The following is a 56,061-nucleotide window of genomic DNA, read 5'->3' on the forward strand; positions in this document are numbered from 1 at the left end:
TCTGGATCTGACCGCGGACCCGCTGGCCCTGCCCCGGCGCATCCATCAGGGCTTCTCGGTGGGCCGGGTGTCGTTCCTGGCGATGATGCGGGCCTGGCAGGACATCGGCATCGACCAGCTGATGATCAACTTCAAGCACAGCCGCCGTCCGGTCGCCGAAGTGATCGACGAACTGGCCGAACACGTGCTGCCGCACTTCCCACCCGGGCGCTCCGGGGCGCGCGGCGAGCACCGGCGACCCGTGGAGCGGACCGGGCCCTGAGGAAGCACGGCCCCGGCGCCCCCCGCGTGACAGGGCCGGGCTCAGTCCCGAACGGCCCCGGACGGCCGCTCCTGCGCGTAGTCGCACGTGCCCTCCGCCCGGAACTGCAGGGCCGCCCTGGTCACCTCCGCGCCGAGGCCGCGCAATTGGTCCGCGACCGCCTGGTCGGTGAGGCGTCCGTCGCCGTCGAAGACCCGGGAGGACCGCGGGACCGCGAACACCAGCGGCACGGCCCAGCCGCGCAGCGACCGCACGATGAACTCCATCGCGTTGATCGCCTGCAGGCCCTGCACTCCACCGGCGGTCGTCAGCATCCCCACGGGTTTGTTGCTGAGGTAGGGCGGGTCGTGGTCGGCCAGAAGGGCGAGCCAGTCCACCGCGTTCTTGAACGCGCCGCTGACCGACCCGTGGTATGTCGGGCTGCTCCACAGCAGGGCGTCGGCGGCCTGAACGGTGTCCGCAAACCGGCGGGCGGACGCAGGGATCCCGTGCTCCGACGTGTAGAACGGAAGAGCCAGCCGCTTGAGGTCGATCACCGTGGTGTCGGCACCCGCATCGGCCGCCCCCTCGACCGCCACACGCAGTGCGGTGAGGCTGGTCGACGGGGCGCGCAGCGAACCTCCCATTCCGACGACGAGCGGGCGCGCCATCCTGTCAACTCCTTCAGAGCATCTCCAGGGGCGTGGGCCCGCTGGGTGGCGGGAACGCCTCGTCGAGGGCGTCGAGCGCCTCGGTGGGCAGGTGGAGGTCCAGCGCGCCGCGGTTTTCCCGAACGTGGCCGGGTGATCCGGAACGCGGGATCGCGGCGACCCCCTGTGCCAGCACCCAGGCGAGCGCCACCTGGGCCGGCGTGGCTCCCAGGGCCCGGGCCACGGCACCCAGTGCTTCGACCTTCAGCAGCCGCCCCTGCTCGATCGGGGAGTAGGCCATGGCCGTCACCCCGGCCTCGCGGCACCAGGGGAGCAGATCCCACTCGATGCCGCGCCGGGAGAGGTTGTACAGCACCTGGTCGACGGCCGCGGCGTCACCACCGGGGAGGGTGGTCAGCTCGGCCATGTCGGCGACGTCCAGATTGCTCACGCCCCAGTAACGGATCTTCTCCGCCTCCATCAGGTCGGTGAATCCCGCAAGGGTCTCCTCCAGTGACCACCGTCCCCGCCAGTGCAGCAGGTAGAGGTCCAGCCGTTCCGTACGGAGCCGCCGTAGGCTGCCCTCGCAGGCGGCGACGGTGCCCTTCCGGTCGGCGTGGCCGGGCAGCACCTTGCTGACGAGGAAGACCTCCTCCCGGTGCCCCCGGAGGGCCTCCCCGACCAGCTCCTCGGCTGCGCCGTCGCCGTACATCTCCGCCGTGTCGACGACGGTCATGCCCAGGTCCACGCCCAGCCGCAGCGCGGTGATCTCCTGTTCACGCCGGGCCGGGTCCTCGCCCAGGTACCAGGTGCCCTGCCCGAGCGCCGCGATCTCCTCACCGGAGGGGAGCGCGATCGTTCCGGCCGATTCCGCAGACATCTCGGGCCTCCCGTCTGCCGCGGATCCGTGTCACGCGCACCCGCACCGAGTGCCCAGGTCCGCGCCTCCCAGACAGCCGTGTCGCATGCGCCGCAGGAGAGGACCGTCGCGAAGCCGATCACCGCGGTCTGCACGGCGAAATGCCGCAGGGCGATGTCGAACAGGTCGGAGGACAGGCCCATTCCGAGGTACGCGACGACATCGCCTCCCCGCCCGCGTTCGCCGCTGCCCGCACCCCCGGCTCCGGCTCCGGCCGCGACATTCTGCCGCAGCATCCGCTGACGCTTTCGACGACGAGTCGGGCGTGGCCGCGCGGGCCGGGCACGACGTAGCGCCGGGGCTGCTCGGGGCCGGGACGGGTGTCCGGTACCGGTTCGCGCGGGGCGGCCGATCGCCTCCGGCTGCCTGGGCGTCTCCTCGTGCGCGACCAGCTCTCGGACGACATCCACGACGGCCTGCCGCACCCGGTGCCGAAGGCGGACTCCAAGGTGCGCACGGCACGGAGCGCGGTGCCGGCCTCGACGCCGAGGTGGTTTCTGACGGCCTCGGCGAAGTCGGAGACGTCGGCCTGCTCGCTCACGCCGAGCGGGGCGGTCGTCGTGTCGACCTGCCATCCGACCCGAGCACGGACTGCCCGGCGGAGATGGTCGGGCAACCGGGGGCGCGAAAGCCCGGGCGATCTCCGACGGCAGACCGGGGTCGGCCACCAGTACGACGCGCACGGATCCGCCGGGCGACGTCTCGGGCACGCCAGCCGTCATGACCACACCGTCGTGTGCGCCTCGCGCCATGGCAGCCGCGACGGACCAGCGGTCCGCGCGCGTCAGCCGCCGCGCTCCTGCGCACACGCAGCGTCCGGGCCGTCGGCGCCGTGACGCGGGCGCCGTGACGAAGGCTCCTGGGTCACCCGGTGGATTCGATGGCCTGGGAGAAGTCCGTTCCGAGCTGCGACATCAGGTCGTTGAACTCCTTCTCGCTGATCGCCTCCCGGAGCACGGCCAGTACGGTCCGCACACCCCGGTCGGCTTCCTCCTCCTTGAGCATGGTGCGTTCGGCCACGCGCCGCACGCTGTCGTGGTGGCCGAAGCGCTCGATGCGGTCCGTGGTTCCCCGGCGCACCGCCTGCGCGAGGCCCTCGGGGAGCTCGGTGATCAGGTCCCTGGCCTCCCCGGGGCTCAGCCTGTGGGCCAGCGTCTCGAGCGTGGCCCAGGTCAGGTCCGCCGCCTCCTGCCGGCTCAGTCCGGTGCGCTCGGCGACGGTACGGACGAATTCCTGCTCATCCATGCGTCGTCCTCCTTCGCTGCCATGTTGCGACGAACGGCGCGGACCCCTACAAGCCTGCCACGCCGACCCGGCCCGCGCCCGGACGGTGGTGACCACGACCACCCACAGCTTGACACCTCTGTGGCGCTCTGGACGTTCGACGGGAACCACAGGGGCTCCAGGTGCCATAAATTGCCCTGGAATAGGACAAAACAGCAGGTGTGAACGGGCTTGGGCATGGAAACCCGAGGTGCCCCGACTCCAGGGAGGCGCCATGGACGCCCATGCCACTGGCCAGGGAAGCCCCATCGCCACGGTCAACCCGTACACCGGTGAAAGGGTTCGGGAGTTCCCGGCGCTGAGCGCGGAGGACGTAGAGCGCGCGATCGAGGCGGCGCACCGGAGCTTTCCGGACTGGCGCGCCCGGTCGACGGCCGACCGGGGGGCCCTCGTGCAACGCGCCGGCCGGCTCATGAGGGAGCGCAAGGAGGAACTGGCGCAACTCCTGACCCTTGAGGTCGGCAAGCTGATCAATTCGAGCCGTGCAGAAGTCGACCTCGCGGCCGACATCCTCACCTACTACGGCGAGCACGGTCCCGAGCTGCTGGAAGAGCGACCCCTGCCGGTGCCCGGGGGCACGGCGGTGCTGGTGAACGAGCCGCTCGGCGTCCTTCTCGGTGTGATGCCCTGGAACTTCCCGCTGTACCAGGTGGTCCGATTCGCGGGTCCGAACCTCGTCCTCGGCAACACGATCCTGCTCAAGCACGCGAGCAGTTGCCCCCAGTCCGCACTGGCACTCGAGCAGCTGTTCACGGACGCGGGAATGCCGAGCGGGGTCTATACCAATCTCTTCGTGCGGGGCAGGGACGTCGGGAAGATCATCGATGACTCCCGTGTGCAAGGAGCATCACTGACCGGAAGTGAGCGGGCGGGCGTGAGCGTGGGCGAGATCGCCGGCCGCAATGTCAAAAAGTCCGTCCTTGAGCTGGGCGGCAGTGATCCCTTCATCGTGCTGGACGGTCACCACCTTGACCGCACCGTCTACGCCGCGTTCCTGGGCCGGATGGGCAACACCGGGCAGTGCTGCGTGGCGGCCAAGCGCTTCATCGCCCTTGCCGACGTCTACGACGCCTTCCTCACCGGGCTGCGTGACCGGATGGGCGAGGTCCAGCCGGGAGATCCGGCCGACCCCGCCACCACGCTCGGCCCCCTGTCCTCGGAGGCCGCGGCCGAACTCCTGATGGAGCAGGTCCGTGACGCGGTGGACAAGGGAGCCACGGTGGTGCTGGGCGGCGGGCGGCCCGACCTGCCGGGCGCCTTCGTCGAGCCGACCGTCCTCACCGACGTCACACCGGACATGCGGGCCTACCGGGAAGAACTCTTCGGCCCCGTCGCCGCCGTCTACCGGGTCGCCGACGAGGACGAGGCCGTGGCGCTGGCCAACACCTCCCCCTACGGCCTGGGGGGTGCGGTCTTCGCCGCCGACCCGGAACGTGCTCGCGGGGTCGCGGACCGACTGGAGGCGGGCATGGTGTGGATCAACCACCCGACGGCGTCCCGGCCGGAGCTGCCCTTCGGCGGCATCAGCCGTTCCGGCTACGGGCGCGAACTCGGCGACATGGGCATCGTGGAATTCGCGAACCGCAAGCTCGTGCGCTACGTGGACGCCGACGCCCCGATCGAAGAGGTGCTGGGCTGACCTACGAGCCGGCCGACCGCGCTCTCCATGGCGAGCTGGTGGTGTGGGAGCGGGACAGGCTGCGTAGATCGTGGGCCGCGAGCGACGCGTGACCGGCCCGTCGGCCTCCTCCCGGCGGTGCTGGTCACCACGGCCGGTATCCGGGACTCCGCGGCCGGCACCCGGCTGCTCGACCAGGTCGCCGCCGCCCGGCCCACACACTGCAGCGCTGCTGACACCACTCCCACAGGAGTTCCAGCGAGGCGTCAGCCGGGCCCCAGCACGATCTTCCACACTCGGGTCGCCACCTGGAGGTTGAGCCGGTCCTCGACGTTCGCGAGGTCGTTGCCGCTGATGTCGCGGATGCGCTGGAGCCGATAGCGCAGCGTGCTGCGGTGGATCGCGAGGGATTCTGCGGTCTCGTCGTAGTTGCCGCCGCAGTCGAAGTACCGGGTCAGGGTCTCCACCAAGGTCGCCTGGTGGCGGGAGTCGTAGTCGATGAGCTGCCCGAGCCACTCCTGTACGAACGTCTCCAGTTCCTGGTAATCGTTGCCGGGTCCCAGGATGCGGTAGAGGCCGAGTTCGTCGAAGAACGTCGTGCCGTAGCGCTCGCGGGAGTGGCGGCGCACTTCCAGGGCGCGCAGCGCCTCCTGGTAGTGGTGGGGGATGCCGTTCAGGGAGTCGGAAGGGGCGCTCACCCCGATCGTCCCGGACCGTGTTCCGGTCTCCCGGGCGAGCGCCTCGTACAGCGCGCGGGCGTGCGGCCTGTCGTCGGCGACCAGGACGACGTGGTCGGAGCGTCGGGTCAGCAGCGAGCGCATGCCCACGGAAGAGGCCGCCCGCTCCACGGTCCGTGCGAAGGAATCGTCGGCGGTCCGGTTCGACCACTGCACCACGACGACGTAGTGGCTGCGGTGCAGGTCGTGTCCGACTGCCTCGGACCGGGCGTAGGCGCTCGCCTCGTCCGTCCCAGCCAGGAGGTCGTCCACCAGCTTGCGGTGCAGCCTCAGCTCCACTTCGGCCAGATGGCGCAGGTGCGTCAGCTCCGGGGCGAGTGACGCGGCAGCGTGTTCCAGCGCGAGCACGGTGTGCTCGTCGGCCTCCTCCCGGGCATCGACCAGGGCCAGCACGCCCAGGATCTCGCCATGCGGGCGGATCAGGGTGATCAGCCGGTCCCTTATCCGCACCGGCCCGGCCTGACGGGCGACGGCGTGCAGCATTTCGTCCTGGCGCACGGGGTCCGGTTCGGGATAGGGGACGGGGCGGCTGGGGCCGGTCCAGGACCTCAGCCGACCGAAGCGGTCCTCGACCAGCGCGGGAAGTCCGGTGAACCCGTGCAGTGCGCGGGTGACGGCTTCCTCGCCGCCACCCGAGGCAGCGACGCCGGCCATGAACGCGTGAACGGCTCGCTCGTAGCCCAGCTCAGCCGCCACAGAGATCAGCTGCAGCTGGAGGGCTGTGCGTTCGTCCCTCAGTCGGTGCAGCTCCAGCACGTCCTCGCGTCGGCGGCGATGTGCGCAAGCGACTGACAGTGCAGCAGCGGTGTGGCGGACGAGCGTGGCGAGCAGAGATCGCTCGGCCGCGGTGGGCCGGGAACGGGACGTCACCACGAGGTAGCCGTGGAGTCCCTCGAGTCCGCGCAGCCCCAGGGCCCGGCCCCAGGGCTTGCCGGGTACGGTCACGTTGCCGTCCTGCCCGGCCAGCTCCCGCACCCTCCGGCTCACGGCCAAGGCAGGCATCTGCCCGTCCCTTGGACGCGGGACCAGGTCGCCGCCCACCTTGAGGTATCCGGCCTCGGCGGTGTACGGCCCCGTGGCGGCTATGTGGTCCATGGCCAGGCGCAGGATCTCGACTTCGTCCGCAGTGCCGAACAGGGCGCGGGAGAGCGCGACCAGTTCATGGAGTGCATGGTCGGCTGGGGTGCGAGCGGGTGAGCGGGGCCCTCCGCGCGCGGCCGCGGGGTGCCGCCCGGCGCTGCCCCGCGGAAGGCTGCCCTTCCGGTGGGAGTAGCGGTGGTACAGGCTGTGCGCCCGGCTGGCGACCATGGGATCACTCCGTCCCTCGAAGCCTTCAGAGAACCGAGCGGCATGTCGCGTACCCACTCGCGGGCCGGCTTACCCGCAGTGTGTCGATCATTTCTCCGTACTCGTGGGGCGACCGGACCTGTGCATTCCTGACTCGCCAGACGCAGGCGTGGAGCAACCCGGCTCGTCACCCTGGGGAGTGCTTGCGACTCTCCGTGTGCACCGGTGGGAACCCGGCGTGGGCCACCTGGTGCGGCCCCTGCCGCATGGTCAGCCCCGCGCCCTCGGACAGGTCGCCCGCGACCTCGCCGGACGGATCACGCCCGTCAAGGTCGACACAGACAAATCCACGGGTCAGTCGGCGCCTTCGAGGTGCGTTCGTGGGTCGAGCAAGCGATGGCGGGCCGGCGAACCGCTGCAGGACGGTGAACACAATGGACCACCGCGGAAGCCCCCCGGAAGCGCGGAACAGAACCGCGTGCCCAGGTGCGAACCATGAGCTCCTCTGCCGAAGCAGGCGCCTTGGCCCGGCCGGTCCGCCACCCCGGGTGAAGAAGGCGGCCTGCCGCGAACCCACGAGAAGACGGAGACGAAGAACGATGACCATGCCCCTGCGGAGCCACCGCGGTGGCGGAACAACGCAGCGGCGCCTCGGGGGCCCGCAGTCCGCTTATTGAATTCGGCGACGCTCAATCAGATGAGCGGATTGCTCGTGTCCACGGTGGGCGGCGCCGCGTCCGCAGCCGCGTGGACGCCCACTCGCGGACGTCACAGCGACCGACGACGCCTTCGAGGTCGAGGTCTGACTCCCTCCCGCGCCATGGCGCCCGCCGGACCGGTGCCTTCGCGTAACGGCTGAGACTGCCTGGGAGGTCTGCTGCGTTCGCTGCGGTCCGGCGAACTGCGGGGGTGGGGTGGCGGTCGCGTGGATCCGAGCAGGAACTGGTCGTTCGGCCGCTCCGGACGATGAAGAACACATCGCGAGCTGGGAGGAACCATGCGGAACCGGATACTGAACAAGATCGGCACACAGCTGTTGCGTCTGCGCCACGACTCGTCACAGAGCTCGCAGGACCGGGCGGCGCCGGCCGACTACGGACTGGACCACAGGCAGGTCGCCGAATTCGTCGCCGGCACGCTGGACGCGGAGGGCGAGGCGGCGCTCGCCCATCAGGTGGCGCGGCTGCTGCCCTTCCACTGGACCTGGCCCAACCGGGTCGCGGAGGAGATGTCGCAGATCACGGACCACTTCGGTGATCAGCGCGAGCTGATGGCCTGGCTGGATCGGCACCCCGGCCTGCCACGGCTGGTGGCCCGCCTGTACATCTTCATGGGCCTCCTCGACAGGTACAGCGCGGTGCCCGCGGTCGTGACCGCGATGCGTGAGTACCGGGAGCGGACGCCGTATCCGCCGGGCCTGGAGCCCTACCTGGTACCTGCCACCGATGACGACACGCTCGCGAGCATTGCTTTCAAGGTCGAGAAACTGCTCGGCGAGGAGCGGACCCGGGAGGCCGTCGACCTGGCCCTGGCCACTGCGGCATGGCTGCAGCAGATCGCGCCGCGCGCGCGGGAACTCACTCCTGAGGTCGGCGACTTGAACGAGCTGATGGGGCAGGCTCGACAGGATATCCGGGCGGCAGCAGCCGACATCTGAACACGACGCCCCTGGGTCTCCGCCGGTGCTCGCTCCACTCGTCCCGGTCGTCCAGGGCGGAACGCCGCCGCGCACCTGCACGGACTGCTGGACGGCAGGCGGGCCGGGAACCGGTGACAGCGCCGGAAAAAGTGCACCCTCACCCGGCCCCCGGCGACGGATCGTCCAGTGGGGCTAGGCGTCGTCCCCCCGCTCGCCCTCCGCCTGGGATGGCTCGCTCCGAGGGACGTCCGGGTGCTGTTCCGTTGCGGTACGCTCGCCCGTCTCGTCCCGCTCGCCCTCGGCCTGCGAGGGTGTGCGCGAGTACCACGCGTCGTAATCAGGGGCTCCGGATTTCATGACGGGCCTCCTTCGTCGCTCACGTCCATCCTCCCCCTCTCAGGCCGTCTGTGGCCTCTCGTACGAACGGCGCTCCAGCGTCGTCCGGAGAGGCGATCCGCGGCCGGGCAGCGCCCGCACCATCGGCCGTCGCCAGGTCGTCGGCACCGACGGTGAACGGCCTGCAGCCGAAGATCAACGGCCTCGGGCGCGCCGGCAAAGCACGTGTGGTGATCGGCGGCGTGGCCGCTGCGGTGGCCGCAGCCGTCCTCATCGCCCTTTCTCGGTGAGGACGCACCGTCCCGACTCATTGCTCCCGCCGCGGCGGATGTCGATGGCGTCGATCTCGCCGTGGGGGTAGTGACCGCCGTCGTACCGCGCCTCACCCGCACCCGGGCGAGGCGGAGTGCGGCGTCAGCCGCCGGCCACGGCGCGCACCGCCTCCTCCACCGGCGTGGACCCGCTGATCAGCTGGAGGATGCGCCCGGCGGTCCTGGGCTCGTGGAGCAGGGCGGCGAGCACCGCAGCCACGTCATCGCGCGGCACCTGGCCGCGGTCGGTGTGCTCGGCGAGCGTGACGCGGCCGCTACCGGGGTCGTCGGTCAGCATCCCCGGGCGCAGAATCGTCCAGTCCAGTCCCGGACGGGAGGCGATGTCGGCGTCCGCCTCGCCCTTGGCCTTCAGGTAGGCGGCGAACACCGGGTCGGTGCCGGGCGGCGGCGGGCTGTCCACGCCCATCGCGGAGATCACCAGGAAGCGGCGCACCCCGGCGCGCTCGGCCGCGTCGGCGAGGAGGATGGCCGCGTTCCGGTCCACCGTCTGCTTGCGGGCCGCGCCGCTGCCCGGTCCGGCGCCCGCGGCGAACAGTGCCGCGTCGGCGCCGCCAAGGTGGCCGGCCACCTCATCCAGCGAGGCGTGCTCCAGATCGCACACCACCGGTTCCGCGCCGTCCGCGCGCAGGTCGTCGGCATGGTCCGGGTTGCGGATCAGCCCTGTGACGTTGTCGCCGCGCGCCGAGAGCAGCCGGGTCAGCCGGCGCGCGATCTTTCCGTGTCCACCCGCGATCACAATGTGCATGGAGTCATTCTTGCCACTCGCGACCGCTTACGCCGGGCTGCGGGACTGGTGCGGCAGGCCGGGTCCCGCGGTTGCCGTAAAGCCGGCGTACTCGCGCACCGCGCCGGCGCGCGGATCTCGGGCTGTGAACGATCGCGGTTCATGGGGCGGGGAGATCTCACGGACGAGCAGTGCGCGGTGCCGGAGCCGTCGTTGCCGAAGGGTGTCGGCGCGACATGCCCGTCGAGTACGGGCCGTGGGGCCGTGTCCACGACCTGTTCCGCCGATGGCAGTGGAACGGCACCCGGCACCGGATCCTCACCCGGCTCCAGTCTCTGGCCGACGGGAAGGGTGCGATCGCGTGGGACCTGAGCGTCGACTCCACGGTCTGCCCCGCGCCCACCAGCATGCGGCCGGGGCCCGCGATCAAGATGCGCCACGTCGCCGGAATCCTCGGGGAACCGGCCCGGACGGGACACCTCGCGAGCGATGTCCGCCACAGGCTGGACCGCAGCGTGGCGACGCGCGCGACCCCGCGCCCCGAAGCCAGCTGACCGGTGCTCAGCCCCTCGCGCTGTCGTCAGGAGTGCGCGAGCCGGGCCGCGAGATAGGGCGCGGTGGCGCTGCGGCGGGCCCTCGCCACCTTGGCCGGCGGGCCCGCCGCGACCACCCGCCCGCCCGCGTCGCCGCCGCCCGGACCGAGGTCGATGACCCAGTCGGCGGTGGCGATCGTGTGCAGGTCGTGCTCGACGAGGACGACCGTGTTGCCGGCGTCTACGAGCCGGTGCAGCTGTCGCAGCAGCAGCGTGATGTCCGAGGGGTGCAGCCCCGCCGTCGGCTCGTCGAGCAGGTAGAGCGCGTGCCCGCGGCGGGCTCGCTGCAGTTCGGTGGCCAGTTTGATGCGTTGCGCCTCACCGCCGCTGAGTTCCGTCGCGGGCTGGCCCAGCCGCAGGTACCCCAGTCCCACCTCGCGCAGCGTCTCCAGACTGCGGGAGGCGGCCGGGACGGCGGACAGGAACTCGGCGGCGGCGTCGACGGACAGCGCCAGTACTTCCGCGATGTTCTTGCCGCGGTGGGTGACTTCCAGCGTTTCGGCGTTGTAGCGGGCGCCCTCGCAGGTCGGGCACGGCGCGTAGGTGCCGGGCAGGAACAGCAGTTCCACCGCGACGAATCCTTCGCCCTGGCAGGTCTCGCACCGTCCTTCGGGCACGTTGAAGGAGAACCGCCCGGCCGAGTAGCCGCGCGCCCTGGCCTCGTCCGTCGCCGCGTACAGCTTGCGCACCGCGTCGAACATCCCGGTGTAGGTGGCCAGGTTGGACCGGGGAGTGCGGCCGATGGGCCGTTGGTCGACCCGGACCAGCCGGTCGAAGGACTCGATCCCCGACGCGTCCTGGACGTCGACCTCCAGCTGCGCCTCGTCGGGCTCCTCGGGTACGAGTCCGAGGTGGCCGCGGACGACCTCGGCGAGCACCTGCGTCACCAGCGTCGACTTCCCGGAACCGGACACGCCCGTCACCGCCGTCAGTACGCAGAGCGGTACGTCGACGGACACGTCGTGCAGATTGTGGCGGGAGACGCCGCTCAGGTGCAGCCAGCCGTGCGGTGTCCGCGGGCGGTGACCGAGCGGCTGGGCACGCCCGAACAGGTACTGGCTCGTGGCCGACTCCCCGACCCGCTCAAGACCGGCGACCGGGCCGCTGTACAGCACGCGTCCGCCGCCCTCGCCCGCACCGGGGCCGATGTCGACCACCCAGTCAGCCCGCCGTACGACGTCCATGTCGTGCTCCACGACGAACAGCGAGTTGCCCGCCGCCTTGAGGCGGTCCAGCACGTCCAGCAGCGGTTCCGCGTCAGCCGGGTGCAGGCCCGCGGAGGGTTCGTCGAGGACGTAGACGACGCCGAACAGCCCCGAGCGCAGCTGGGTGGCGATCCGCAGGCGCTGCGCCTCGCCGGGCGACAGGGTCGTCGAGCGGCGCCCGAGGCTGAGATATCCGAGGCCCAGGTCGAGCAGTACGTCGATCCGCGCGACCAGATCGCCGCAGATCCGGACCGCGACCTCGGTCGTCTCCCCGGACCGGGCGGTCGACGTGGTGGCGTCGGCCTCGGACCGCCCCGCGACGGGCCGCAGCAGCGCCACGACCTCGGTGAGCGGCATCGCGTTGATCTCGGCGATGGAACGTCCGGCGAAGGTCACGGCGAGCGCCTCGGGCCGCAGTCCGCTGCCGTGGCACTCGGGGCAGGGCACACTCCTGACGAACCGGAGCGCCCGTTCGCGCATCTTCTCGCTCTTGGAGTCGGCGAGGACGTGCATGACGTGCTTGCGGGCGCTCCAGAACTTGCCCTGGTAGCCGTAGTCGATGCGGTCCTCCTCCGGCTCGATGTACACGGAGGGCTGCTCGTCCGTGTACAGCAGCCAGTCCCGGTCCTTCTTCCTGAGCCTGCGCCACGGTCGGTCGATGTCGATTCCCAGGCCGTTCACGACACTGCGCAGGTTGGCGCCCTGCCAGGCGCCCGGCCAGGCGGCGATCGCCCCCTCGCGGATGCTCAGCGAGGGGTCCGGGACGAGCAGGTCCTCGGCGACGTCGTGCACGACGCCCAGCCCGTGGCACTCCGGGCAGGCGCCGGCCGCGGTGTTGGGTGAGAACGACTCGGCATCCAGCCGTGTGGCCCCGGGCGGATAGGTGCCGGCGCGGGAGTACAGGATGCGCAGCAGATTGGACAGCGTGGTGATGGTGCCGACCGTCGATCGCGAGCTGGGCGACCCGCGTCGCTGCTGCAGGGCCACGGCCGGCGGCAGGCCGGTGATTTCCTGCACGTGCGGTGCGCCGACCTGTTGCAACAGCCTTCGGGCGTACGGTGCCACGGACTCGAAGTAGCGCCGCTGGGCCTCCGCGTAGAGCGTGCCGAACGCGAGCGAGGACTTGCCCGAACCGGAGACGCCGGTGAAGGCGACCATCGCGTCCCGCGGAACGTCGACATCGATGTTCCGCAGGTTGTTCTCACTGGCGCCTCGGACATGCACGAAGGGGTCCGTCGCGTCCTTGTTCACCCTTCCTGAGTACCTGATCGCGCCGGGAACCGCGCGGCAGGCGCCGTGACCGGGCCCCGCTCACACGAGCATCCGGAGAATCCCGGCTTCGGCGACAACAGCCCCGTACCGCCCGCACCCGCCGGCAGGGCCAGCGTGTCACGCGGCGTCGGCGTTTACCCCGGGGGCATCCTGTGGGCACGTGCGATCGCGGGGGCAGCCGACGAGAAGGAGTCATGCGGGTGTCGTCTCAGGGCGTTACGGTCGTGGCCCTCCTGGCGGATCCGGACGCGCCGACGGAGATCGCACAGCGCATGGCCCGGATACTTGCCGATCGGCTCGCCGACACGTCGGACCAGGGCCGACGGTTCGACGTCGAGGTGGTGAGCGAGCCCTTCACCGCGGGGACCGAGGACCCGCCCGCCTTGATGCACCGGATCATGGAACGCGGAAGTGCGGAGAATTGGGACATCGTCGTGGCCCTCACCGACCTTCCGCTGCACTCACAGGGGCGCAAGCTCGTGGTGGATCTGAGTCACGAACACGGCGTGGCGCTGCTGTCCCTTCCCACGCTGGGGGGCTTCCGGCTGCAGACCAGGGCCCGGCAGGCCGTGGAAGAAGTCGTGCTCAGCTTGGCGGGCCCGCAGGCCACTGGGGCTGAGGGGCCTCCGGGGAGTCAGCCGCTGCGGGGGCCCTTCATCGGTCGTCTCACGCCTATCCGTCCGGGCCAGGTCGGTGAGGAGGAGATCGCCGATCTTCGGTACATCGTCAGCGGGCCGCGCGGTTACCTGAGGGTGCTCCTCGGTATGGTCCGCGCCAACCGGCCGTGGCGCTTGGTGCCGGGCTTGTCGAAAGCCCTGGCGGCCGCACTCGCCACGGGAGCGGTCGCCACTGTGAACTCCACCATCTGGAGCCTGGCCGTGTCCCTGGGCACCCCGCGCCTCGTGATCGCCATGGTCGGGTCCGTCGCGCTCATGATCGGCTGGTTGATCGTGGACGCGAACCTGTGGCATCGAACGGATGAGGCATCGCCGGAGGCGAGGAAGAGGGCGGCTCTCTACAACGCCTCGACGGTCGTGACCGTGGGTATCGGGGTGCTCGTCTGCTACGTGGGGTTGATGGTCATCAACTTGGTGTGGGCGCTGTTCATCCTCAGCGACCGGGTGTTCGCTTCCATGACACGGACCCCGCTGCACGGTACGGAGTACTGGACGTTGTCCTGGTTCGTCGCTTCGGTCGCCACGGTGGGCGGCGCGCTGGGATCGGGCTTGGAGAGCGACGAGGCGATCCGGGCAGCCGCCTACTCCAAGCGCGAACAGGAACGTCGCAGCGCGCTGCAGGGCGACCACGGTGACTGACTGGTGACCTCGGTCGGAGACGCGCCGTCGGCAGGTGGTCGTCCGGGTCCCGGAACTGCGCTGATCGGACGGTGCGTGGCTGTTTCGCCTCGGGGCCGACGGGGACCCGGACGCCACGCCGCCGGAGCGCCGAAGCTCCGCCTGGCAGGCCGGCGGCGGCACCACCCGTTCCACCCGAACCGGGTGAACGGCCACAGAGGCGTGCCGGAGCCACGGACCCCGTCTCGGCGATTTTCGGGAGTCAGGCTCTTCGTGCCGTCTCCATCACCGTCGTGCCGCGGTCATGCCGCGACACCGAGGGAAGTCATCATGAAAGCAGCGGTATATGAGGGACCGCGAACGGTCACCGTGAAGGACGTACCGGACGCGAAGATCGAACACCCCTGCGACATCATCGTCAAGATCACCACCACCAACATCTGCGGTTCGGACCTGCACATGTACGAGGGCCGCACCTCGTTCGAGTCCGGCCGCACCCTGGGACACGAGAACATGGGCCAGGTGGTGGAGGTCGGCTCGGCCGTCCGCAAGGTCCAGGTCGGCGAGTACGTGGTCCTGCCCTTCAACATCGCGTGCGGCTTCTGCAAGCAGTGCGAGCGGGGTCTGACCAACTACTGCCTGACCATGCAGCCGGAACCGGCCCTCGCCGGAGCCGCCTACGGATTCGCCGACATGGGCCCCTACCAGGGCGGCCAGGCGGAGCTGCTGCGCGTACCTTACGGCGATTTCAACGCGCTGCGTCTGGGTGAGGACGCCGCCGACCGGCAGACCGACTACGTGATGCTCGCCGACATCTTCCCCACCGGCTATCACGCCACCGAGATGGCCGGCGTAAAACCGGGCGACCAGACGATCGTCTTCGGGGCCGGTCCCGTCGGGCTGATGGCGGCCTACTCCGCCCTCCTCAAGGGCGCCGGCCGCGTCTGGGTGGCCGACCACCAGCCCGACCGGCTGCGCAAGGCGGAGGAGATCGGGGCCATCCCGGTCAACACCGCCGAGCAGAACCCGGCGGAGGTCGTCAAGGAGGCCACCCTCGGTCTGGGCGCCGACAACGGCTGTGAGTGCGTCGGCTACCAGGCGCACGACCCCCAGGGACACGAGGACGCCAGCCTCACGCTCAACGGCCTGATCGACTCGGTCAGGTTCACCGGCGACATCGGCGTGGTGGGCGTGTTCCTGCCCCAGGATCCCGGCGGCGCGGAGGCCCAGGGCGAGCTGGAGGCGCAGGGCAAGGTGCCGATCGACTTCGGCATGATGTGGTTCAAGGGCCAGCGGATGGGCACCGGGCAGGCGCCGGTGAAGAGGTACAACCGGGCGTTGCGGGATCTGATCGCCGGCGGGAAGGCGAAGCCGAGCTTCGTCGTCTCCCACGAACTCAGCCTGGACGAGGCCCCCACCGCCTACGAGCACTTCGACGCCCGTGACGAGGGCTGGACCAAGGTGGTCCTGCATCCCAACGGACACGGCAACGGCCACAAGCGGTAGGAGAGCCGGGTCGCCGTCCGCCTGTGCCCCCCTGGACCGGTCCGGGAGACGGATGGCGATCTGCCCGTTCCCCGGTTGGAGTTGGGCGCAATCGCCTGCGCTCCGGCCGGACCTGGACCAACGGCGATTGCCCGGCCCGGAGGACGGACGGCGGACGCTCAGCGGTGTCGGCAGTGACAGCACCACGTCCGGCCGCTGCGGCCGCCGGCCGGTTCGCGGACCGCGTGGGAGGCTCTCCTTGCCCTACGGCTGCCGCACCACCACCAGGCCGAAGCGACCCGGCGGGGCGTTCCGGCTAGGCTCACGTCCGTGACGTGGCTGCGGGCCTTCGGGGAGGTCGTGCGATCCGGGCTCACGATCGAGGAGACGCGGCTGGAGCCCCTGCTCGCGCTGCGCACGGCCGCCGGGGTGGCGATCGTCATCGGACCGGCACTGTGGCTGATCTCCCCTGCGTATGCCGCGTCCGCCGCCCTCGGCGCCTACTCCGCGGGTGGGGCCACCTTCCAGCGCACCTGGCGACCACGCAAGGTGATCGCGCTCGGCGCGGGCGCGGGTCTGGCGCTCAGCACCCTCGTGGGCTACCTGGCGGCGGGGCGACTCGTGACGTTCCTCCCGCTGCTGGCCGTATGGGCCTTTGCCGCGGGAATGGCGTGGGCCGTCGGATCGACCGCTGGGATCGTCGCGGCGACGACGGTCGGCAGCATGCTGGTGACCATCACCCTGCCCACGAGCGTCGGGCGAGCCCTGGAGCACGCCGGAGTCATCGCGCTCGGGGGTGTGGTGCAGGCCGTGCTGATCTTGCTGTTCCCGGTCCGCCGTTGGGGGGCGCATCGTGACGCGCTCGCCGACGCCCTGGCCGCCGTGGCGGACTACGCCCGCCGGCTGCGGCACGACCCGACCGCCCCGTTCGACCCGGAACCCTTGATGACGGCCCGGGACGCGGCCGCCGTGACGCCGTCACAGGCCCGCACCCGTCCCCCCGTCCTCCACGGCCCCCGGGGCCTAGCCGAGCGCATCCGGCCGGTCGTCGCCGCGCTCGCCGACCCGGACGTCGGCGCCCCGACGGAGGGACCCGGGCGGGACCGCGCGCGGGAGCTGCTCGGAGCGGCCGCCGACGTCCTGGACGCGGCCGCCCGTTCGATCCGCCTCGGCACTCCCGTCGGCGTGCCGCCCGGGAGCGCGGACGTCCTGCGCGTCGACGAGGAGCACGAGGTGCTGGAGGGGCCCGCCCGGCAGGCCGCCGAGCGGCTCGTGGAACTGCTCGGCGAGGCGTTGGAGATCGCCGGGAGCGGCTGCGCGCGCGAGAGGACGCCCATCCCGCCCGGCCCCGCCGGCGCCCGGTTCCTGGTGCGCCCGACCATGCTCCGGCTGGTCCCGGTCGTCGTCCGGGCGGTGCGCCGTGAACTCCGCCGGGACTCGCCCGTCTTCCGGCACGCCGTGCGCCTGGCGGCGGTGGCCACGCTCGGCTATCTGATCGCCGCCCGGCTCCCCCTGGGCCACGGCTACTGGGCGCCCATCGCCTCGGTGATGGTGATGCGGCCGGACTTCCACCGCACGTACGCGCGTGCGGTGGCCCGTCTCGCCGGGACCCTGGCGGGGGTCGGGCTCGCCACCGGGATGGTGCGGGCCCTGGGCCCGGACGCCCATGTGTTCGGCGCGCTGGCGGTGGTCTCGGCGGGGCTGTCGTACACGGTGATCCGTACCGGCTACGCCTACTCCCAGTGCTTCACCGCCGCGTACGTCGTCTTCCTGCTCGGCATGGGAGGCCAGGCATGGGAGCAGACGGTCCCGGAGCGGGTGGTGCTCACCCTGCTCGGCGGGGGCCTGGCGATGCTGGCCTACGTGGTGTTCCCCGCGTGGGAGACGCCCCGGCTGCCGGGCCGGCTCGCGGACTGGCTCGCCGCCAACGGCCGCTACGCGGCCGCGGTGCTCCGCAGCTACGCCGAACCGTCCCGGGAGCATCGCGCCGACATGCGCCGGGCCCTGCTGGCGAGCAGGGAGGCGCGTGCCGCCTGGCAGGAAGCCTACGACCAGGCGAGGCAGGAACCGGTCCGCCCCAGGGGTCTGACGATGCGCGAGGCACAGGATGCGCAGGAGGCCCTCAAGCGGTTCGGCCGGGCGGCGATGCTCATGGAGAGTCATGTCCCGCGGGCCGACAGCCGTTTCATCCCCGAGGCGGAGCGGTTCGCCGAGGCCCTTGAGGCGGACACCGCGCAGGCGGCAGACGCCGTGCGCGAGCACAGGAATCCGGACTGGGGGCACGTGGAGGAGGCGCTCCACGCGTGGGAGGGCGCCGCCGGGGACCGGAGCCCGGTGGTGCGGCGCGGGGCGGAACTGCAGAAGCGGGCCTTGCAGGACCTCGCGACGGCCGTGAGCCGCACGCCCCTGGAACGGGACGTCGGCTCCGCTCGCGAGGACCAGCGGGTGCGGGCGACCCTGGCTGCGGAAGGTGACGGATCGGGACCCGCGCACCGAGACGGGTGACGGTGCCGGCGACGGGGAGCGCCGCGCCTCCCGGAACGGGACATGGTCTCCCGGCCGCGTCGAGCACCGCCACACGTGCGCCGCTGTCGCCATCACGAGGACCAGACCCGCCCGAATCAGCAGTTCGATGCCCTCATCGTTTCGACGCATGAACTTCTCCGCCTCGGCCCGTCACGATGAGCACCTTGCGAATGCCGGCAATCAGGCCGACGAGGTGCGGACGTGCCCGCGCCCGCCGCGGCACAGCGCGTGGCGGGCGCGGTGATCATTCGTTCCGACGGCTCACTTCGCGACGGGGCCGAACTCCTCACGGCTGTCGACCGGCTTGCCGAACAGCTGCCACCGCTCGCCCTTGAACCGCATCAGCTGCATCGTCTCGATCGGGAAGGCGTCGTCGGGTCCGGTGGAGAGGGTGACCCCGGGCAGCAGCATGTCCACCTTGACGTCCTTGAGGTTGCGCACCGCGTCCCGCAGCCCCTCTCTCGTCGGGCACTTCATCGCGTCCAGGGCCTTGTGCAGGCTGGAGGCGACGGCCCAGCCGTAGGCGTTGAACTGGTTGGCCGGGTCGCTGCCGGGTGCGTACTTGTGCAGCGCCTCCTGGTACGTCTTCACCTCCGGGTCGTCGGCCCACTTCGGGTCGGCGGGGTCCTTGAAGTAGGTCGCCGAGACGACACCCTGCACGTTCTTGAACCCGACGGGCTTGAGCACGGCGGTGGACGACGCCACGTTGTTGACGATGTGCAGCGGGTTCCACCTGGTGTTCTTCGCGTCGGCGGCGAGGGCCTGGCTGCCGAACTTGGGCGTGGTGATGTCGAGCAGTACGTCCGCCTCGGAGCGGGCGAGGTTCGTCATCTGCGCCGAGACGGAGGGGTCGGTGACCTCGTAGCTCTCCGCGGCGACCACCTTGACGCCGCTGCCGGCCACCGCCTGCTTGAACCCGCCGAGCAGATCCTTGCCGAAGTCGTCGTTCTGGTAGAGGACCGCGACCTTGGCGTGGGGTCTGGCGTCCTTGAGGTACTTGGCGTACACCCGGGCCTCGGACACGTAGTTCGGCTGCCAGCCGATGGTCCAGGGGTGCTTGTCGTCCGTGCCCCAGACGGAGGCGCCCGTGGCGACGAAGGGCTGCGGCACCTTCTGCTGGTTGAGGTAGTCCCACACGGCCGCCGTGGACGGGGTGCCCAGGCTCTGGAACACGGCGAAGACCTTCTCCCGCTCGACGAGTCTGCGGGCCTCCTCGACCGCCTTGGGCGGCTGGTAGCCGTCGTCGCGGACGACGAACTCGACCTTGCGGCCCTCTATGCCGCCCTTGTCGTTGACGTGACCGAAGTAGGCGGCCACGCCCTTGCTGATCGTGCCGTACGCGGAGGCCGGTCCCGACAGCGGGTAGATCCCGCCCAGCTTGATGGTCTTGTCGGTGATGCCGGTGGTCTGCTGGCCCTTGCAGGCGCCGCCGGCGGCGGTGTCCTGGGCGTCCTGTCCTCGCCGGCTGCTGCAGGCGGACGCGGTGAGCAGAGCGGCTGTGGCGGCCGCGGCCACCCGCAGAGCGGTCGTCTTGCGCATGTGCTTCATTCCTTTTCCGTGCGGGGCGGTGCGCCCACGGGCTCGACATCGGCGACTGCGGGGTCCGCGGGCGCGGGGGTCGCGCAGGGCCCGGGTTGGACTCGGGGCTGCGGCTCCTCGTCGGCCGGGGACACATGTGAGGGGTTCGGCTCCCCTTCGGCTGCGGGTCCGGCACCGGGCGTGCGGTCGGCGGCGGTCGTGGCCGTGCGGGGCAGGCGACGGGTGACCGCGCCCAGGACACGGCCCGGCAGGCCGGCCAGTCCCGTCGGGGCCACGAACATCACGATGATGATCAGCAGACCGAACACCACTCCGGGTGCCGCCTCGCTCACGTCCTGGGACACGCTCGGCACGTACATCACGAACGCCCCGCCGAGCAGGGGCCCGTACAGCGAGCCGAGCCCCCCGACCACCAGGCCGGCCAGCAGCGTGATGGACAGCACGAAGCTGAAGGAGTCGGGCGAGACGAAGCCGATCACCCAGGTGTACACACACCCGGCGACACCCGCGAACATCGCGCTCCACGCGAAGGCCAGGGTCTTGTGCAGCGACAGCTGTACGCCCATCACCTCGGCGGCGGTCTCGTTGTCCCGCACGGCGAGCAGTGCCCGGCCGGCCCGGGACCGCATCAGGTTGCGGGCGAGCAGCAGGACCACCGCGGTGACGGCGAGGACGACGAAGTACGTCCACTGGTCCTCGGCCAGCCCGCTCCAGGCGGGCGGCTGCAGCTTGTCCACGGTCAGCCCCATGGAGCCGCCCGTCACCGGTTCGAGCCGCTTGAGCAGCGGCGGCAGGAACACCGCGAACGAGAGGGTGACCAGGGCCAGGTACAGCCCGCGCAGCCGCAGCGCGGGCACTCCGAACCCGAGGCCCAGCAGGAAGCATCCGGCGGCCGCGACCGGCAGCGTGGCCAGGTGGCCGGTGTCGTACCGGTCGAGCATGACCGCCGCCGTGTAGGCGCCCGCCGCGAAGAAGGCGCCGTGCCCGAGCGAGATCTGCCCGCCGAAGCCGACCAGCAGGTTCAGGCCGGACAGCGCCACGGCGTACACGAGCACCATGGTCAGCTGGAAGACCTGGAAGGGGGCGAAGTAGAACGGTGCGCCGACGGCGACGGCCGCGGCGAGCAGCAGGGTGAGCGCGGCCCGCAGGCGCCGGGCGCGGTCCGTGCCGAGTGGTGCGGCCATCGTGCTCATGCGCGCTCCACCGCCGCCCGTCCGAACAGGCCCTGGGGCCGCACCAGCAGCACCGCCAGGATGATCACCAGGGGGACGCCCACCTTCAGGTCGGCACCGATCACGTCCACGTACGCCCCGGTCAGCGTCTCGGCGACGCCCACGAACAGGCCGCCGACGACCGCGCCGACCGGGCTGTCGAAGCCGCCCAGGGTGGCCGCGGCGAACGCGTAGATCAGCACCCCGCCCATCATGTTGGGCTCCAGGAACAGCAGCGGCGCGACGAGCACGCCCGACACGGCGCCGACCGTCGCGGCCAGCCCCCAGCCGAGCATCAGCACTCGGCCCACGCGGATGCCCGACAGCCGTGCGGAGGCCGGATTGCAGGCGACCGCCCGCATCACCAGCCCGATGGAGGTGTGCTGGAACAGCAGGTACAGCAGGCCCATCACGACGGCCACCACGCCGATGATCCCGAGCGTCGACCAGTCGACGCGTACCCCCGCCAGGTCGAGCCCGCCGTCGGGGAAGGGCTGCGGGAAGTCCTTCACGGTGAACGACCAGATCAGGCCGGCCAGCGCGTTGACGAAGATGAACAGGCCGACCGTGACGATGACCACCGTCAGCTCGGGTGCGCCCTGCACGGGGCGGATGACGATCCGCTCCACCAGCATGCCGCCGGCGAAGGACACCAGGAGGGTGACCGGCAGCGCCAGCCAGAACGGCATCCCGGAGGCCACCAGTTGCCAGGCGACGTACGTGGAGAGCATGGCCAGCTCCCCTTGCGCGAAGTTGACGATCCCGGTGAAGCGGTGGATCAGGACCAGGGCCAGCGCCAGGCTGGCGTACACCGCCCCGGAGCCCAGCCCTTCCACCACTTGCTGGAGAAGATCGGTCACGGCGCTCACCCGCCCTTCCTGGTCAGGACGGAGACACCGAGGTACACCTCGGCGACCTGTCCGTCCTCGCGGATCCGCGCGGCCGGTCCGGACAGCACCAGGCGGCCGGCCTCCAGTACGTGCGCCCGGTGCGCGATGTCCAGCGCGAGCTGGGCGTTCTGTTCGACGACGACCACGGTGGTGTGTTCCTCCTCGTTGACGGCACGGACGATTTCGAACAGCTCGCGGGTGACCAGGGGCGCGAGTCCGAGGGACGGCTCGTCCAGGAGCAGCAGCGAGGGCCGCAGCATCAGCGCCCTGCCGATGGCGAGCATCTGCTGCTCCCCGCCGCTGAGGCTGCCGGCGGCCTGGCGGGACCGCTGGCGCAGCTTGGGGAAGTAGCCGTAGATCCGCTCCAGGTCGCCCGCCACGGCCGCGCGCTCGGCACGGCCCCGCCTGGGGCCGGAGCGCAGGTGGGCACCGATGCGCAGGTTCTCCTCGACGGTCAGGTCGTTGAAGGTGCCCCGGCCCTCGGGAACGTGCGCCACGCCGAGCCGGGCGGCCTGCTCGGGCGAGCGGCCCAGCAGCTCGGTGCCGTTCAGGGTGACCGAGCCGCGGCCGCGGACCATGCCGCACAGGGCGCGCAGCGTCGTGGTCTTGCCCGCGCCGTTGGGTCCGAGGATCGCGCACACCTCGCCTCGGGCGACGGCGAAGTCGAGGCCCTGCAGCACACGGGCCTGGCCGTACCCGGCGTGCAGGCCGGACACCTTGAGGAAGTCCGGCGCCGCACTCGGCGTGTCCGGCTCCGCACTCGCCGAGGTCTCGGTGCGCTCGGTGGTGGGCTCGCTCACGCGGCCACCCCCAGGTACGCCTCGACGACCGCCGGGTCGCGCTGGATCTCCTCCGGTGAGCCCTCGGCGATGGTGCGCCCGAAGTCCAGGCACACGATCTTGTCGCACAGGCCCATCACGAACCCCATGTGGTGTTCGACCACCACGAGCGTGAGGTCGAACTCCTGGCGCACCGAGCGGATCAGGTCCGCGAACCGGCCGACCTCGCCGTGGCTGAGTCCGTTCACGGGTTCGTCGAGCAGCAGCAGCCGCGGCCGTACCGCGAGCGCCCGGGCGAGTTCGACGCGTTTGAGCGTGCCGAACGGCAGTCCGGAGGCGGGGCGGTCGGCGACGTCCGCCAGGCCGAGCCGCCGTAGCAGGTCGTCCGCGTGGTCACCTAGTTCTCTCTCCTCCTGCCGGACGCGGGGCAGCCGGAGCGCCGCGGCGAGGTGTCCGGTGCGCCCCCGGCTGTGGGCGCCGACCATGACGTTCTCCCGGACCGTGAGCCGCGGGAACAGGCCGAGGTTCTGGAAGGTGCGTGCGATGCCGTGCCCGGCCACGGCGTGCGGGGGGAGGGCGAGCAGGTCCTCACCCTCGAACCGCACCGTTCCCGCAGCGGGGGCGCAGCGTCTGGTGAGGCAGTTGAACAAGGTGGTTTTTCCGGCTCCGTTCGGTCCGATGAGCCCTACGGCGGTGCCCGGCTCGACGGTGAATGCGACACCGTCCAGTGCCGTGATCCCGCCGAAACGCACGGTGATACCGTCGACCGCGAGCATGAGTGACGCCCCTTCCGACGTGCTGGGGGGTGGGCGAGCGTCACAGTAGGTGGGGGCGTTGCGAGCACACATTGGGTGCGGGCACCCAACTTCACGGTCGTCGCCTTGTGCGCCGCGCACAGGGGGCGGCAGATGTCTCACCCCGGGCCTGTTGACGGAGCACGAGGCGGACGGCGACGATCGGCGGCATGCCTCACGGTGCCGCCCTGAGCACTCCCCCACTCACCGAACCCCTCCGCCGGGAGCGGCGGCGGCTCCTGCACGCCGTCCACGACCGGGTCGAGGAGGTGGCGGAGACCGCCGTCGAGGTGATGCGCGCGGAGATCCCGTCGTACGCGTTGCAGGGCCAGCGGTTCTTCGACGACGTGCGGGACCAGGTGCTGGAGCACTACCGGATGCAGCTGGCGGCGCTGGCCGGCGACCGCGACATCGCCCCGGAGGACCTGGTCTTCAGCCGGGCGGCAGCCATGCGCAGGGCACGGGCGGGGTTCGCCCTGGAGGACTGGATCAGTGCCTTCCGGGTCGGCCGGCAGGTGCTGTGGGACGCGCTGCTGGGCTGCGCGGGCACGTCCGCCGAGGCCCAGCAGGCCGCGCTGTCCCTGGTCACCCCGCTGATGCGGTACGTCGACTACGCCAGCACCCATGCGGCGCAGGCCTACGTCGAGTACCAGCAGCACGTGGTGGCGGACGCGGACCGGGAGCGCCGGGATCTGCTGGACCAGCTCCTGTCCGGCGGGGCACCGACCCGCGGTCCGCTGTTCGCGGCGGCGCAGGCGTACGGCATCGGACCGCGCTCGCCGATGATGGCGGTCGTGGCGGTGTGCGTCGGTGACACCCGCACCGGGGACCTCACCTCGGCCGAGCACGGGTACGCCGCCAGCGCGTCGATCAGTGTCGCCGGGCCCTGGGCCGGCCGAACCCTGGTCGTCGTGCGCCACGACGAGGTGGTGGCCGTGCCCGTGGTCCGGGCCGGCATGAACGCGGAGGACATCTGCGCCCACTTCGAGGACGTGCAGCGGCGGCTCGCGCGCGACGGAACCATGCTCTCCATGGGCATCAGCACGATCGCCCGGGGCGCGTCCGAACTGCCGCGCGCCTACCAGGAGGCGCGGGCCGCCCTCGACCTGGTGCCCAACGGGGGCGGGGTGGCGGCACTGCCGCGGCTGTCCCCGTTCGACTACCTGGCCCTGCGCGCCGACGACCTCGCCCGCCAACTCGTCGATCCCCGGGTCCGGTTGCTGCTGGAGGAGGACCACCGGCGCGGCGACACCCTGGCCGACACCATACGGGCCTTCGCGGAGGCCGATCTCAATCTGCGGCTGGCCGCCGAACGGCTGCGGGTGCACCACAACACGGCGCACTACCGGCTGCGCCGGATCGAGGAACGCACCGGCCGCAATCCGCGCCGGATCGCCGACCTCCTGGAACTACTGGTCGCCCTCGCCATCCGCGACGGGGCCACAGAAGGCGGGGACAGCCAGTGAGCGGCATCGTGGAGTCGTCGGCCGGGACCGAGCCGGCGCGTCAACTGCCGGACGGTCAGGGCGGCGTGGGCCTGCCGGAGGTTAACGCCGCGCAGTACCCGACACTCAGGCGCGCGCTGCTGGACGCCGCGCTGGAGGTGTTCACCGAGCGCGGTTACACCGACGCCGGTCTCACCGAGATCGCGGCGCGCTCCGGCGTTGCGGTGGGCAGCCTCTTCCAGCACTACGGCGGTAAGCGCGGGCTCTATCTCGCCCTGTGGGAGGAGTTCCGGGAGGAGCAGGAGCGCAGGACCGCGGCCACGCTGGCCGCCGAGCGCGGCCGCGGTGTGGCCGACCCCGTCGCCCTCTTCGTAACGGGGGCCAGGGCGTACCTGGAGGGTTCCTGGGACAACCGGCGGCTCGGCAGACTTCTCGCGGAGGACGACTCCCCGGCGGGGTTCGACGCGCTGCGCCGCCAGTGGGACCGCGCCTGGGTACGGCGCAACGCCCGGCTCCTGGAGGTCGACGAGCGGCAGCGCGCCGGCCGGGTCCGGGTGAGCGTGCTGACCACCGTCATCGGAGGGGCGGCGCGCGAGCTGGGCGACTGCGGCGACGAGGCGGAGGCCAGGGAGATCGTGGACGAGGTGTGCGGCATCCTCATCCATCTGACGACACCGGCTTCCAGCTCACTCACGCCCTAGGTGTCGACACCCGTCCCCGGAACCCGACGCGTCCGGTTCCGGTTCGTCGTCATGGCCGACACCCGTGGCGGACACGTCACTTCGGTCCCGTCCGCGGTGCCGTCTCCATCCGGTCATTCCCCGTCCGGCCGGTGGACACGGAATTCCCTGAAGGGAACGTTCGCTACAGGGCGCGCACGGTTCACGGGCCACCGCAATCCCCCTGCTCCGGCCCGCCGCGCCCGCAGCCGCCCGGCCCGCGGAGTTCACGGTGGACACCGTGTCCGACGGGGTCGACGCCGCCCCGTCGGACGACCGGTGCCGCACCCCCTCGGACGACCGGTGCCGCACCGCGTGGGGCGCGTGCAGCCCGCGCGCCGCGGTGATGGCCGCCAGCGACCGGCCGGGCAGCACCATCTCGACCACGGGCGACCTGAACCTCCAGGCGCCCACCACGATCCGCGCCTTCCGCCTGCAGGCGGACCCCCGGTGCTCCGCCGGCTCCACCGCCGGCTCGCCCTGACGGCTCCGACAGCCGCAGCACGTGCACGGCAGGCTCCCGCTCCGACGGCGGTGCGGCCCGTGGGAGCCAGTACGCTCGTGTCAGTTGGCCGCCGCCGCGTCGCGGTGCTGCCGCAGTTCCTGCTTGGCGATGGCCCGCTTGTGGACCTCGTCGGGACCGTCCGCCAGCCGCAGCGTCCGCAGCTGCGCGTACATCATCGCCAGCGGGAAGTCCTCGGTCACACCGGCAGCTCCGTGCACCTGGATCGCACGGTCGACGATCTTCAGCGCGATGTTGGGGGCGGCCACCTTGATGGCCGCGATCTCGGTGCGTGCCTCCTTGTTCCCGACCGTGTCCATCAGGTACGCGGCCTTGAGCGTGAGCAGGCGGATCATCTCGATGTCGATGCGCGCTTCCGCGATCCAGTCCTGGATGTTGGAGCGTTCGGCGACCGGACTGCCGAAGGTCACCCGGGCCTGCGCGCGCCGGCACATCAGCTCCAGTGCCCGTTCGGCCGCGCCGATGGCCCGCATGCAGTGGTGGATGCGGCCGGGACCGAGCCGGGCCTGGCTGATCGCGAAGCCCTCCCCCTCACCCTTGAGGAGGTCCTTGGCCGGCACCCGTACGTCCTTGAAGTCGATCTCGGCATGTCCCTCGCGGTCCTGGTAGCCGAACACCGGCAGGCCGCGCAGCACCGTGATCCCGGGGGCGTCGATCGGGACGACCATCATCGACTGCTGCCGGTGCGGAGCGGCGGTGGGGTCGGTCTTGCCCATGACGATGAGCACCTTGCAGTTGCGGTGCAGGGCGTTGGACGCGAACCACTTGCGGCCGTTGAGCACGTACTCGTCGCCGTCACGTTCCATCCGCAGCTCGATGTTGGTGGCGTCGGAGCTGGCGACCCGCGGCTCGGTCATCGCGAACGCCGAGGCCATCGTCCCGTCGAGCAGGGGCTTGAGGTACTTCTCCTTGTGCTCGTCGCTGCCGAACAGCGTGAGCACCTCCATGTTGCCGGTGTCGGGAGCATTGCAGTTGCACGCCTCAGAGGCGATGTGACTGCGCCCCATGATCTCCGCCAGCGGCGCGTACTCGAGGTTCGTCAGCCCGGGGCCCCACTCCGGGTGCGGGTGGAACAGGTTCCACAGTCCGCGCCTGCGTGCTTCCGCCTTGAGTTCCTCGATGACCGGCGGGTGGAAGTGCGGGTCGCCGGACGCCCGCATCTGCTCGTGGTACACCGCCTCGGCGGGATAGACGTGCGCGTCCATGAACTCCAGCAGATCGGCCTGGTACTTCCTGGCGCGGTCCGACATCTCGAACAGGGACATCTCAACTCCTGACGGGTAGGGAGGGAAGGTCAGCGGCATGTCGCGCGGGCGTGCCGGTCATGCCCGTGGGAGGAGGGAGCTCCGGAGGCGCCGCATCCCGCGCAGCCACCAGTCGTGGTCCGAGCCCTGCTGCCGGTGCATCTCCAGTACGGCTCGGTGCGGCAGGATCAGGAAGCGCTCGTCCTCCATCGCGGCCGGGACGGAGTCGGCGGCTTCGGCCGGTTCCAGGACGTCTCCCGCGGACGTGACGGCCCGTGTGGCGGCTCGGCCCGGTGGGTCCCCGGACTCCTCCCCGGCGGACAGCATGCCGGTGTTCACGAGGCCGTCCTGACGACATACCCCGCACCGCGTTCGACCCACATCGGCCCCAGCAGCCGTGCCGCACGGACGCGGGCGCGCGGGTCGACGTCGAGCGCGAGGTCCCAGTCCTGCTCGCTCGCGTCGAGACCGAGCGCGTTTCCTGCGACGTTCACGGCGGACCTCTCCGTCGGCGGTGTGGGGTGCGTCCGACCTGTATAGTTGAATCCGACGTCAGGTTCAATAGCTGGCCTCGGGACCCACACGAAAAAGGCCGCCCACCCCCTGGAGGGTGAGCGGCCGTGAGGCAGACGGATCAGCGGTGGCCGGGGAACCGCAGGGCGTTCGCCCAGAGCCGGGTGACCGTGGAGACGAGCTCCTCGAAGTCCACCGCCTCCTTCTGCGGTTCGGCGAGCACGAAGGCGTTGTAGGCCATGACGCTGACCATGCCGGACAGCGCACGGGAGGCCATCATCGGATCGACCTCACGGTCCGCGACCCCCCGCGTCTGCAGGTCGGCGATGCCGCGGGCGTTGCGGCGGATGAACACGTCGCCGCGCCGGCTGCGGAACTCACGGAACTCCGGCTCCACCTGTGCGACCTGCTCCAGCAGGGCCATCAGCTTCGCGTTCCGCTTGTACGCCTCCAGATACGCGCGATTGCTCGCCTCAAGCACCGCATAGGGGTCGTCGGTGTCCTGCACCCGGGGCATGCCGGGGTGCAACATGTCCTCCTGCGCCTCCAGCAGGACGGCGGCCAGCACCTCTTCCTTGTTGGCGAAGTAGGTGTAGAAGGATCCCGCCGCGCACTGCGCCTCTTTGGTGATGTCGGTGAGGCGGGCGTCGAGGTAGCCGTCCCGTTCGAACACCTTCCGGGCCGCCTTGACCAGTGCGGCCCGGGTCCGCGCTCCGCGCTGCGTCGTGGGCGGCTCACGCAGGCACGAGTGGGGCGCCACGGGCGGTGCGGTCTCGCCGTCGATCTCCTCGGGCACGGTGGTGTCCATTCCGGAGACTGTACTTGAATCCGACGCCATGGTCATGAACCCGCACGAGGGTCCAGCAGCGCCGCCGGGTCGAACCGGGCCGGCAACGGTCAGCGTCGCCATCATGACCGCCGCCTGCCCGAACACATGGAACAGCGGCAGCCCGGTGCCGGTACGGTCGGTGCTCGTGGCGCGGCCGCACGGGGCGCCGATCTCCCCGGCGGTCCCGGTCGATCACGTCGGCAGGGCCGGCCTCGCCGAGCGACGCGCCCGGGTGCAGCGTCCGGAAGGGCACGCCGAGCGACGCGGCCGCCTCGGCGACGGCGGGGCCGAGAGCGTGCCAGGCCACCGCCAGTGAGCAGCCGGCGTCGCCGAGAACGCAGGCGACCTCGGCCCGGGTGGCCATCGTGTTGACCTGCACCACGACGCAGCCCGCGGCCTGGATGCCGAGGTAGGCGACCACGAACTCGGGCACCGACGGCACCGCGAGCAGCACCCTGTCCCCCGGGGACAGGCCTGCGGCGGCCAGGGCGCCGGCGTACCGCGTGCTCCCGTCGTACAGCCGGCGGTAGGTCCATCGCCCCCCGGCGCCGCGCAGCGCGACGTCGTCGGGGGCGGCGGCCGCGTGCCGGCACACCGGGTCGAGGACGTTGGTCATGGGCGGTGCCCTCCGGGAGGTGCACGGGTGACGGTGTGAGCCCGTCGATCGGTCAGGCGGTGATCCCGAAGCGGTCGGCGAGTTGGCGGCGGGTGTCGGCGGCGCTGGTGTGCAGGACACCCTCGATCCCGATCCGTGCCGCTCCGTCGAGGTTCTGCCGCAGGTCGTCGATCATGACCGTCTCCTCGGGGGCGACGCCGAGGCGTTCACACGCGATCGCGTAGATACGCCGGGAGGGCTTGCGGATCCCGACCTCGGAGGAGATGACGACCGCGTCGGCGACAGCGGCGAGGTCGACGCCGTCGTAGGTTCCGGTGCCGAAGGAATTGGACACGAGGGCGACGGGACGGCCGGCGGCGCGGAGATCACCGAGGAGCGCCAGCATGTCCTGGTCGATCGACATTCCCGCCTGCATCCGGGCCGTGAGCCCCTCGGCCGGCACATCGACGCCGTGCGCACCCAGACGTGCGGCGAACCCCCGCTCGAAGGCATGGGCGTCGATACGGCCGCACTCGTGGTCGGCCAGGAGCCTGCGTGACGGCTCGTCCCGCGCGAGGAGGTCCAGCGGCAGGCGCGGGTCGCCGCCGAGCGAGGCGCCGAAGTCGGTGAAGGCCCGCAGCACGCTGGAGGTGATGACACCGCCGAAGTCCACCAGGACCGCGGTTCGGTCCTTCCCCTTCTCCATCTCCATCTCCATCTCCATCTCCATCAGGCGACCTCGAACAGTCCGGCCGCGCCCATGCCGCCGCCGACGCACATAGAGACGACCACGTAGCGGACGCCCCTGCGCCTGCCCTCGACGAGAGCGTGTCCCACGAGCCGGGCACCGGTCATTCCGTAGGGGTGACCTACCGAGATCGCGCCGCCGTCGACGTTGAACCGCTCCGGGTCGATCTGCAGTTCGTCGCGGCAGTACAGCGCCTGGGAGGCGAACGCCTCGTTGAGTTCCCACAGGCCGATGTCGTCGATGGTGAGGTTGTGCTGCTTCAGCAGCTTCGGAATGGCGAACACCGGACCGATGCCCATCTCGTCCGGTCCGCACCCGGCGACGGCCATGCCCCGGTAGACACCCAGCGGCTCCAGTCCCCGGCGCTCGGCCTCCCTCGACTCCATCAGCACCGAGGCCGAAGCACCGTCCGACAACTGCGAGGAGTTGCCCGCCGTCACGCTGGAGTGCGCGCTCACCTGGCCGCCGGGCAGCACCGGCGTCAACCCGGCCAGGCCCTCGAACGTGGTCGACGCACGGTTACCCTCGTCCCGGGTCAGGGTGACCTCCTCGTCCCGCACCTCTCCGGACTGCTTGTCGAGCACCTTCTTGACGCTGGTCAGCGGAACGATCTCCTGGTCGAACCGCCCGGCGTCCTGCGCCGCCGCGGTGCGCTGCTGTGACAGCAGCGCGAACTCGTCCTGGCGTTCCCGGCTCACGCCGTAGCGTTCGGCGACGATCTCGGCCGTGTGCAGCATCGGCAGGTAGATGTCCGGCCTGTGCTCGGCCAGCCAGGGGTCCGCCGCGCGGTGGCTGTTCATGTGGTCGTTCTGCACCAGGGAGATCGACTCGACCCCGCCGCCGACCGCGATCTGCATGCCGTCCGCGACGATCTGCTTGGCGGCCGTCGCGACGGCCATCAGGCCCGACGAGCACTGCCGGTCGATCGTCATCCCCGGCACGGTGTCCGGAAGCCCGGCACGCAGAGCGGCCTGACGGGCGACGTTGAAACCGGAGGATCCCTGCTGGACGGCGCAGCCGAGGACCACGTCCTCGACCTCACCACCTTCGAGCCCGGCGCGCTGTACCGCGTGCGACAGCGCGTGCGCGGCGAGTTCCTGCGCCTGGGTGTCGTTGAACGCGCCGCGATACGCCTTGCCGATCGGCGTCCGCGCCGTCGAAACGATGACTGCTTCCCTCATGTCGCCTCACTGCTTCCTGTGGGACCGGTGCGTCCGGGGGTTCGGGGCCGGCTCGGTCGTTATAGTTGAATCCGGCTTCAAGTTCAACCAGTGCGGCCGACTCGGAGACACCTTTCACCCTTGTCGGCACGCCCCTTCCCAAGAGGGTACCGACCAGTCGGTATCGGAGGTGGACGATCGTTGACGGGACGGTCGGCGACCACTCCGGCAGCGTCCGCGCTGAGGGATGCCGCCGCGCGGTCGGTCCGGCGGGACACCGAGGCAGGTCAGGAACGGGGGGCGGGGTCGCTGTCCGAGTCGATGGGGAAGAGCTGGTCCAGGCCGACGATGCGCAGCATGCGCAAGATCGGGGCGGGTACGGCAGTGAGCGCGATGTCCGCCCGGGCGGCCTGCGCGTGGTTGTAGGCGGCGATCAGGGCGGTGACGCCGCTGGAGTCGCAGAGAGTCATACCGCCGAGGTCCAGGACGAGGCGCTGGCCCGGTCGCAGGGTGATGGTCGGGACCAGTTCGCGCAGTTCGTCGGCGCTGCCGTAGTCGAGCTCGCCGAGCACCTCCAGAACGGGACCGGCGGCGGCGTCTCGGAGGGTGGTCTTGAGAGGGCTCATCAGCTGCTTCTGGTCTGTGGGGTGGCGGGGGCGGTGACGCCGAGGGCGAGCAGGGCGGTGTCGTCGTCGAGCCCGTCGCCGAAGCCGTGCAGCAGACCGGTCAGTGCCCGGATGACGGCCTGCGGGGAGTGACCGGCGTGGTCGGCGGCGAAGGCGAGCAGGGCCTCGTCCCCGTACCGGCTGGTGCGGTCCTCGCCGGTACGGGCTTCGGTGATGCCGTCGGTGTAGAGCAGGAGCACGTCGCCGGGGCCGAGCACGGTCGTGGCGGCGGTGAAGCGCGCGGAGGGCAGGATGCCGACGAGCAGCCCACCGGGGGTCGGCAGGAAATGGGCCGTGCCGTCGGCACGCGCGATGATGACCGGGGGGTGGCCGCCCGAGGCCAGGTGGACGGTGACCTTCCCGGTACCGGGGTCGGGCTCCAGGGTGCCGAAGACCGCGGTGCAGTACCGCGGGTCACCGCTGCCGGCGGTGTACCGCTCGTGGAGCACCTTGTTGAGGGTGGTCAGGGCGGAGACGGGGTCGGGTTCGTGCAGGGCGGCGGCGCGCAGGGTGTAGCGCGTCAGTGAGGTGACCGCCGCCGCCTGCGGTCCCTTGCCGCACACGTCGCCGAGGAAGAAGCCGAAGCGATTGCCGTCGACGGGGAAGACGTCGTAGAAGTCGCCGCCGAGCCGTTCGGGATGGGCGGTGTGGTAGTAGGCGGCCGTCTCCATCCCGGGTACCGCCGGCAGGATGTCGGGCAGCAGTGACTGCTGGAGCACGGCGAGGGCGTCCTGCAGCCGGTCCCGGTGGGCCTCCGCCTGCTCGCGCGCTTCTTCGGCCGCCTTCCGGCTGCGCAGGAGTTCCTGTTCGTAGGCGCGGCGGTCCCGAGCGTCGAAGACGGTGGTGCGGATCAGCAGGGGTTCGCCGGCACCGCCGTGCTTGACCACGGAGGACACGAGCGCCGGCAGCCGGCCGCCGCCTGTCTGTTTGATCTCCAGGGCGATGCCGCCGACCTCGCCCTGCATCCGCAGCAGCGGCGCGAAGTGCGTCTCGTGGTACAGCTTGCCGCCGACGGTCAGCAGGTCGGTGAACCGCATGCGGCCCACCACCGCTTCCCGGGTCAGGCCGAGCCAGTCCAGCAGCGTGGTGTTGATCTTGGCGATGGTGCCGTCCATCAGCGTGGACAGGTATCCGCACGGTGCGCTCTCGTACAGGTCCTCGGCGCTGTCCTCCAGCAGCGCGGCGAATGCCGCGCTGCTGGAGGCCTTGGCGTCGTCGGCCCTGTAGGGGTCGTGATGCTGCCCGGTGCGGCACATCACCGCAATTCCGCCAGGAAGCTCCGTATGGCTTCATTGGTGGCGTCGGGGGCGGACAGATGCGGGCAGTGGCCGGTCGCGTCCAGTGTGACCAGCGTGGAGCCGGGGATCGCTGCGTGGACGAAAGCACCCACTTCCCGGGGGGCGATCACGTCCTGGGTGCATTCCAGCACCAGCGTCGGGGCGCGCACGCCCTTCAGGTCGTCCCGCGAATCCGACAGGAACGTGGTCCGGGCGAAGACGCGCGCCATGTCCGGGTCGGTGGCGCAGAAGCTGTTCTTCAGCTCCTCGCCGAGCTCGGGCCGGTCCGCGTTCCCCATGATCACCGGTGCCATCACCGCCGACCAGCCCAGATAGTTCGACTCCAGCGACACCAGCAGCTCGTCGATGTCGTCGGCGCTGAAGCCGCCACGGTAGCCGTCGTCATCGATGTACCGAGGAGACGGAGCCACCATGACATGCGCCCCGACTCGCTCCGGAGCCAGGTCAGCCGCGAGTACGCCGATCATCGCGCTGACCGAATGTCCCACGAACACGGCATCGCGCAGATCGAGCGCCTCGCACACCTCGACCACGTCCTGGGCGTAACCGGTCAGAGAGGCGTATCGGACCTCCGAGAAGGCGGCCGGATCCGAGCGGCCCGAGCCGACGTAGTCGAACAGCACGACCCGGTAGTCATCGACCAGCGCAGGCAGTGTCAGCCGCCACATGTTCTGATCGCAGCCGAACCCGTGAGCCAGCACCACCGGCCGCCCCTGGGGGTTGCCGGTGACGGTGACGTTGTTCCTGCGAACGATATCCATGTGCGACAGCCTCTCAGACCCCGTCCGGTAACCCGATTCGCCCGCAAGGGCTCCACATGTCGGCTGACTCCTTCACACCGCGGTGCGCGGTGCTGACCTCGCTGCCGCCGGACGGCGTCGGGTTCAACGGTGGGCGAGCCGGCTCCAGCGCCTGGGCTACGGCACCGGTGAAGTCCCGCAGGGCGCGGGACGGCTCGAACCAGTCGGTTGCCCCTGATCAGCCCGATCATGCCGGCCTGGACGATGTCCCCCGTCTCCTCCGGCCCGCGGCTGCGGAACCGGCCGGCCGCGTAGCGGCCCAGCGGACCTCCGCCGCTCGCACGCCCGGCCCCTCGCGGATGAGCTCCAGGCGGATCAGCTGCGAAGTCACGGGTCGACGCTGAGTTCGGCCCAGACCGTCTTGCCGGGGTGGCGGGGAGTGACGCCCCAGCGTTGGGCGAGTCTTTCGAGGAGTTGCATGCCGAAGCCGCCCGGCTCGGTGTTCTGGGTGGCACGCACGCGCGGCCAGCGGTCACTGTGATCGCTGACCGCGATGCGCAGCAGGCGACCGTTCCAGGTGAGTCGGACAAGGGGTGGGCCGTCGCCGTGGCGGATGGCGTTCGTGATCAGTTCCGAGACGAGCAGTTCGGCCGTCTGGAACATCCGGTTTCGGCGGAGCGGTCCGCCGAAGCCTTCCACACAGTCGCGGACCCAGTGCCGGGCCGCCGCGATGCTCGCCGTGACCGCGGGGAAACGCGACTCACAGTTCGGGATGGTCGGTTCGCCGTTCACGAGGTTCCTCCAGCAGGGTGGCACTGGCCGCCTCCGACCGGCCCGGTGCGCAGACGGTGAAGGCCGTCTGTCGGGTTACCCCTGCCTGCCCGGTGAACCATCCGCGTCTCTCGGATAACCGGCGGATCCTGTGAAGGGTTGCCTGCGTGAAGGGCCGCCTGCCGGGAGAGCGACGGGACTGGTAGTGGAACACCTGAGGGTGCTGGCAGAATCGGATTCCGTCACAGGAATCGAGGCCCGGCCGGTCGCGCTGCTGCCGTGGCCTGAGGGCGAGGGAGCGGGCATGGAACAGGTTTCGGATGTGGAGATTCCACTGGACCGTGATGTGTTCCTGCGGACTCTGGTGCGTGAGCTGGCCACGTCGTTGGAGTCGGTGATCGGTCTTGAGGAGGCGTCCGGCTACGTCAGCCTGGTGGGGCAGGCCGTCGGCACACAGATCGACGAGATGTACCTCAAGGGGCTGGGAACCGACCGGCTCACCAGTGCGCAGGTCGCCGAGGCACTGGTGGATCTCAAGCGCCGCATCAAGGGTGACTTCTACGTCATCGAGCACGACGAGAAGAAGATCGTGCTGGGCAATCGGGCGTGCCCCTTCGCCGAGAAGGTGGTGGGCCGGGAGTCGATGTGCATGATGACGTCCAACGTCTTCGGCACCATCGCCGCCCGCAATCTGGGGTATGCGCGGGTGGAACTGGAGGAGACCATCGCGCGCGGCGACGCGGGCTGCCGCGTGGTGGTGCACCTGGTCCCCGACGTGGACATCGAGACGCTGGGGGGCCGCGAGTACTTCGGCGACCCGGCTGTGGCCCCATGACCCTTGGCCTCTTCCGGGCCATCACCAGACCGCTGCCGCATGCAGTGCTGCTGTGCCAGGCAGACGGCCGCGTGCTGGCTGCCAACCCGGCCGCCGTCCGCTGTGACGACCGGCTGCGCCCGGGCACCAGCGTGTTCGATCTACGGCCCGACGACACACCGTGGCTGCGCCGGCAGCTGGCCGTATGGCTGAGCAGCGGCAGCCCCGTGCCCGGCGCGCTGGTCATCAAGGACGCTGACGGCCGCATGCGGCGGTTCCGCTGCCACGGGGCGCGCGCCACGTGGTGGGACGGCCCGCAGCCGGCCCTGCAACTGCATCTCGTCGAGGCCGGGACCTCCGACCAGTTCGTCGCGCTCAGCCAGCAGGTCGAAGCGCTGAACCGGGAGGTCGCCTTCCGTCGGGCCACCGAAGTGGACCGGGCGCGATTGCTGGCCGCTGAACAGGCCGCCCGCGCCCAGTTGCAGCACCTGTACGACCTGACCGCCGCCCTGGCCGGAGCGATCACCCTCGCGGAGGTCTCCCACGTCGTCAGCGACGTGGCGCCGGCCGCCCTCGGGGCCATCGCAGCGGAGCTCTACCTGCACTCGGCGCGGCTGGTGCCGCCCCTGCAGCCAGGGGACAACGGCCTTCCGGCCGACGCGGGGGGCTGGACCGACCTGGACCGGCCGTCCTCCTCGGACCGCTCGCTTCCCGGCGAAGCCGCGGACGCTGTACCCATCGCCCTGTCGCTGGAGGCCGACGGTGTTCACCTCGGCATGCTGATCGTGTACGGCTCGGACAGTTCCACCGCTCCCGAGCATGTGACGGCGGTGGCCCAGCAGATCGCCCAGGCGCTGCGGCGGGCGGGGCTGCACGAGCACGAGCACCGGGTCGCCGAGCGCCTGCAGCTCAGCCTGCTGCCGCAGCTGCCCCGTCTGCCCGGCCTGGAGACGGCCACCTGCTACGCGCCGGGGAGTGACCTGCTCTCGGTGGGCGGCGACTGGTACGACGTCTACGAAGTGGACGCCGATCACATCGGCCTGAGCATCGGTGACGTCGCCGGCCACGGACTGCACGAGGCGACCGTCATGGCCCAGATCACCGCCGCCCTGCGCAACATCGTGCCGCGCTGCGGCACCGACCCCGCCGCCGTCCTGGACGAGCTGAACACCTTCCTGGGCCGCTACCATCCGAATGGCATGGCCACCGCCTGTTACCTGGTCTTCGAACACCGGACACGCACCCTGACCTACGCCAGGGCCGGGCATCCGCCGCCGCTGCTCATCCACGCCGACGGCGCCAGCGCCTACCTCGACGACGCCGCCTCGCCCCCTCTCGGACCCGTCCGGAACGTCCGCTACCGACAGGCCGACGTCACCGTGACCGAGGACGACACCGTGCTGCTGTACACCGACGGACTGATCGAGCGCCGTCGCGAAGACCTCGCCGTAGGAATGGAACGGCTGACCGCGTTCGCCCACACCACCAGCGGCCTGGACATCGCCGAACTGTGCGACCGGTTCCTGCACCACCAGCCCGAGGCGGCGTTCCCCGACGACCGGGCCCTGCTCGCCGTCCGCTTCCCTCGGCCGACCTGACCGGCCCTCCACCCGGCACGGCGGGCCGTACCGGCACCGCGGACGACCAGTTGGCGCAGTCGACACTCCCGGGCTGGGACCAGGGCCCGGGCGGAAGCGATCAGGGCACCGCGCACGGCGGCAACCGGGGCGCCGGCCAGGACGGAGGCGCGCAGGGCGCGCGTCTCGGCCGGCTCGTCCGGTGACCGGGTCGCGAGGCGGTCGGCGAGGGCCTCGGCGCTGCCGTCCTCGAAACCGGCGAGCACGCCGCCGCGCCGCACGCCGGTGGACATGGCGCGGGGCGGCACGCCGACGAAGCGGCGGCGTACGGCGCTCGTCCTGACCGCCCTTCTCGCCCCGGCCACCCTCGCTGGTACGGCGGAACCGCTGGTCCGGCACCGGATCTCTCCGCGGTGCGGTCCCCCGGCGGCCTCGGGTGTGGGCGTGCTGATCAGATTGAGGTCTTCGACTGAGGCCTGCCGCCCTCGGCGCGCAGTTGCTCGTTGATGCGCTGCGCCTCTTCGAGCTGGTCTTCGAGGATGACGATGCGGCAGGCGGCCTCTATGGCGGTGCCCTGGTCGACGAGTTCGCGGGCGCGGGCGGCGATGCGCAGCTGGTACCGGGAGTAGCGGCGATGGCCGCCGTCGGAGCGCAGCGGGGTGATCAGGCGGTGTTCGCCGAGGGCGCGGAGGAAGGCGGGGGTGGTGCCGAGCATCTCGGCGGCCCGGCCCATGGTGTAGGCGGGGTAGTCGTCATCGTCGAGAGGGCCGACGGGACGGGAGCCGGCAGGCGGCATAGACCTCTTCTTTCGGGGACGCGTCGGGGGGCCCGAGTGCCAGTACCGGCACCCGGGCCCCGAGCTTTCAACACCATCTACCGGCGCGTTGCGCCGACCTTCTTTTCCGCAGGTGCCGCCTGGGAGGGCGGGGCTGCGGGGATCGCGAATGCGTGACCGGGGACCACCTTCCAATCCGGGGCCTTGCGGTACCCGGGCGGACTGCTCCTCGCCCGGGCGATCCTGATGGCGTTCTGCTCCTTACCTTTCGATTGCGATACCGCGGGTGCTGCTCACAGCCCCGCTGGGGCTGTGTCCTTCTCGTCTACCTGCACAGCAGTTCGTCCCTGCTGTGCCCACTTTGACTTCTGGGTACGGAGACAACGCTAGCCCTGGGACGATGGAATGTCTACTGTCACCGGGATAGTTTTTCTCCGGTTACTGGCGCCCACTCGAATGGCGGTCCCCGCTCCCCCTGCAGCAGGCCTCCGCCCACCAGGCACAACTGCCGTGCTCTGCGAACCGGCACACCGCGTCACTCCGGAGGAATGCGGAACTCGAACTCGGGACGGTCCCACGGCACGGCGGGCGGGTTCGCGCGGGCGGTCCCGGTCCGTATCGCGCCGACGCGGTGATAGAAGTCCTCGGCGGGAAGGTGCGACACGACCCTGACGCGGTCGAGCCCGGCGGCACGGGCCTCGGACTGCATGTGCGCGACGAGCAGTCGTCCGATACCCCGCCCCTGCGCCTCGTCGGCGACGAACAGCAGGTCGAGCTCCGGCGGAACGAGGACGAGCGAGTAGAACCCGAGGACCCGGTCTCCGTGCTCGTCGGCGCCGACGGCCACGAAGGCGCGGTGGGCCTCGATGTAATCAGGGCCGACCCGGTAGCCCGCGACCGCGGACGCGTACTTGCCTTCGTAGGCGCCTGAGCCACGCACGAGCCGTGTGAGCCGTTTGGCATCCCGCGCGACGGCCCTCCGTATGGTGATCGGCTGACTGGTCGGGGAAGTGCGTGAACCCATCGGGAGAGTATTTCGCACCGGGGTGTGCCCTCGTGCGGAGGGGTCGGCTGCCCGTCCGGCCGACCTCCTGGAGGCAGAGAGCCGTCGGTCATGCGGTACCCGGAGCTGCCATGGTTGGTGGGGCGGGCAGCCGCAGGTCCTGGGCTTCGGCCACGACGCGGGACCCCTCCGGCGGCGATCAGGGCGGTTCGGGCCCGGGGAGCGGGCCGCGAGCGTTCGGGCCGGCCACCGCGAGAGGCGGCGGCGTCTTCGTGAGTCACGCCGGCGTCGCACCGGGCCGTCGGGTACCTCCCGGCCACCGTGCAACGTCGGCGGCCGGAGGTCCTGGCCGGGAATGCCGGTGCGGCGGCGCCACCGATCCGCGCCAGCCGTGGTCGGGCCCTCACGCAGGCGAGACCGCCGGCTGCGCCTCGCCCGCAACGCGCACATGGTCATGCGCACGTTGCGGGCCACGGCACCGGGCGCGCGAGTGGACAGCGCGCGGAGTGCCGACAAGGCGGCCGGACCGCGGGACTGATCGACTCAGCCGCCGCTCTTACGCCTGAACGACCGCTGGCTCGCAGCCGGGCCGTGCGCCGCACGCACCTTGGACGCATCCGGGTTGGCGGCGGCATCGGCCGCGTCCGCCTGCGCACCGCGCTTGCGCGCCAGGGCTTCACGGAACTTGCGCTTGAGGTCGTAGTTGCCGTCGCTGTCCGGCGACACAGAGGACGTCTCGGCGGCAGCCGGCTCCGAACCTTCCGTGGTTGCGGGCTCTTCAGTCATGGTGACCTCCTGGGTTCGGGGTGGGGCAGCACAGCTTGTCATGCCGGGCCAGGTGCGGGACGCCGGCAACGGCTCTCAGCCGTTGCGGCGTACGAGGGCGGCCTTGCGGGCCTCGGCGAGCTTGCGTGCCTCGCCGGCCTTGCGGGACTTGCCGCCGGCACCGCGGGAGGTGTCCTTGCTGGTGCCGAGGCCGCGGAAGGGAGCATTGATGTTCTTGGGCCGGGGGACGGCGGGCGCGCCGTCGAGCGGGGTGCCGGAGGGAGCCTTGGCGCCGGTGATCCGGCTCAGTTCCGCCTCGCCCGAGCGCACCTTGGTGACGGTCGGCTCGATGCCGGCCCCGGCCATCATGCGGGTCGTCTCGCGGCGCTGGCCGGCCAGCACGAGCGTGACCACGCTGCCGGACTCACCGGCGCGGGCGGTGCGGCCGGCCCGGTGCACGTAGTCCTTGGGGTCGGTGGGCGGGTCGACGTTGACGACGAGATCGAGGTCGTCGACGTGGAGGCCACGGGCCGCCACGTTGGTCGCCACCAGAACCGTGATCTGACCGTTCCTGAACTGCGCCAGGGTCCGCGTGCGCTGTGGCTGGGACTTGCCGCTGTGCAGGGCCCCGGCGTGCACCCCGCTGGCCCGCAGATGGCGGGTGAGCTGGTCGACGGCGTGCTTGGTGTCGAGGAACAGCAGTACGCGGCCGTCGCGGGCGGCGATCTCCGTGGTGACGGCGTAGCGGTCAGGGCCGTGGACGACCAGTACGTGGTGCTCCATCGTCGAGACCGTGCCCGCGGACGGGTCGACGGAGTGGACGACGGGGTCGTGGAGGTAGCGGCGGACCAGCTGATCGACGTCGCGATCCAGGGTGGCCGAGAACAGCATCCGCTGACCGTCGGGGTGTACCTGGTCGAGCACGTCGACGACCTGCGGCAGGAATCCCAAGTCGCACATCTGGTCGGCCTCGTCCACCACGGTGATCGCTACCCGTCCCAGACGGCAGGCGTTGCGCTCGATCAGGTCGTGCAGGCGTCCGGGGGTGGCGACAATCACCTCGGCTCCCTCGCGCAGCGCGGCGACCTGCCGGCCGATCGACATGCCGCCGACGACCGTGGCCATCCGCAGCCGCAGCGCTTCGGCGTACGGCGTCAGCGCCTGGGTGACCTGCTGGGCCAGCTCCCGCGTGGGCACGAGGATCAGGGCGAGGGGCTGCTTCGGTTCGGCGCGCCGCCCGGCCGTACGTGTCAGCAGCGGCAGGCCGAAGGCGAGCGTCTTGCCCGATCCGGTGCGTCCGCGCCCCAGGACGTCGCGCCCCTCCAAGGCATCGGGCAGTGTGGCGGCCTGGATCGGAAAGGGTTCACGCACCCCGAGGTCGCTCAGTCTCCGCAGCACCGCCGCCGGCAGTTCGAGATCGGCGAAGAGGCGGACCGGGGGCGGCGCCGGGGTCCTGGACCCGGGCTGGGCGGGACCGCCGTGAGCGATGAGTGAGTCGTCGGGATGCTTCATGAACAGCCTTCCGCAGGGGAACGTACCGAGGAAGGCCCGGCAGGATTGAGCAGCCCACGCACACGCGGAACCGAACAAGCAGAATCGCCCACCGCGACGACCACGCAAAAGCGTGACACTAACACAAGGCACACCGTCACGACGAGGCACAACCGTCACGAGGCACACATCACGCCGGAATACGGATCCGGGACCGTCGGACGCCACAGCGGAGGTCCGTCTCCGACGGTCAGGGGCTCATCCGAGCCGGCGCCGCGGTGGTGTGGGGCGTGAACAGTTCGGAGGTCTGCGTCATCTCCAGCAGACGCGCGGGCTGGGACTGCAGCCCGGTGACGGCAAGGATGGCGCCTTCGGCCTGCAGACGCCGGCGCAGCTTCACCAGGAGGTTCAGCCCGCTGGAGTCCATGAAGGTCACGCCCGACAGGTCCAGGTACAGCGGCTTGCCGCCCACCGGGACGCCGGACGCGGCCTGTATCAGTTCAGGGCAGGTCTGCAAGTCCATCTCGCCGCACACTGTGATCACGGTGCGGTCGGTGTGCTGCTGTGTCTCTGCGGTGAAAACGCGCATGGTTCGCCCCTCGTATTCCGGGGTCGAGCCCATCACGCCCTCCGGCTGCGGAGGGCATCAAGCACGCGGCGTGGGGCCGCGTACAGCCGAGCAAGACAACCCGAGCCGCGTCCCGGTCACCGGAAATGACCTTCAAGGGCGGCGCGGGGCCTCTCACCAGACCAGGCTGGTTCCCTTGAGCGTCGCACAGACGATCCAGCGTTGACCAGTCCGCCGGTGAGCCGGCGCCGGCCCGACCGGCCACAACTCCCTCATGTGGCCGGTCGGATACGCCGATGATGCCGTGGGGCTCGGGCAACTACGGGGGCTTCCCCCACGGCTGCCGGAATCGCGGCTGTCGACCAGATCACTCCACTAGGTCAGGCACTCGGTGAGCAGGTCGACGACGTCGTGCCAGGCTCGCTGCGCGTGCCGTGGGTGGTAGCCGACGCCGGGGACCGCGGGGTGGTCGACCGGCGGGTGGTGGAAGGCGTGCAAGGCGCCGCCGTAGACCACGAGGCGCCAGTCGACGCCCGCGGCCTGCATCTCGGCGGTGAACGCGTCCCGTTGCGCGGGCGGCATGATCGGGTCTTCCGATCCGACCCCGGCCCACACCGGGCAGCGAATGCGCGCCGCCTCGCCCGGCCGGCCCGTGGTCAGCGCGTTGACTGTCCCGATCGCGCGCAGGTTGACGCCGTCGCGCCCGAGTTCCAGCCCGACGGCGCCCCCGGTGCCGTAGCCGACGGCGGCGATCCGGTCGGGGTCGGTCCGCGGCTCGGCGCGCAACACGTCGAGCGCCGCATGACCGATGCCCCGCATCCGGTCGGGGTCGGCGAGCAGCGGCAGGCAACGGGCCAGCATCTCCTCGGGGTCACCCAGATAGCGGCCGCCGTGAAGGTCGAAGGCCAGCGCCACGTAGCCCAGCTCGGCGAGGGCGTCGGCCCGACGGCGCTCGACGTCGCTGAGCCCCATGCCCTCCGGCCCGAGCAGCACCGCGGGCCGGCGATCGACTCCGGCCGGGAGTGCGAGGTGCCCGATCATCGTCAGACCGTCGGCCGGGTACTCGACCGTGCGCGTTGTAATCGTCGTCATGCGACTGGACGGTAGTGACCGTCGAGTCCGGTCGGGCCGCTGTTCTGCCGCCGGCAGAACAACGGTCCGGCCGGGCCGGAGGCGACCGGATACAGTGCGCGGGACGGCAGTCCGGTCAGGAGGGGAAGCGTGACCGACACCAGCGACACCCGGCCCGCCGAGGGTGAGGCGCGAGCGCCGCGGCCGGGCCGGCTGCAGCGCCTGATGCGCTACATCCCCCTGATCGCGCCCGTCCTGCTGTGGGCCGTGCCCTGCTGGGTGCTGCTGTACACCGGCCAGCACTGGCCCCTGCCCGTCGCGCCGGCCGGCACCGCCCTGTTCGCCCTCGGTCTCGTCGGTATGCCACTGGCGATGGCGCGCGGTCACGGCCGGCGCCAGCAGGACCGGGCGGCGATCCTCGGTGACACCCTGCTGGGCGCCGGCTGGGTCCTGTTCACCTGGTCCGTCCTGCTCGGGAGCCTCCTGCGGCTCGCCCTGACCGTGGCCGGCGTCGGCGGGAGCCAGGACCGGGCCCGCATCGTCACCTGGGCCGTCCTCGGCACCACCGCCGTACTGCTCGCCTGGGGGTACGCCGAGGCCCGCCGCGTGCCCCGCGTGCGCCGGCTCGATGTACGACTCCCCCGGCTGGGTCCCGGGCTGGACGGCACCCGCGTCGTACTGATCACCGACACCCACTACGGCCCACTCGATCGCGCCCGCTGGTCGCAGCGGGTCTGCGAGACGGTGAACACCCTGGAAGCCGACCTGGTCTGCCACACCGGCGACATCGCGGACGGCACGGCCGAACGCCGCCGCGCCCAGGCCCTCCCCCTCGGTACCGTGCGGGCCACCCGGGCCCGGGTGTACGTCACCGGCAACCACGAGTACTACAGCGAGGCCCAGGGCTGGGTCGACCTGATGGACGAACTGGGCTGGGAGCCGCTGCGCAACCGCCACCTGCTGCTCGAACGCGGAGGCGACACCCTCGTGGTCGCCGGCGTGGACGACGTCACCGCCGCGTCCTCCGGCCTGGCAGGCCACCGCGCCCACCTCGCCGGAGCCCTGGACGGCGCCGGCCCCGACCTGCCCGTCCTGCTCCTGGCCCACCAGCCCAAGTTCGTCGACCGGGCGGCAGCGGCCGGCATCGACCTCCAGCTCTCCGGCCACACCCACGGCGGCCAGATCTGGCCCTTCCACCACCTGGTCCGCCTCGACCAGCCCGCCCTCGCCGGCCTCAGCCACCACGGCAGCCGCACCCTTCTCTACACCAGCCGCGGCACCGGCTTCTGGGGTCCGCCGTTCCGCGTCTTCGCCCCCAGCGAGATCACCCTCCTCGTCCTCCGCAGCCCGCACCCGCCCACCTCGCCGTAGCACGGCGTGCCCGGACCTCTCCGACGAGGACGGACGGGCCGCTGCCCCGGCGTACACATGACTGACAAGAACCTGTCACACGCGGAGCGGAATGCGGGCCCGGCGGGCCCCCGTTCCGACTGTCATGACTGTTGGAGTAGCACTCGACGCGTCCGACGCGGACAACCAGGTCGATGCCACCGTGCGGCTGGCCCGGGAGGCCGCGGCCGCCGGTCTGCGGTCCGCGTGGTTCGGCCAGACCTTCGGCGCGGACTCACCCCAGCTCGCGGCGATCGTCGGGCGTGAGGTGCCCGGGCTGCAGGTGGGGACCTCCGCGATCCCGGTCTTCGGCCGGCACCCCCTGCTCGTCTCCAGCCAGGCCCAGACCGCGCAGGCCGCGACGCACGGCCGCTACCACCTCGGTCTGGCCCTGGGCACCAAGCTGCTGACCGAGACCGGCTTCGGCCTGCCCTTCGAGCGCCCCATCGCCCGTCTGCGTGAATTCCTCACCGTGCTGCGCCAGTTGACAGAGACGGGCACGGCCGACTTCCACGGTGAGCTGCTGACCGCGGCCACCCCGTTGCCGGCACGGGTGCCGGGCGCCGGGAACGGCCTCCCCGTGCTGGTCGCCGCCATGGGGCCGCAGGCGCTGCGGGTCAGCGGTGAGCTGGCGGACGGCATCCTGCCGTACCTGGCGGGACCGCGTGCCCTGGCGGAACACATCGTGCCCGCCCTGACCGCCGCGGCCGAGGCCGCCGGCCGCCCCGCGCCCAGGATCGTGGCCCTGGTGCCCGGCGTGGTCACGGACGACGTGGACGCGGTGCGGGCGAAGGCCGGCGAGAACCTCGCGTTCTACGAGCAGATCCCGTCCTACGCCCGGGTCATCGAACTCTCCGGCGGCCGACGGGCCGCCGACGTGGCCGTGATCGGTGACGAGAAGGCGGTCGAGGCCGAGGTCCGCCGTTACCGCGACGCCGGTGCCACCGAGGTCGTGTTCTCGAACACCGGGATCGCCGGAGAGACGGACCGCCGTCGCACGTGGGCGCTCCTCGGCGAACTGGCCGGATGAGCGCACCCGCCGGGCACCGTCCCGGCAGCAGCCCCGCAACCCCGTGCGAGGCCGAGCCTCGCCCAGTGAAGGAGAACCGATGACCACCGAGGTCACCACGGCGGACCCGCGCGCTTTCGCCGAGGACTGGCAGGACTGGTACCGCGCCCAGGAGGCCAGGCTCGCCGCCCCGCACGGGTTCCTGGCCATCACCGGCCTGCACTGGCTGGACGAACGGCCGCAGCGTTTCCCGGACGCGCCCGGTGCCTGGCACAGCGGTCGCGACGGGGTCGTCGTCGTCCTCGACGACGGTGAGGAACTGGTGGTCGACGGGAAGCCGGTGCGGGGTGAACACCGCTTCGGCGTGCTCGCCGAGCGCAGTGGCGTCGACGCGGTCTGGGGGGACGCCGTCATCGAGGTCGCCAAGCGCGGCGGCCACGACATCGTCCGCCCCCGGCACCCGGACGCGCCGCTGCGCACCGCGTTCACCGGGACACCCGCCTACGAGCCCGATCCGCGCTGGGCCGTGACGGGCCGGTACGTCGCCTTCGAGGAGCCGCGGCCGACCACCGTGGGCGCGGCCGTCGAGGGCCTTGAACACGTGTACGACGCTCCGGGCCGGATCGAGTTCGAACTGGACGGGCGCCCGCTGTCCCTCACCGCCTTCCCCGGGCACGGCGAGGGCCGGCTGATGGTGCTCTTCACCGACGCGACCTCGGGAGTCACCACCTACGCCGCCAACCGGGTGCTGGCCCTCGGACCGCCCGCCGCCGACGGCACGGTCGTCCTGGACTTCAACCGCGCCGCGAACCTGCCGTGCGCCTACACGGACCTGGCCACCTGCCCGCTGCCGCCGGCCGAGAACCGGCTGCCGGTGGCGATCGAAGCGGGTCTGAGGATCCCCCGCGAACGCGGCGGATCCTGAGCCGGGCGCCGTCGGCCGCCTCGCCGTCGCACAGCGCGCCCGGCGCGACATGCTGCCGGTGGCACACGGTCCGGCATACGCCGCGATCGCGGCGGACCGGCTGCTCACCTCACGTGCTGCGCTCCCGCGCCCGGGTCAGCCGCTTGACCTCGACGATGGTCGCGACGGCGCGCAGCCAGGCGGCCGCGGTGTCGTCCGGCGGGGCAGGGGCTCGGGCAGTTCCGCGGCCCGGGCGAGTCCGCCGGCGCGCACGGTGTCGGCGAGGAAGGCGACCGAGCGCGGCTCGGTGCCGAGGCGGTCGACGAGGACGGCGGCGGCCGCTAACACGCGTGGTGAACACGGAGGATGACCCTCCGTACGCCTCACGCACCTCCTCCACACCACTCCCCCGACGGCACGTCCGGCCGTCCGCGCACGCGCGTCCCGGGATCCGCGTGAATTCGATGCGGCGCGCCGGAATTCGGCGCGGGAGGAGAAGTCCGCCCCTTTCCCCCGCGCCTGTCATTCGGATTGCCGCGCGTGTTTCATAGAGGTGTGGCCTGCTGTGCGCGACCATACGGACGCGGCACAGATCACCGAGACAGGAAGAAGGACGGGCATGTCCGGCAGTGAGAGCGAGAATCCAGCAATCCCTTCACCGACGCCCACACCCCCTCGGCGGCCCAGGACGAACCGGGACTGGTGGCCGAACCAACTGGACCTCCAGGTTCTCCATCAGCACTCGCCCCGATCCAACCCGATGGACGAGGACTTCGATTACGCGAAGGAGTTCGCCACCCTCGACGTCGACGCGCTGAAGCGCGACGTCTTCGAGGTGATGACGGCGTCCCAGGACTGGTGGCCTGCCGACTACGGTCACTACGGGCCGCTCTTCATCCGGATGAGCTGGCACGCGGCGGGGACGTACCGCATCGCGGACGGCCGCGGCGGCGGCGGCAGCGGCGCCCAGCGCTTCGCCCCCCTGAACAGCTGGCCGGACAACGCGAGCCTGGACAAGGCGCGCCGCCTGCTGTGGCCGGTCAAGCAGAAGTACGGCCGGAAAATCTCCTGGGCCGACCTCCTGGTCTTCGCCGGAAACTGTGCCATGGAATCCATGGGGTTCAAGACGTTCGGTTTCGGTTTCGGGCGGGAGGACATCTGGGAACCCGAGGAGATTTTCTGGGGGCCCGAGGACACCTGGCTCGGAGACGAGCGCTACAGCGGCGACAGGAAACTCACCGGTCCTTTCGGCGCCGTCCAGATGGGATTGATCTACGTCAATCCGGAGGGGCCCAACGGAAACCCGGATCCGCTGGCTGCCGCCCAGGACATCCGGGAGACGTTCGGGCGCATGGCGATGAACGACGAGGAGACGGCCGCACTCATCGTCGGCGGCCACACCTTCGGCAAGTGCCACGGCGCGGTCGATCCCAGTTATATCGGCCCGGAACCCGAGGCCGCCGCCATCGAGCAGCAGGGCCTCGGCTGGCGGAACACCTACGGCAGCGGCACGGGCCCGCACGCGCTCACCAGTGGTCTGGAGGGCGCGTGGACCACCGAGCCGACCCGGTGGGACAACGGGTACCTGGACAACCTCTACGGGTACGAGTGGGAGCTGACGAGGAGCCCCGCCGGCGCCCACCAGTGGACTCCCTCGGATCCCGCGGCCCGGGACGCCGTGCGCGACGCCCACGATCCGTCGAAGCGGCACGCCCCCATGATGCTGACGACGGACATCGCGCTGAAGGTGGACCCGGTCTACGGCCCGATCACGAAGAGGTTCCACGAGAACCCCGACGAGCTGGCGGTGGCCTTCGCCAAGGCGTGGTACAAGCTGCTGCACCGCGACATGGGACCGCTCTCGCGTTACCTCGGCCCGTGGATTCCCGAGCCGCAGCTGTGGCAGGACCCCGTTCCCCCGGTCGATCACGAACTGGTCGGGGAGGAGGACGTCGCCGCCCTCAAGGAGCGGATCCTCGCCTCGGGTCTCACCGTGCCCCAGCTGGTCACCACCGCCTGGGCGGCGGCGACGAGCTTCCGCGGCACCGACAAGCGCGGCGGGGCGAACGGGGCGCGGATCCGGCTGGCACCGCAGAAGGACTGGGAGCTCAACGCCGTCCCCGAGGTGACCGAGACGCTGGACACCCTGGAGCGGATCCGGCAGGACTTCGACGACTCCCAGGCCGGCGGCACCAGGGTCTCCCTCGCCGACCTGATCGTCCTCGGCGGGTGCGCGGCCGTCGAGCAGGCGGCACGGAACGCGGGGTACGACATCACGGTGCCCTTCGCACCGGGGCGTACGGACGCCTCGCAGGAGCAGACCGACACGGCGTCGTTCGCCGTGCTGGAGCCGAAGGCGGACGCCTTCCGCAACTACCTGCCGGCGGGCGAGAAGCTGTCGCCGGAGACCCTCATGCTGGACCGGGCCAACCTGCTGACACTGACCGCTCCGGAGACGACGGTGCTGATCGGCGGCATGCGGGCCCTGGACACCGGCTTCAAGGGCTCTCCCCACGGTGTCCTCACCCGGCGGCCGGGCGTCCTGACCAACGACTTCTTCCTGAACCTGCTCGACATGGGCACGGAGTGGAAGGCGTCGGCCACGGACGAGAACGTGTTCGAGGGCCGGGACCGCGCCACCGGCGAGGTCAAGTGGACCGCCACCGCCGTCGACCTGGTCTTCGGTGCGCACTCCCAGCTGCGGGCCATCTCGGAGGTCTACGCGTGCCGGGACGCGGGAGAGAAGTTCGTACGCGACTTCGTGGCGGCGTGGGACAAGGTGATGAACCTCGACCGTTTCGACCTCGCGTGAGCGCGGCGCGTCCCGGCCGGCCCTCCTCGGCCGGCCGGGACGCGGCGGAGCGCGCCTGCCGGGTACCGGCTCGTGCCCCTACCGGTGTTCGGGGTTCTCGTAGTCGCGGCGGCAGCCCGCGTCCCAGGCCGTGCGCTGGTTCCCGTACGCGGGGATCCCGCCCAGGTCCTTCAGCGCCCGCGCCAGGTGCAGCAGGTTCCAGGTCATGAAGGTGGTGTTGCGGTTGGTGAAGTCGTTCTCCGGGCCGCCCGAGCCCGGGTCCAGGTAGGAGGGGCCGGGGCCCGCCTCGCCGATCCAGCCGGCGTCCGCCTGGGGCGGGATCGTGTAGCCCAGGTGCTGCAGGCTGTAGAGGACGTTCATGGCGCAGTGCTTGACGCCGTCCTCGTTTCCGGTGATCAGACAGCCGCCGACGCGGCCGTAATAGGCGTACTGGCCCGCTTCGTTGAGCAGGCTGGAGCAGGAGTAGAGGCGCTCGATCACCTGCTTCATCACGGAGCTGTTGTCACCGAGCCAGATGGGTCCGGCCAGGACGAGGATGTCGGCCGCGAGGACCTGCCGGTACAGGTCGGGCCAGGCGTCGCGCTCCCAGCCGTGCTCCCTCATGTCGGGCCAGACACCGGTGGCGATGTCGTGGTCCACCGCGCGTACGACATCGGCCTGTACTCCCTGCGCGGCCAGGATGGCGGTGCTGCGGTCGATCAGTCCCTGTGTGTTGCTCGTCTCCGGCGACCGCTTGAGCGTGCAGTTGATCACCAGGGCCCGCAGGTCGTCGTACCGGGCCGGCGGAGCGTCGGTGGCGGGCGACGAAGCGGTCACTCGGTCCTCCCGGAGCCTTGTCCGCCGCGCGGGGCGGCGCGTGCGGCGTTCGCATCGGGCTCCAGCGTGCGGGCGCGGCCCGGCGGGCGCTACCCCGGTGCCGCCGAATGGCCCCGGGGAGAGTGGCCCCGCTGCGTGCCGGCGCGGTGTTGCAGCAGCAGGAGGGCGATGTCGTCCGCTCGCTGCCCGGTCGTGCAGGCTTCGCTCACGAGGTCGTCGATGAGCAAATCCAGGTCCCGGTCGTCGGCGCGGGCGAGATGCCGGGCGAGGCCGTTGATGGAGTCGTCCAGGTCGACTCCGGGCCGCTCGACGAGACCGTCGGTGTACAAGGCGAGGATCATCCCCGGGACGAGCGCGACCTCGGTCACGGGGAACTCGGTGTCGGGGATGATGCCCAGGAGCGGTCCGGGTGGGACGGCGAGGGGCCGGGTGTCGCCGCCGGGCAGGCGCAGCAGGGGCGGCGGGTGGCCGGCGCTGGCCAGGGTCATGCTCCCGCGGGCGAAGTCGAGGCGGGCGTAGAGGCAGCTGGTGAACAGGTCCGGGCCGAAGTCGGCGAGGAGCCGGTTCGTCTCGGCGAGCACCTGGTCGGGGGTTGCGCCGAGTGCCGCGTGGGCGCGGACCGCGGTACGGACCTGGCCCATGAGGGCGGCGGCGGCCACGTTGTGGCCCTGCACGTCGCCGATGACGGCCGCGGCGGCGGTGTCGCCGAGGCGGATCAGGTCGTAGAAGTCCCCGCCGATGTCCATGCCGCGGGTGGCGGGCATGTAGCGGGCGGCGACGGCCAGGCCGTCGATCTGGGGCAGGGTGCGCGGGAGCAGCGCGTCCTGCAGGCCGCGGGCGAGTTCGTGTTTGGTGTCGTACAGGCGGGCGCGGTCGAGGGCCTGGGCGATCAGCCCGGCGAGCGAGGTCATGACGGCCCGTTCCTCGGCCGGGAACTCGTGGGGGTGGTCGTACGACAGGACGCAGCAGCCGACCGGCCGGCCGGAGATGAACAGCGGGAGGAAGGCCCAGGCGTGGGCGCCGCTGATCTGCGGCGCCTGCGGATGGCTGCGGCGGATCTCCTCCCGGTCGGCGAAGAACGCCGGGATGCCGGTGCTGAGGGCGTGCCCGGCCGGGGTGAGGTCGGTGTCGAGGGGGAGGCCGTCGAGGCGCTCGATGGTCTCGGCGGCGTACCCCCGGTGACCGGTGATCCGCAGCCGGCCGCCCTCGGCGGCCGACAGCACCAGTCCCTGGGCGCCGAAGGCGGGCATGATCTGGTCGGCGACCAGGTCGATCACGTCCTGGACACCGACGACCTCGGTGAGCGCGGCGGCCAGGTGGGTGAGCTGGTAGAGCTGGCCGGCGCGGGCGGGTGCGGTGGTGCCCGCGGACCGGTGGACACGTGCGGGCGGGGGTTCCTCCCCGGCGCTGACGATGCGGATGCTGATGCCGCTGGCGTCCGGGTACAGGTGGAATTCGAGCCAGTGGTCGGGCGGGCGGCAGGCGGTGAAGGCCACCGGCGCACGGCTGATCACCGCCGCCCGGTAGCGGTCCTCGTACATGGGGTCGTCCAGCCAGCGCAGGGACTGCCACGGCAGCGTGCCCAGCAGCCGGCCGGCGTCGGCGCCCAGCAGCTCGCAGGCCCCGGAGCTGAGGAAGGTGAAGCGTCCCTCCAGGTCCAGCGCGCAGCTCCCGCCGGGCAGCCGCTCGACGAAGTCGGCGACGGCCGACTCCGGGCTGGTGGACGGGCGGCCGGTTCCCGCGGGGACGACGCGTGTGCCGCCGCCGAGTACGGGCGGGGATCCGCGGTCGGCCGCCTCCTCCAGCGCCCGGGCCACCCGCCGGCAGCTGGACGCGATGTTGGCGTGCTCCCGGCCGGTCATGTACGGGGGCCGGGTGCCCGGCCACATCAGCAGCAGCGCGCCCCACCGCCGGACACCGGTCACGGGCGCGGCGACCAGCGCGAACGGGTAGGGCAGCACCACCGCGGTACGCGGGTACGACCGGACCATCTCCTCCTGGCTGCCCACCCACACCAGGCGGTCCTCGCGGACGGCGTCCGTCACCGGCGCCGGAGCGGCCAGCGTGACCGTTTCCCACGGAGCGGCCACCTCGGCCCCCACCCCGCAGACCGCGTGCAGGTGCAGCAGCCGCTCGTCCGGTGCGAGCAGGTACAGGGCGCCGATGGACGCGCCCGTCCGGCGCACCGTCTCGGCGAGAACGGCGTCCAGCTCCGCGCTGTCGGTGGCCGGACCGCCCGTACTGGTCACCAGGCACCTCCAGCGTCGCTGGCAGAACCGTACGGCAAGGCTATGCCCAGAGGAGGAGAGGAGCACTCCCGCCCCTCGGGCCGCTCCTTGCCCGGCGGGCTGTCTCCGGACGGCCGGCGGTCGGCCGGGTCACTGCCCGGCGGCCTCCCGGGCGATCCGGTCGAACTGGGCGCCCATGGCCTCGGCCAGCGCGTGGGCGGCGGAGAGCGGGCGGACCATCACCGTGAACTCGTCGATCCTGCCGTTCTCGTCGAAGTGCAGGAAGTCGCAGCCCTGGAGCGTCCTGCCGGCGACGGTGGCGGTGAAGACGAGGGCGTGGTCGCGGCCGTCGGGGTTCGCGATCTCTCGGACGTAGGTGAAGTCCTCGAAGACGCGGGACACGGCGCGCAGGATCGCCGCGGTGATCGCCTTGCCCGGGTACGGCTTGAAGGCGACCGGGCTGGTGAAGACGACGTCGTCGGCCAGCAGGGCGGCGACGGCGTCCATGTCGCCGCTCTCGACGGCCTTGCGGAAGGGGTGCATGCGCCCACCTCGCATAGTCAATTAATTGAATAGGTGTGGTGGAGCGTAGCGTAGGCCCATGGCTTTGCGGAACGCGGTGATGGCCGCGCTGCTGGAGGGCGAGGCGTCCGGGTACGACCTCGCGAAGGCGTTCGACGCGACGGTGGCCAACTTCTGGATGTCGACGCCCCAGCAGCTCTACCGGGAGCTGGAGCGGATGGCGGCCGAGGGGCTCGTCACCGCCCGCGTCGTCGAGCAGGAGCGCCGCCCCAACAAGCGGCTGTTCTCCCTGACGGAGGCCGGACGGGAGGCCGTGCGCGCGTACACCGCCGAGCCCCCGGGCCGGCCCGCCGTCATCCGGGACGAGCTGATGGTCAAGGTGCAGTGCGCGGACGTCGGCGACATGGAGGCCGTGCGGGCGGCCGTCGCCGAGCGCATGGAGTGGGCGACCGCCAAGCTGGCCCGCTACGAGCGGATCCGGCAGCGCCTGCTCGACGGGCGCTCGGAGGAGGCGTACCTCGCGGAGGCCGAGCGCATCGGCCCGTACCTCACCCTGCTGCGCGGCATGTCCTTCGAGCGGGAGAACCTCCGGTGGGGCGAGATGGCGGTGCGCCTGCTCGACCGCCGCGGGGCCGCGCTGCGGACCGAGGCCCAGGGGTGGCCGTAGCGGCGGCCGCGTCACCGCTCACCCGGGGGAGTATGGGGGACACGCTGGGTGCACCTGCGCCGTTTGCGCAGGTCGGCGGGGTGCGTCGACGGCTCGGCGCGGTCGGTATGACCTGGGCCACACCCCGGGCTCTTCCGTCGCGGGCGCTCGAAGCGTAGGTTCCGGTTACCCCGCGAAGGCGCCCTCGGTGGCGCCGGGTCCGCCACTCCCGGGGCGGCGGACCAGCGGGGGCCAAAGCTGCACAGCACCTCACCGGCACGGCCGCCGTCCGGCCGCGGCGGTGCCCTCCGGGCGCCGGCACCGCGGCCGGGCCGCCACCCGTGTCACCCGGCGTCCGGCAACACCCCCCGTGCTCCCTCCGCGTCGGACCTGTGCCGCGCCGCCAGCGCGTTGTGCTCACGGACCGCCGTCAGCCACCGCCACGGCCGGATCTCGTCGAGGGCGAGACCCGGGCAGGCCAGCTGGTGCGGGATCCGGCACGTCGCCCCGGGCGGGGGCTCGTCCAAGCCGCCGTTCCAGGCGGTGCCGTTGCCGTCGAGGTGCCAGCGGTGGCCGCCGGGTACGAGATGGGCGGGGACCGTGAGGCGGGGTTCGAGCAGGACGTGCTGCCCGGCGTACGTGGGGCGGCGGTCGCCGGTGAGCCCGCAGTGGGGGCAGACCGGCGGCCGGGGCGGTTCGGGACCGGCGGCGCCGTCCAGGGCGGCCTGGACGCGGTCGGCGGTCTCCCAGGGTGCGGGCGTGCCGGCGGGCGGCTGCCGGGAGCCGTCCGGGCCCGGGCCGGGCAACGGGATGAGGTGGTCGGAGTCCCCCATGCCGTCGAGCGTGCGGCTCGCCGCCGGCTCGCGGGCAGGGCGCAATCCGGGCGCACCGGGAGCAGGCGGGCGGGGCACACGGGCACCGGTTCAGGGTCTGCGTACGCGGCGGACGGACATCACCGGGGACGACGGCACGTGGACGGGTCGCTTCCCGCGTACTGCTGCCGGACCGTTCCGGCTCCCCGCGCGAAAATCGCCCCGGTCGGCGTGGCGGTCATCGCGGCGCCGGGGCGCCGGCCGCGGTGCGGGCGGACTCGGGGAGTTCGAGTCGCCAGTTGTTCGAGCGGAGGGGGTTCCCGGGCGGGTACTCGAACGCGCACTCACCGACCAGTTCGAAGCCCGCTGTGCGGCACACCGCGTTCGACGCGTCGTGCCGCACGGAGGGGAACGCGTGCAGCCACCGGCGCGAGCCCTGCCGGCCGGCCTCTTCGGCGCACAGGCGCAGCGCCCCGGCCGTGAGGCCCCGGCCGCGGTACTCGGGCAGGATGGCGTAGCCCGTCTCGTAGACCTGCTCCCCCTCCCACTCCCGGGTCCAGTAGCCGATCGAGCCGACGACCTGTCCGTCCAGCACGATCAGGAACATCCGGCCGTCGGTGAGGGCGAGGTACCGCTCGTGACGGCGCCGGACCTGTTCCGGGGTCTCCGGGCCGCCGAGGTGTTCGGTCGACTCGGCGGTGTTCTGCCGGTGGAGCAGGTCGAGCCCCTGCTCGGACCACGGTGCGAGGCTGAGAGACGTCATGCGGACAAGCTAGCGGGCAGGTCTGACACCGGCTTCGAGGAAGGAGGCGTCCCGGAACGCTCTCAGGGCCTGTTTGCGGCTGACGGCGAGCCGGGCGAGGACGTCCTCCTTGACAAGCCCCGCGCCCCGCAGCTCGACGCAGCGCCGGGCGAGGCCCAGTCGCTCCGGGTGGTCCTCGGGTGCCTCGTAGAAGAGGCCGTCCTTCAGCAGTTCGTCGACGGTGTCGGCGGACCGGCCCATGGCCCGCGCGATGTGGGCGCGCGGCATCCCGGACCTCTTCAGGGCGACCGCCTCGGCCGCCTGGCGACGGCGCTCGTCCTGGAGGTCCTCCGTCCGCCGGGAGGCGACGCCCGCGGCCTTGCGCGCACGGGCCAGCGCGTTCTCGGCCTGCTTGGGGGTCAGCCCCAGTTCGGCGGCGATCTCCGCGACGCGCCGGCCCTCGTGCTGCAGCCGCAGCGCCCGTTCGTCCTGGCCGGCCCGCTGCTGGAGCGACCGCTCGCGGTCCCGCTCCCGTCTGCGGCCGATCTCCGCCTTGAAGGCCTGCAGCAGCTCCGACTTGACGGACCGGGCGAACCAGAGGCGCTCGCGCCGTTCCTCGTGCTCCTCGCGTATCCGCTCGCGCACGAAGTAGCCGTACCAGAACGGCATCCGCTCGGTCAGGTCCCCGTCCCTCTTCGCACCCCAGCTGAACAGGGGATGCGCGGAGCGCCGGTGCCACAGCGCCTTCACGGCCAACTCGTCGGGGTCGTAGCCGCGGTCGTCGCGCAGCCCGAGACGCTGCTCGTCGGTGAGGTCGGCCAGGGCGGCCTCCCAGCCGGCGCGCAGCCCCGCGGCCTCCGCCAGGTCCAGCAGGCTGTCCCAGTCCCATTTCGGCAGGGTCAGACCGAAGCGGTCCTCGCCGTCCGTGGTCCAGCGGTTCGTCCCGGCGCCGGTGTACACCGCGAAACCGGCGGCGTTCCACGCCCGTACGACGTCGTGCCACAGCTTGGCCGAGGTCGCGGGCAGGTAGGCGACGCGCTCGCCGTCCACGTCGAGGGCGACCGCCCGCGCGTCCCACGGGTTGTGGGGCTCGGGCACCAGCTCGCATTCGACCGGGCGCCCCGCGGGAAGCCGGCTCAGGGTCCGCTGGTGGTAGTACGCCCCCGACGCGTAGAACTCCCCGGACGCCTCGAAGTGGTCGTCGAGCAGGATCCGCCCGGCCGGTCTGACGTACTCCCCAGGACGACGTGTGTGGATGCCCACCGCCCTGCCCCTCCCTCACTCGCCTCGATCACGCACTCCCCCGAGCCGTCCCCGTCGGCCCGGGAAGTCCCCGTCGGTGCGGACTACAGCCGACGACAGCCGTCGTAGGCTCCGGCCTGCGGGACTTCCGGTGATCATATGCGCAGGGGTGCGGTGCTACCCGGCGGGCAGGTTCTCCCGCATCGCCTTCGCGGTGTGGGCGGGGTCGTAGTCCTCGGGGACGCCCGGGACCAGGACGATGTCGCCGG

At 71.6% G+C, this 56,061-nt stretch carries 53 protein-coding genes and 1 pseudogene (2 of these 54 only partly in view); 17 read left to right on the forward strand and 37 right to left on the reverse strand.

What is annotated here, in order from left to right; translation table 11 throughout:
* On the forward strand, positions 1-262 hold the 3' end of the coding sequence (locus IG05_RS0132015; protein ID WP_078894651.1) for an LLM class oxidoreductase. 710 nt of this gene lie to the left of the window's left edge; 262 of the gene's 972 nt are visible here — the last part of the coding sequence; the start codon falls outside the window, past its left edge; it ends in the stop codon at positions 260-262.
* A 41-nt stretch (positions 263-303) separates the two neighbouring features.
* On the opposite strand, the gene IG05_RS0132020 is transcribed toward IG05_RS0132015, so the two are convergent.
* From IG05_RS0132020 to IG05_RS0132030, 3 genes are all read right to left on the reverse strand, one after another.
* Positions 304-912, reverse strand: a complete 609-nt coding sequence (locus tag IG05_RS0132020; protein ID WP_030347545.1) for an NADPH-dependent FMN reductase — start codon at positions 910-912, stop codon at positions 304-306.
* A 13-nt stretch (positions 913-925) separates the two neighbouring features.
* Positions 926-1,771, reverse strand: coding sequence for an aldo/keto reductase (locus tag IG05_RS0132025; protein ID WP_030347546.1), 846 nt, complete (start codon positions 1,769-1,771; stop codon positions 926-928).
* A gap of 903 nt (positions 1,772-2,674) precedes the next feature.
* The gene (locus tag IG05_RS0132030) at positions 2,675-3,055 is read right to left on the reverse strand and encodes a DUF2267 domain-containing protein (RefSeq protein WP_030347547.1); all 381 of its coding nucleotides are present in this window, start codon (positions 3,053-3,055) and stop codon (positions 2,675-2,677) included.
* Between the two features lie 253 nt (positions 3,056-3,308).
* On the opposite strand from IG05_RS0132030, the gene IG05_RS0132035 reads away from it, so the two are divergent.
* Positions 3,309-4,733: an NAD-dependent succinate-semialdehyde dehydrogenase gene (locus IG05_RS0132035; RefSeq protein WP_030347548.1), complete on the forward strand. Its 1,425-nt coding sequence runs from the start codon at positions 3,309-3,311 to the stop codon at positions 4,731-4,733.
* 245 nt (positions 4,734-4,978) lie between these two features.
* Here IG05_RS0132035 and IG05_RS0132040 read toward each other — a convergent pair whose 3' ends face one another.
* A complete protein-coding gene (locus IG05_RS0132040; RefSeq protein WP_030347549.1) occupies positions 4,979-6,757 on the reverse strand; it encodes a PucR family transcriptional regulator in 1,779 nt (592 codons plus the stop codon).
* A 976-nt stretch (positions 6,758-7,733) separates the two neighbouring features.
* Here IG05_RS0132040 and IG05_RS0132045 point away from each other — a divergent pair.
* Entirely contained in the window at positions 7,734-8,393 is a 660-nt protein-coding gene (locus IG05_RS0132045) for a hypothetical protein (protein ID WP_030347550.1), read from the forward strand.
* 174 nt (positions 8,394-8,567) lie between these two features.
* On the opposite strand, the gene IG05_RS48545 is transcribed toward IG05_RS0132045, so the two are convergent.
* Positions 8,568-8,732: a hypothetical protein gene (locus tag IG05_RS48545; RefSeq protein WP_176986079.1), complete on the reverse strand. Its 165-nt coding sequence runs from the start codon at positions 8,730-8,732 to the stop codon at positions 8,568-8,570.
* A gap of 393 nt (positions 8,733-9,125) precedes the next feature.
* Positions 9,126-9,788 (reverse strand): SDR family oxidoreductase, encoded by a 663-nt coding sequence (locus IG05_RS0132055; protein ID WP_030347551.1) that lies wholly within the window; start codon positions 9,786-9,788, stop codon positions 9,126-9,128.
* A 215-nt stretch (positions 9,789-10,003) separates the two neighbouring features.
* On the opposite strand from IG05_RS0132055, the gene IG05_RS50720 reads away from it, so the two are divergent.
* On the forward strand, positions 10,004-10,321 hold the full coding sequence (locus IG05_RS50720; RefSeq protein ID WP_051790488.1) for a hypothetical protein: 318 nt from the start codon (positions 10,004-10,006) through the stop codon (positions 10,319-10,321).
* A 26-nt stretch (positions 10,322-10,347) separates the two neighbouring features.
* Here the strand turns inward: IG05_RS50720 and uvrA are convergent, their stop codons facing one another.
* Positions 10,348-12,816 carry an excinuclease ABC subunit UvrA gene (gene uvrA, locus IG05_RS0132065; RefSeq protein ID WP_030347552.1) on the reverse strand — a complete coding sequence of 823 codons (2,469 nt, stop codon included), beginning with the start codon at positions 12,814-12,816 and terminating at the stop codon, positions 10,348-10,350.
* A gap of 215 nt (positions 12,817-13,031) precedes the next feature.
* On the opposite strand from uvrA, the gene IG05_RS0132070 reads away from it, so the two are divergent.
* The 3 genes from IG05_RS0132070 (at position 13,032) to IG05_RS0132080 (ending at position 18,122) form a co-directional block, all read left to right on the forward strand.
* Positions 13,032-14,153 carry a hypothetical protein gene (locus tag IG05_RS0132070; protein ID WP_030347553.1) on the forward strand — a complete coding sequence of 374 codons (1,122 nt, stop codon included), beginning with the start codon at positions 13,032-13,034 and terminating at the stop codon, positions 14,151-14,153.
* A gap of 309 nt (positions 14,154-14,462) precedes the next feature.
* A complete protein-coding gene (locus IG05_RS0132075; RefSeq protein ID WP_030347554.1) occupies positions 14,463-15,638 on the forward strand; it encodes a glutathione-independent formaldehyde dehydrogenase in 1,176 nt (391 codons plus the stop codon).
* A gap of 309 nt (positions 15,639-15,947) precedes the next feature.
* Entirely contained in the window at positions 15,948-18,122 is a 2,175-nt protein-coding gene (locus IG05_RS0132080) for an FUSC family protein (protein WP_030347555.1), read from the forward strand.
* Between the two features lie 282 nt (positions 18,123-18,404).
* Here the strand turns inward: IG05_RS0132080 and IG05_RS0132085 are convergent, their stop codons facing one another.
* From IG05_RS0132085 to IG05_RS0132105, 5 genes are read right to left on the reverse strand one after another with little or no spacing between them, the layout of a single operon-like run.
* On the reverse strand, positions 18,405-19,682 hold the full coding sequence (locus IG05_RS0132085) for an ABC transporter substrate-binding protein (protein WP_199808415.1): 1,278 nt from the start codon (positions 19,680-19,682) through the stop codon (positions 18,405-18,407).
* Positions 19,683-19,687: 5 nt separating this feature from the next.
* The gene (locus tag IG05_RS0132090; protein ID WP_030347557.1) at positions 19,688-20,875 is read right to left on the reverse strand and encodes a branched-chain amino acid ABC transporter permease; all 1,188 of its coding nucleotides are present in this window, start codon (positions 20,873-20,875) and stop codon (positions 19,688-19,690) included.
* Positions 20,872-21,753, reverse strand: coding sequence for a branched-chain amino acid ABC transporter permease (locus IG05_RS0132095; protein ID WP_030347558.1), 882 nt, complete (start codon positions 21,751-21,753; stop codon positions 20,872-20,874). Before IG05_RS0132095 ends, IG05_RS0132090 begins: the two co-directional genes overlap by 4 nt.
* A 5-nt stretch (positions 21,754-21,758) precedes the next feature.
* Positions 21,759-22,583 carry an ABC transporter ATP-binding protein gene (locus IG05_RS0132100; RefSeq protein WP_078894641.1) on the reverse strand — a complete coding sequence of 275 codons (825 nt, stop codon included), beginning with the start codon at positions 22,581-22,583 and terminating at the stop codon, positions 21,759-21,761.
* Complete coding sequence (locus tag IG05_RS0132105) at positions 22,580-23,338, reverse strand: ABC transporter ATP-binding protein (protein WP_030347560.1); 759 nt, start codon at positions 23,336-23,338, stop codon at positions 22,580-22,582. Before IG05_RS0132105 ends, IG05_RS0132100 begins: the two co-directional genes overlap by 4 nt.
* Before the next feature lie 188 nt (positions 23,339-23,526).
* Here IG05_RS0132105 and IG05_RS0132110 point away from each other — a divergent pair, with 188 nt between their 5' ends.
* From IG05_RS0132110 to IG05_RS49570, 3 genes are all read left to right on the forward strand, one after another.
* Positions 23,527-24,822 (forward strand): PucR family transcriptional regulator, encoded by a 1,296-nt coding sequence (locus IG05_RS0132110; RefSeq protein WP_030347561.1) that lies wholly within the window; start codon positions 23,527-23,529, stop codon positions 24,820-24,822.
* On the forward strand, positions 24,819-25,502 hold the full coding sequence (locus IG05_RS42700; protein WP_199808416.1) for a TetR/AcrR family transcriptional regulator: 684 nt from the start codon (positions 24,819-24,821) through the stop codon (positions 25,500-25,502). The genes IG05_RS0132110 and IG05_RS42700 overlap by 4 nt, the downstream gene beginning before the upstream one ends.
* 250 nt (positions 25,503-25,752) lie before the next feature.
* Complete coding sequence (locus tag IG05_RS49570) at positions 25,753-26,004, forward strand: hypothetical protein (RefSeq protein WP_030347563.1); 252 nt, start codon at positions 25,753-25,755, stop codon at positions 26,002-26,004.
* Positions 26,005-26,084: 80 nt separating this feature from the next.
* Here IG05_RS49570 and IG05_RS0132125 read toward each other — a convergent pair whose 3' ends face one another.
* From IG05_RS0132125 to IG05_RS47235, 12 genes and pseudogenes are all read right to left on the reverse strand, one after another.
* Positions 26,085-27,308 (reverse strand): acyl-CoA dehydrogenase family protein, encoded by a 1,224-nt coding sequence (locus IG05_RS0132125; RefSeq protein ID WP_030347564.1) that lies wholly within the window; start codon positions 27,306-27,308, stop codon positions 26,085-26,087.
* A 57-nt stretch (positions 27,309-27,365) separates the two neighbouring features.
* A complete protein-coding gene (locus tag IG05_RS48550) occupies positions 27,366-27,626 on the reverse strand; it encodes a hypothetical protein (protein ID WP_051790491.1) in 261 nt (86 codons plus the stop codon).
* Entirely contained in the window at positions 27,623-27,781 is a 159-nt protein-coding gene (locus IG05_RS48555; RefSeq protein WP_199808417.1) for a hypothetical protein, read from the reverse strand. The genes IG05_RS48550 and IG05_RS48555 overlap by 4 nt, the downstream gene beginning before the upstream one ends.
* Positions 27,782-27,921: 140 nt before the next feature.
* The gene (locus IG05_RS0132135) at positions 27,922-28,608 is read right to left on the reverse strand and encodes a TetR/AcrR family transcriptional regulator (RefSeq protein WP_030347565.1); all 687 of its coding nucleotides are present in this window, start codon (positions 28,606-28,608) and stop codon (positions 27,922-27,924) included.
* A complete protein-coding gene (locus IG05_RS50725; protein WP_030347566.1) occupies positions 28,535-29,245 on the reverse strand; it encodes a class I adenylate-forming enzyme family protein in 711 nt (236 codons plus the stop codon). Before IG05_RS50725 ends, IG05_RS0132135 begins: the two co-directional genes overlap by 74 nt.
* A gap of 52 nt (positions 29,246-29,297) precedes the next feature.
* Entirely contained in the window at positions 29,298-29,954 is a 657-nt protein-coding gene (locus tag IG05_RS0132145) for an HAD family hydrolase (protein WP_234336101.1), read from the reverse strand.
* Positions 29,954-31,153 (reverse strand): acetyl-CoA C-acyltransferase, encoded by a 1,200-nt coding sequence (locus IG05_RS0132150; protein WP_030347568.1) that lies wholly within the window; start codon positions 31,151-31,153, stop codon positions 29,954-29,956. The genes IG05_RS0132145 and IG05_RS0132150 overlap by 1 nt, the downstream gene beginning before the upstream one ends.
* A 266-nt stretch (positions 31,154-31,419) precedes the next feature.
* Entirely contained in the window at positions 31,420-31,758 is a 339-nt protein-coding gene (locus IG05_RS0132155; RefSeq protein ID WP_030347569.1) for an STAS domain-containing protein, read from the reverse strand.
* Complete coding sequence (locus IG05_RS0132160) at positions 31,758-33,053, reverse strand: SpoIIE family protein phosphatase (protein WP_030347570.1); 1,296 nt, start codon at positions 33,051-33,053, stop codon at positions 31,758-31,760. Before IG05_RS0132160 ends, IG05_RS0132155 begins: the two co-directional genes overlap by 1 nt.
* The gene (locus tag IG05_RS0132165) at positions 33,053-33,856 is read right to left on the reverse strand and encodes an alpha/beta fold hydrolase (protein ID WP_030347571.1); all 804 of its coding nucleotides are present in this window, start codon (positions 33,854-33,856) and stop codon (positions 33,053-33,055) included. The genes IG05_RS0132160 and IG05_RS0132165 overlap by 1 nt, the downstream gene beginning before the upstream one ends.
* A gap of 212 nt (positions 33,857-34,068) precedes the next feature.
* Positions 34,069-34,158: pseudogene (locus IG05_RS49575) on the reverse strand (RNA polymerase sigma factor SigF); the annotation flags it as partial.
* Positions 34,159-34,222: 64 nt separating this feature from the next.
* Positions 34,223-34,627, reverse strand: a complete 405-nt coding sequence (locus IG05_RS47235; protein WP_037815074.1) for an ATP-binding protein — start codon at positions 34,625-34,627, stop codon at positions 34,223-34,225.
* Positions 34,628-34,910: 283 nt separating this feature from the next.
* Here IG05_RS47235 and IG05_RS0132180 point away from each other — a divergent pair, with 283 nt between their 5' ends.
* Both IG05_RS0132180 and IG05_RS43905 read left to right on the forward strand, forming a co-directional pair.
* Positions 34,911-35,441 carry a methanogen output domain 1-containing protein gene (locus IG05_RS0132180; RefSeq protein ID WP_030347573.1) on the forward strand — a complete coding sequence of 177 codons (531 nt, stop codon included), beginning with the start codon at positions 34,911-34,913 and terminating at the stop codon, positions 35,439-35,441.
* Entirely contained in the window at positions 35,438-37,018 is a 1,581-nt protein-coding gene (locus IG05_RS43905; RefSeq protein ID WP_030347574.1) for a PP2C family protein-serine/threonine phosphatase, read from the forward strand. Before IG05_RS0132180 ends, IG05_RS43905 begins: the two co-directional genes overlap by 4 nt.
* A gap of 430 nt (positions 37,019-37,448) precedes the next feature.
* Here the strand turns inward: IG05_RS43905 and IG05_RS0132190 are convergent, their stop codons facing one another.
* From IG05_RS0132190 to IG05_RS0132215, 6 genes are all read right to left on the reverse strand, one after another.
* The gene (locus tag IG05_RS0132190) at positions 37,449-37,793 is read right to left on the reverse strand and encodes a MerR family transcriptional regulator (protein WP_030347575.1); all 345 of its coding nucleotides are present in this window, start codon (positions 37,791-37,793) and stop codon (positions 37,449-37,451) included.
* Between the two features lie 514 nt (positions 37,794-38,307).
* Positions 38,308-38,796, reverse strand: coding sequence for a GNAT family N-acetyltransferase (locus IG05_RS0132195; RefSeq protein ID WP_030347576.1), 489 nt, complete (start codon positions 38,794-38,796; stop codon positions 38,308-38,310).
* Between the two features lie 522 nt (positions 38,797-39,318).
* A complete protein-coding gene (locus tag IG05_RS0132200) occupies positions 39,319-39,561 on the reverse strand; it encodes a DUF5302 domain-containing protein (protein ID WP_030347577.1) in 243 nt (80 codons plus the stop codon).
* Positions 39,562-39,636: 75 nt separating this feature from the next.
* A complete protein-coding gene (locus IG05_RS0132205) occupies positions 39,637-41,052 on the reverse strand; it encodes a DEAD/DEAH box helicase (protein ID WP_030347578.1) in 1,416 nt (471 codons plus the stop codon).
* A 229-nt stretch (positions 41,053-41,281) separates the two neighbouring features.
* Positions 41,282-41,653, reverse strand: a complete 372-nt coding sequence (locus IG05_RS0132210; RefSeq protein WP_051790493.1) for an STAS domain-containing protein — start codon at positions 41,651-41,653, stop codon at positions 41,282-41,284.
* A gap of 321 nt (positions 41,654-41,974) precedes the next feature.
* Positions 41,975-42,691, reverse strand: a complete 717-nt coding sequence (locus tag IG05_RS0132215; protein WP_030347580.1) for a dienelactone hydrolase family protein — start codon at positions 42,689-42,691, stop codon at positions 41,975-41,977.
* Positions 42,692-42,820: 129 nt separating this feature from the next.
* Between IG05_RS0132215 and IG05_RS0132220 the strand changes: the two genes are divergently transcribed.
* The 4 genes from IG05_RS0132220 (at position 42,821) to katG (ending at position 48,784) form a co-directional block, all read left to right on the forward strand.
* Entirely contained in the window at positions 42,821-44,041 is a 1,221-nt protein-coding gene (locus IG05_RS0132220) for a metallophosphoesterase (RefSeq protein ID WP_030347581.1), read from the forward strand.
* A gap of 124 nt (positions 44,042-44,165) precedes the next feature.
* On the forward strand, positions 44,166-45,089 hold the full coding sequence (locus IG05_RS0132225; protein ID WP_030347582.1) for an LLM class F420-dependent oxidoreductase: 924 nt from the start codon (positions 44,166-44,168) through the stop codon (positions 45,087-45,089).
* A 79-nt stretch (positions 45,090-45,168) separates the two neighbouring features.
* Positions 45,169-45,993 (forward strand): DUF1684 domain-containing protein, encoded by an 825-nt coding sequence (locus IG05_RS0132230; RefSeq protein WP_030347583.1) that lies wholly within the window; start codon positions 45,169-45,171, stop codon positions 45,991-45,993.
* A 598-nt stretch (positions 45,994-46,591) separates the two neighbouring features.
* The gene (gene katG / locus IG05_RS0132235) at positions 46,592-48,784 is read left to right on the forward strand and encodes a catalase/peroxidase HPI (protein WP_030347584.1); all 2,193 of its coding nucleotides are present in this window, start codon (positions 46,592-46,594) and stop codon (positions 48,782-48,784) included.
* A 78-nt stretch (positions 48,785-48,862) separates the two neighbouring features.
* On the opposite strand, the gene IG05_RS0132240 is transcribed toward katG, so the two are convergent.
* The 3 genes from IG05_RS0132240 to IG05_RS0132250 form a co-directional block, all read right to left on the reverse strand.
* The gene (locus tag IG05_RS0132240; protein ID WP_030347585.1) at positions 48,863-49,600 is read right to left on the reverse strand and encodes a flavodoxin family protein; all 738 of its coding nucleotides are present in this window, start codon (positions 49,598-49,600) and stop codon (positions 48,863-48,865) included.
* An 89-nt stretch (positions 49,601-49,689) separates the two neighbouring features.
* Positions 49,690-51,849, reverse strand: a complete 2,160-nt coding sequence (locus IG05_RS0132245) for a SpoIIE family protein phosphatase (protein WP_051790495.1) — start codon at positions 51,847-51,849, stop codon at positions 49,690-49,692.
* 129 nt (positions 51,850-51,978) lie between these two features.
* The gene (locus IG05_RS0132250; protein ID WP_030347587.1) at positions 51,979-52,371 is read right to left on the reverse strand and encodes a nuclear transport factor 2 family protein; all 393 of its coding nucleotides are present in this window, start codon (positions 52,369-52,371) and stop codon (positions 51,979-51,981) included.
* A 58-nt stretch (positions 52,372-52,429) separates the two neighbouring features.
* Here IG05_RS0132250 and IG05_RS0132255 point away from each other — a divergent pair, with 58 nt between their 5' ends.
* The gene (locus IG05_RS0132255; RefSeq protein WP_030347588.1) at positions 52,430-53,017 is read left to right on the forward strand and encodes a PadR family transcriptional regulator; all 588 of its coding nucleotides are present in this window, start codon (positions 52,430-52,432) and stop codon (positions 53,015-53,017) included.
* A gap of 323 nt (positions 53,018-53,340) precedes the next feature.
* On the opposite strand, the gene IG05_RS0132260 is transcribed toward IG05_RS0132255, so the two are convergent.
* The 4 genes from IG05_RS0132260 to IG05_RS0132275 form a co-directional block, all read right to left on the reverse strand.
* Positions 53,341-53,829, reverse strand: coding sequence for a DUF6083 domain-containing protein (locus IG05_RS0132260; protein WP_030347589.1), 489 nt, complete (start codon positions 53,827-53,829; stop codon positions 53,341-53,343).
* Between the two features lie 217 nt (positions 53,830-54,046).
* Positions 54,047-54,571, reverse strand: coding sequence for a GNAT family N-acetyltransferase (locus IG05_RS0132265; RefSeq protein WP_030347590.1), 525 nt, complete (start codon positions 54,569-54,571; stop codon positions 54,047-54,049).
* A gap of 9 nt (positions 54,572-54,580) precedes the next feature.
* The gene (locus tag IG05_RS0132270; protein ID WP_030347591.1) at positions 54,581-55,813 is read right to left on the reverse strand and encodes a hypothetical protein; all 1,233 of its coding nucleotides are present in this window, start codon (positions 55,811-55,813) and stop codon (positions 54,581-54,583) included.
* A 156-nt stretch (positions 55,814-55,969) separates the two neighbouring features.
* On the reverse strand, positions 55,970-56,061 hold the end of the coding sequence (locus IG05_RS0132275; RefSeq protein WP_030347592.1) for a DUF1330 domain-containing protein. Its footprint extends 256 nt past the window's final position; 92 of the gene's 348 nt are visible here — the last part of the coding sequence; its start codon lies beyond the right edge, outside the window; the stop codon is at positions 55,970-55,972.

It is taken from the genome of Streptomyces sp. NRRL S-1022 (genome assembly GCF_000720135.1).
GTDB lineage: Bacteria > Actinomycetota > Actinomycetes > Streptomycetales > Streptomycetaceae > Streptomyces.

Coding starts and splice junctions, on each gene's coding strand:
- IG05_RS0132020 (WP_030347545.1), bottom strand. CDS start 912: ATGGCGCGCCCGCTCGTCGTCGGAATGGGAGGTTCGCTGCGCGCCCCG.
- IG05_RS0132025 (WP_030347546.1), bottom strand. CDS start 1,771: ATGTCTGCGGAATCGGCCGGAACGATCGCGCTCCCCTCCGGTGAGGAG.
- IG05_RS0132030 (WP_030347547.1), bottom strand. CDS start 3,055: ATGGATGAGCAGGAATTCGTCCGTACCGTCGCCGAGCGCACCGGACTG.
- IG05_RS0132035 (WP_030347548.1), top strand. CDS start 3,309: ATGGACGCCCATGCCACTGGCCAGGGAAGCCCCATCGCCACGGTCAAC.
- IG05_RS0132040 (WP_030347549.1), bottom strand. CDS start 6,757: ATGGTCGCCAGCCGGGCGCACAGCCTGTACCACCGCTACTCCCACCGG.
- IG05_RS0132045 (WP_030347550.1), top strand. CDS start 7,734: ATGCGGAACCGGATACTGAACAAGATCGGCACACAGCTGTTGCGTCTG.
- IG05_RS48545 (WP_176986079.1), bottom strand. CDS start 8,732: ATGAAATCCGGAGCCCCTGATTACGACGCGTGGTACTCGCGCACACCC.
- IG05_RS0132055 (WP_030347551.1), bottom strand. CDS start 9,788: ATGCACATTGTGATCGCGGGTGGACACGGAAAGATCGCGCGCCGGCTG.
- IG05_RS50720 (WP_051790488.1), top strand. CDS start 10,004: ATGCCCGTCGAGTACGGGCCGTGGGGCCGTGTCCACGACCTGTTCCGC.
- IG05_RS0132070 (WP_030347553.1), top strand. CDS start 13,032: ATGCGGGTGTCGTCTCAGGGCGTTACGGTCGTGGCCCTCCTGGCGGAT.
- IG05_RS0132075 (WP_030347554.1), top strand. CDS start 14,463: ATGAAAGCAGCGGTATATGAGGGACCGCGAACGGTCACCGTGAAGGAC.
- IG05_RS0132085 (WP_199808415.1), bottom strand. CDS start 19,682: ATGCGCAAGACGACCGCTCTGCGGGTGGCCGCGGCCGCCACAGCCGCT.
- IG05_RS0132090 (WP_030347557.1), bottom strand. CDS start 20,875: ATGAGCACGATGGCCGCACCACTCGGCACGGACCGCGCCCGGCGCCTG.
- IG05_RS0132105 (WP_030347560.1), bottom strand. CDS start 23,338: ATGCTCGCGGTCGACGGTATCACCGTGCGTTTCGGCGGGATCACGGCA.
- IG05_RS0132110 (WP_030347561.1), top strand. CDS start 23,527: ATGCCTCACGGTGCCGCCCTGAGCACTCCCCCACTCACCGAACCCCTC.
- IG05_RS0132125 (WP_030347564.1), bottom strand. CDS start 27,308: ATGTCCCTGTTCGAGATGTCGGACCGCGCCAGGAAGTACCAGGCCGAT.
- IG05_RS0132135 (WP_030347565.1), bottom strand. CDS start 28,608: ATGGACACCACCGTGCCCGAGGAGATCGACGGCGAGACCGCACCGCCC.
- IG05_RS50725 (WP_030347566.1), bottom strand. CDS start 29,245: ATGACCAACGTCCTCGACCCGGTGTGCCGGCACGCGGCCGCCGCCCCC.
- IG05_RS0132145 (WP_234336101.1), bottom strand. CDS start 29,954: ATGGAGATGGAGATGGAGATGGAGATGGAGAAGGGGAAGGACCGAACC.
- IG05_RS0132150 (WP_030347568.1), bottom strand. CDS start 31,153: ATGAGGGAAGCAGTCATCGTTTCGACGGCGCGGACGCCGATCGGCAAG.
- IG05_RS0132155 (WP_030347569.1), bottom strand. CDS start 31,758: ATGAGCCCTCTCAAGACCACCCTCCGAGACGCCGCCGCCGGTCCCGTT.
- IG05_RS0132160 (WP_030347570.1), bottom strand. CDS start 33,053: ATGTGCCGCACCGGGCAGCATCACGACCCCTACAGGGCCGACGACGCC.
- IG05_RS0132165 (WP_030347571.1), bottom strand. CDS start 33,856: ATGGATATCGTTCGCAGGAACAACGTCACCGTCACCGGCAACCCCCAG.
- IG05_RS0132180 (WP_030347573.1), top strand. CDS start 34,911: ATGGAACAGGTTTCGGATGTGGAGATTCCACTGGACCGTGATGTGTTC.
- IG05_RS43905 (WP_030347574.1), top strand. CDS start 35,438: ATGACCCTTGGCCTCTTCCGGGCCATCACCAGACCGCTGCCGCATGCA.
- IG05_RS0132190 (WP_030347575.1), bottom strand. CDS start 37,793: ATGCCGCCTGCCGGCTCCCGTCCCGTCGGCCCTCTCGACGATGACGAC.
- IG05_RS0132195 (WP_030347576.1), bottom strand. CDS start 38,796: ATGGGTTCACGCACTTCCCCGACCAGTCAGCCGATCACCATACGGAGG.
- IG05_RS0132200 (WP_030347577.1), bottom strand. CDS start 39,561: ATGACTGAAGAGCCCGCAACCACGGAAGGTTCGGAGCCGGCTGCCGCC.
- IG05_RS0132205 (WP_030347578.1), bottom strand. CDS start 41,052: ATGAAGCATCCCGACGACTCACTCATCGCTCACGGCGGTCCCGCCCAG.
- IG05_RS0132210 (WP_051790493.1), bottom strand. CDS start 41,653: ATGGGCTCGACCCCGGAATACGAGGGGCGAACCATGCGCGTTTTCACC.
- IG05_RS0132215 (WP_030347580.1), bottom strand. CDS start 42,691: ATGACGACGATTACAACGCGCACGGTCGAGTACCCGGCCGACGGTCTG.
- IG05_RS0132225 (WP_030347582.1), top strand. CDS start 44,166: ATGACTGTTGGAGTAGCACTCGACGCGTCCGACGCGGACAACCAGGTC.
- IG05_RS0132230 (WP_030347583.1), top strand. CDS start 45,169: ATGACCACCGAGGTCACCACGGCGGACCCGCGCGCTTTCGCCGAGGAC.
- katG (WP_030347584.1), top strand. CDS start 46,592: ATGTCCGGCAGTGAGAGCGAGAATCCAGCAATCCCTTCACCGACGCCC.
- IG05_RS0132250 (WP_030347587.1), bottom strand. CDS start 52,371: ATGCACCCCTTCCGCAAGGCCGTCGAGAGCGGCGACATGGACGCCGTC.
- IG05_RS0132255 (WP_030347588.1), top strand. CDS start 52,430: ATGGCTTTGCGGAACGCGGTGATGGCCGCGCTGCTGGAGGGCGAGGCG.
- IG05_RS0132260 (WP_030347589.1), bottom strand. CDS start 53,829: ATGGGGGACTCCGACCACCTCATCCCGTTGCCCGGCCCGGGCCCGGAC.
- IG05_RS0132265 (WP_030347590.1), bottom strand. CDS start 54,571: ATGACGTCTCTCAGCCTCGCACCGTGGTCCGAGCAGGGGCTCGACCTG.